The 49,182-nt window shown below is 73.6% G+C and carries 48 protein-coding genes and 3 pseudogenes; 32 read left to right on the top strand and 19 right to left on the bottom strand.

Features of this window, described 5'->3' with window-relative positions:
• Positions 1-99: 99 nt before the first annotated feature.
• Entirely contained in the window at positions 100-825 is a 726-nt protein-coding gene (locus tag GV126_RS03065; protein ID WP_159662455.1) for a DUF305 domain-containing protein, read from the top strand.
• Between the two features lie 141 nt (positions 826-966).
• Positions 967-1,518 carry a DUF4396 domain-containing protein gene (locus tag GV126_RS03060; protein ID WP_185946839.1) on the top strand — a complete coding sequence of 184 codons (552 nt, stop codon included), beginning with the start codon at positions 967-969 and terminating at the stop codon, positions 1,516-1,518.
• A 39-nt stretch (positions 1,519-1,557) separates the two neighbouring features.
• Here GV126_RS03060 and GV126_RS03055 read toward each other — a convergent pair whose 3' ends face one another.
• Complete coding sequence (locus GV126_RS03055) at positions 1,558-1,863, bottom strand: hypothetical protein (protein WP_159662454.1); 306 nt, start codon at positions 1,861-1,863, stop codon at positions 1,558-1,560.
• Between the two features lie 171 nt (positions 1,864-2,034).
• Between GV126_RS03055 and GV126_RS03050 the strand changes: the two genes are divergently transcribed.
• Positions 2,035-2,454 carry a CBS domain-containing protein gene (locus GV126_RS03050; RefSeq protein WP_028423242.1) on the top strand — a complete coding sequence of 140 codons (420 nt, stop codon included), beginning with the start codon at positions 2,035-2,037 and terminating at the stop codon, positions 2,452-2,454.
• 99 nt (positions 2,455-2,553) lie between these two features.
• Here the strand turns inward: GV126_RS03050 and rocD are convergent, their stop codons facing one another.
• The 3 genes from rocD to GV126_RS03035 all read right to left on the bottom strand — a co-directional run bounded on the left by rocD (position 2,554) and on the right by GV126_RS03035 (position 5,224).
• Positions 2,554-3,774, bottom strand: a complete 1,221-nt coding sequence (rocD, locus tag GV126_RS03045; protein ID WP_159662453.1) for an ornithine--oxo-acid transaminase — start codon at positions 3,772-3,774, stop codon at positions 2,554-2,556.
• Positions 3,771-4,595 (bottom strand): dimethylargininase, encoded by an 825-nt coding sequence (gene ddaH, locus GV126_RS03040; RefSeq protein ID WP_159662451.1) that lies wholly within the window; start codon positions 4,593-4,595, stop codon positions 3,771-3,773. The genes rocD and ddaH overlap by 4 nt, the downstream gene beginning before the upstream one ends.
• 122 nt (positions 4,596-4,717) lie before the next feature.
• A complete protein-coding gene (locus tag GV126_RS03035) occupies positions 4,718-5,224 on the bottom strand; it encodes an Lrp/AsnC family transcriptional regulator (RefSeq protein ID WP_028423245.1) in 507 nt (168 codons plus the stop codon).
• 89 nt (positions 5,225-5,313) lie between these two features.
• Between GV126_RS03035 and GV126_RS03030 the strand changes: the two genes are divergently transcribed.
• The 3 genes and pseudogenes from GV126_RS03030 to GV126_RS03020 form a co-directional block, all read left to right on the top strand.
• Positions 5,314-6,069 (top strand): LytR/AlgR family response regulator transcription factor, encoded by a 756-nt coding sequence (locus GV126_RS03030; protein ID WP_159662449.1) that lies wholly within the window; start codon positions 5,314-5,316, stop codon positions 6,067-6,069.
• A gap of 14 nt (positions 6,070-6,083) precedes the next feature.
• The gene (locus GV126_RS03025; RefSeq protein WP_159662447.1) at positions 6,084-6,443 is read left to right on the top strand and encodes a hypothetical protein; all 360 of its coding nucleotides are present in this window, start codon (positions 6,084-6,086) and stop codon (positions 6,441-6,443) included.
• A gap of 60 nt (positions 6,444-6,503) precedes the next feature.
• Positions 6,504-7,118: pseudogene (locus GV126_RS03020) on the top strand (sodium:solute symporter family transporter); the annotation flags it as partial.
• Here GV126_RS03020 and GV126_RS03015 read toward each other — a convergent pair.
• Positions 7,104-7,235, bottom strand: a pseudogene (locus tag GV126_RS03015) (sensor histidine kinase); the annotation flags it as partial. The pseudogenes GV126_RS03020 and GV126_RS03015 sit on opposite strands and share 15 nt — an antisense overlap.
• On the opposite strand from GV126_RS03015, the pseudogene GV126_RS03010 reads away from it, so the two are divergent.
• From GV126_RS03010 to GV126_RS02995, 4 genes and pseudogenes are all read left to right on the top strand, one after another.
• Positions 7,233-7,577 (top strand): annotated as a pseudogene (locus GV126_RS03010) (alpha-glucosidase C-terminal domain-containing protein); the annotation flags it as partial. The pseudogenes GV126_RS03015 and GV126_RS03010 overlap by 3 nt on opposite strands.
• Positions 7,578-7,609: 32 nt before the next feature.
• Positions 7,610-8,998 (top strand): maltokinase N-terminal cap-like domain-containing protein, encoded by a 1,389-nt coding sequence (locus GV126_RS03005; protein ID WP_159662445.1) that lies wholly within the window; start codon positions 7,610-7,612, stop codon positions 8,996-8,998.
• Positions 8,999-9,002: 4 nt separating this feature from the next.
• Positions 9,003-11,240 (top strand): 1,4-alpha-glucan branching enzyme, encoded by a 2,238-nt coding sequence (gene glgB / locus GV126_RS03000; RefSeq protein WP_159662442.1) that lies wholly within the window; start codon positions 9,003-9,005, stop codon positions 11,238-11,240.
• Between the two features lie 134 nt (positions 11,241-11,374).
• Positions 11,375-12,463, top strand: a complete 1,089-nt coding sequence (locus GV126_RS02995; protein WP_159662440.1) for a glutamate--cysteine ligase 2 — start codon at positions 11,375-11,377, stop codon at positions 12,461-12,463.
• Between the two features lie 14 nt (positions 12,464-12,477).
• On the opposite strand, the gene GV126_RS02990 is transcribed toward GV126_RS02995, so the two are convergent.
• Complete coding sequence (locus tag GV126_RS02990; RefSeq protein ID WP_159662438.1) at positions 12,478-12,711, bottom strand: DUF6480 family protein; 234 nt, start codon at positions 12,709-12,711, stop codon at positions 12,478-12,480.
• A gap of 150 nt (positions 12,712-12,861) precedes the next feature.
• Here GV126_RS02990 and GV126_RS02985 point away from each other — a divergent pair, with 150 nt between their 5' ends.
• From GV126_RS02985 to GV126_RS02940, 10 genes are all read left to right on the top strand, one after another.
• Complete coding sequence (locus GV126_RS02985; protein ID WP_159662436.1) at positions 12,862-14,769, top strand: AMP-dependent synthetase/ligase; 1,908 nt, start codon at positions 12,862-12,864, stop codon at positions 14,767-14,769.
• 171 nt (positions 14,770-14,940) lie between these two features.
• Positions 14,941-15,375 carry an ATP-binding protein gene (locus tag GV126_RS02980; RefSeq protein ID WP_159662434.1) on the top strand — a complete coding sequence of 145 codons (435 nt, stop codon included), beginning with the start codon at positions 14,941-14,943 and terminating at the stop codon, positions 15,373-15,375.
• Positions 15,376-15,522: 147 nt separating this feature from the next.
• Entirely contained in the window at positions 15,523-15,984 is a 462-nt protein-coding gene (locus GV126_RS02975) for an STAS domain-containing protein (RefSeq protein WP_159662432.1), read from the top strand.
• A gap of 202 nt (positions 15,985-16,186) precedes the next feature.
• Positions 16,187-17,086: an STAS domain-containing protein gene (locus GV126_RS02970; protein WP_159662430.1), complete on the top strand. Its 900-nt coding sequence runs from the start codon at positions 16,187-16,189 to the stop codon at positions 17,084-17,086.
• Positions 17,083-17,502, top strand: coding sequence for an STAS domain-containing protein (locus GV126_RS02965; protein ID WP_159662428.1), 420 nt, complete (start codon positions 17,083-17,085; stop codon positions 17,500-17,502). The genes GV126_RS02970 and GV126_RS02965 overlap by 4 nt, the downstream gene beginning before the upstream one ends.
• Positions 17,502-17,942: an anti-sigma regulatory factor gene (locus GV126_RS02960; RefSeq protein ID WP_159662426.1), complete on the top strand. Its 441-nt coding sequence runs from the start codon at positions 17,502-17,504 to the stop codon at positions 17,940-17,942. Before GV126_RS02965 ends, GV126_RS02960 begins: the two co-directional genes overlap by 1 nt.
• Positions 17,942-19,012 carry an ATP-binding SpoIIE family protein phosphatase gene (locus GV126_RS02955; RefSeq protein ID WP_159662424.1) on the top strand — a complete coding sequence of 357 codons (1,071 nt, stop codon included), beginning with the start codon at positions 17,942-17,944 and terminating at the stop codon, positions 19,010-19,012. The genes GV126_RS02960 and GV126_RS02955 overlap by 1 nt, the downstream gene beginning before the upstream one ends.
• Positions 19,009-20,745, top strand: a complete 1,737-nt coding sequence (locus tag GV126_RS02950) for a PP2C family protein-serine/threonine phosphatase (protein ID WP_159662422.1) — start codon at positions 19,009-19,011, stop codon at positions 20,743-20,745. The genes GV126_RS02955 and GV126_RS02950 overlap by 4 nt, the downstream gene beginning before the upstream one ends.
• Positions 20,746-20,956: 211 nt before the next feature.
• Entirely contained in the window at positions 20,957-22,405 is a 1,449-nt protein-coding gene (locus GV126_RS02945) for an NAD(P)/FAD-dependent oxidoreductase (RefSeq protein WP_159662420.1), read from the top strand.
• 136 nt (positions 22,406-22,541) lie between these two features.
• Positions 22,542-24,797: an FUSC family protein gene (locus GV126_RS02940; protein WP_438947825.1), complete on the top strand. Its 2,256-nt coding sequence runs from the start codon at positions 22,542-22,544 to the stop codon at positions 24,795-24,797.
• A gap of 356 nt (positions 24,798-25,153) precedes the next feature.
• Here the strand turns inward: GV126_RS02940 and GV126_RS02935 are convergent, their stop codons facing one another.
• The 3 genes from GV126_RS02935 to GV126_RS02925 all read right to left on the bottom strand — a co-directional run bounded on the left by GV126_RS02935 (position 25,154) and on the right by GV126_RS02925 (position 27,427).
• Positions 25,154-25,594: a hypothetical protein gene (locus tag GV126_RS02935; RefSeq protein ID WP_159662418.1), complete on the bottom strand. Its 441-nt coding sequence runs from the start codon at positions 25,592-25,594 to the stop codon at positions 25,154-25,156.
• Positions 25,595-25,753: 159 nt separating this feature from the next.
• Positions 25,754-26,665 (bottom strand): SigB/SigF/SigG family RNA polymerase sigma factor, encoded by a 912-nt coding sequence (locus GV126_RS02930; RefSeq protein ID WP_159662416.1) that lies wholly within the window; start codon positions 26,663-26,665, stop codon positions 25,754-25,756.
• Between the two features lie 315 nt (positions 26,666-26,980).
• Entirely contained in the window at positions 26,981-27,427 is a 447-nt protein-coding gene (locus tag GV126_RS02925; protein ID WP_159662414.1) for an ATP-binding protein, read from the bottom strand.
• A 227-nt stretch (positions 27,428-27,654) separates the two neighbouring features.
• On the opposite strand from GV126_RS02925, the gene GV126_RS02920 reads away from it, so the two are divergent.
• Both GV126_RS02920 and GV126_RS02915 read left to right on the top strand, forming a co-directional pair.
• A complete protein-coding gene (locus GV126_RS02920; protein WP_159662412.1) occupies positions 27,655-27,912 on the top strand; it encodes a 3-deoxy-D-manno-octulosonic acid transferase in 258 nt (85 codons plus the stop codon).
• Between the two features lie 308 nt (positions 27,913-28,220).
• Complete coding sequence (locus tag GV126_RS02915) at positions 28,221-28,673, top strand: cyclic nucleotide-binding domain-containing protein (RefSeq protein WP_159662410.1); 453 nt, start codon at positions 28,221-28,223, stop codon at positions 28,671-28,673.
• A gap of 87 nt (positions 28,674-28,760) precedes the next feature.
• Here GV126_RS02915 and GV126_RS02910 read toward each other — a convergent pair whose 3' ends face one another.
• Positions 28,761-30,071, bottom strand: coding sequence for an MFS transporter (locus GV126_RS02910; RefSeq protein WP_159662408.1), 1,311 nt, complete (start codon positions 30,069-30,071; stop codon positions 28,761-28,763).
• 251 nt (positions 30,072-30,322) lie between these two features.
• Here GV126_RS02910 and GV126_RS02905 point away from each other — a divergent pair, with 251 nt between their 5' ends.
• Positions 30,323-30,577: a WhiB family transcriptional regulator gene (locus tag GV126_RS02905; RefSeq protein ID WP_159662406.1), complete on the top strand. Its 255-nt coding sequence runs from the start codon at positions 30,323-30,325 to the stop codon at positions 30,575-30,577.
• 177 nt (positions 30,578-30,754) lie between these two features.
• Here the strand turns inward: GV126_RS02905 and GV126_RS02900 are convergent, their stop codons facing one another.
• From GV126_RS02900 to GV126_RS02890, 3 genes are all read right to left on the bottom strand, one after another.
• Positions 30,755-31,204, bottom strand: a complete 450-nt coding sequence (locus GV126_RS02900) for a DUF6098 family protein (RefSeq protein ID WP_159662404.1) — start codon at positions 31,202-31,204, stop codon at positions 30,755-30,757.
• A gap of 61 nt (positions 31,205-31,265) precedes the next feature.
• Entirely contained in the window at positions 31,266-32,939 is a 1,674-nt protein-coding gene (locus GV126_RS02895; protein ID WP_159662402.1) for an FAD-binding dehydrogenase, read from the bottom strand.
• A 139-nt stretch (positions 32,940-33,078) separates the two neighbouring features.
• Entirely contained in the window at positions 33,079-33,789 is a 711-nt protein-coding gene (locus GV126_RS02890) for a TetR/AcrR family transcriptional regulator (RefSeq protein WP_159662400.1), read from the bottom strand.
• A 162-nt stretch (positions 33,790-33,951) separates the two neighbouring features.
• Here GV126_RS02890 and GV126_RS02885 point away from each other — a divergent pair, with 162 nt between their 5' ends.
• Positions 33,952-34,584: an alpha-ketoglutarate-dependent dioxygenase AlkB gene (locus GV126_RS02885; RefSeq protein ID WP_159662398.1), complete on the top strand. Its 633-nt coding sequence runs from the start codon at positions 33,952-33,954 to the stop codon at positions 34,582-34,584.
• 60 nt (positions 34,585-34,644) lie between these two features.
• Here the strand turns inward: GV126_RS02885 and GV126_RS02880 are convergent, their stop codons facing one another.
• Positions 34,645-34,998 (bottom strand): J domain-containing protein, encoded by a 354-nt coding sequence (locus GV126_RS02880; RefSeq protein WP_159662396.1) that lies wholly within the window; start codon positions 34,996-34,998, stop codon positions 34,645-34,647.
• Positions 34,999-35,213: 215 nt separating this feature from the next.
• Between GV126_RS02880 and GV126_RS02875 the strand changes: the two genes are divergently transcribed.
• The 4 genes from GV126_RS02875 (at position 35,214) to GV126_RS02860 (ending at position 39,333) form a co-directional block, all read left to right on the top strand.
• Positions 35,214-35,600 carry a hypothetical protein gene (locus GV126_RS02875; RefSeq protein ID WP_159662394.1) on the top strand — a complete coding sequence of 129 codons (387 nt, stop codon included), beginning with the start codon at positions 35,214-35,216 and terminating at the stop codon, positions 35,598-35,600.
• Positions 35,601-35,936: 336 nt separating this feature from the next.
• Positions 35,937-36,959 (top strand): AI-2E family transporter, encoded by a 1,023-nt coding sequence (locus tag GV126_RS02870; protein WP_236569851.1) that lies wholly within the window; start codon positions 35,937-35,939, stop codon positions 36,957-36,959.
• Positions 36,960-37,161: 202 nt separating this feature from the next.
• Entirely contained in the window at positions 37,162-37,917 is a 756-nt protein-coding gene (locus GV126_RS02865; protein ID WP_159662390.1) for an MBL fold metallo-hydrolase, read from the top strand.
• 183 nt (positions 37,918-38,100) lie between these two features.
• On the top strand, positions 38,101-39,333 hold the full coding sequence (locus GV126_RS02860; RefSeq protein ID WP_159662388.1) for a DUF4032 domain-containing protein: 1,233 nt from the start codon (positions 38,101-38,103) through the stop codon (positions 39,331-39,333).
• A gap of 5 nt (positions 39,334-39,338) precedes the next feature.
• Here the strand turns inward: GV126_RS02860 and GV126_RS02855 are convergent, their stop codons facing one another.
• Complete coding sequence (locus GV126_RS02855; RefSeq protein WP_159662386.1) at positions 39,339-40,211, bottom strand: universal stress protein; 873 nt, start codon at positions 40,209-40,211, stop codon at positions 39,339-39,341.
• 164 nt (positions 40,212-40,375) lie between these two features.
• Positions 40,376-42,175: a M4 family metallopeptidase gene (locus tag GV126_RS02850; RefSeq protein ID WP_185946961.1), complete on the bottom strand. Its 1,800-nt coding sequence runs from the start codon at positions 42,173-42,175 to the stop codon at positions 40,376-40,378.
• 310 nt (positions 42,176-42,485) lie between these two features.
• Between GV126_RS02850 and GV126_RS02845 the strand changes: the two genes are divergently transcribed.
• The 4 genes from GV126_RS02845 (at position 42,486) to GV126_RS02830 (ending at position 46,695) form a co-directional block, all read left to right on the top strand.
• Entirely contained in the window at positions 42,486-43,718 is a 1,233-nt protein-coding gene (locus tag GV126_RS02845; protein ID WP_185946960.1) for a serine hydrolase domain-containing protein, read from the top strand.
• Positions 43,719-43,780: 62 nt separating this feature from the next.
• Complete coding sequence (locus GV126_RS02840) at positions 43,781-44,458, top strand: AIM24 family protein (RefSeq protein ID WP_159662384.1); 678 nt, start codon at positions 43,781-43,783, stop codon at positions 44,456-44,458.
• 114 nt (positions 44,459-44,572) lie between these two features.
• The gene (locus GV126_RS02835; protein WP_159662382.1) at positions 44,573-45,532 is read left to right on the top strand and encodes a threonine/serine dehydratase family protein; all 960 of its coding nucleotides are present in this window, start codon (positions 44,573-44,575) and stop codon (positions 45,530-45,532) included.
• 191 nt (positions 45,533-45,723) lie between these two features.
• Entirely contained in the window at positions 45,724-46,695 is a 972-nt protein-coding gene (locus tag GV126_RS02830; protein ID WP_159662380.1) for an LLM class F420-dependent oxidoreductase, read from the top strand.
• Between the two features lie 33 nt (positions 46,696-46,728).
• Here GV126_RS02830 and GV126_RS02825 read toward each other — a convergent pair whose 3' ends face one another.
• The 3 genes from GV126_RS02825 to GV126_RS02815 form a co-directional block, all read right to left on the bottom strand.
• Positions 46,729-47,220 (bottom strand): DUF6328 family protein, encoded by a 492-nt coding sequence (locus GV126_RS02825; protein WP_159662378.1) that lies wholly within the window; start codon positions 47,218-47,220, stop codon positions 46,729-46,731.
• A gap of 110 nt (positions 47,221-47,330) precedes the next feature.
• Positions 47,331-48,314: an aldo/keto reductase gene (locus tag GV126_RS02820; protein WP_159662377.1), complete on the bottom strand. Its 984-nt coding sequence runs from the start codon at positions 48,312-48,314 to the stop codon at positions 47,331-47,333.
• Positions 48,315-48,404: 90 nt separating this feature from the next.
• Complete coding sequence (locus GV126_RS02815; RefSeq protein ID WP_159662375.1) at positions 48,405-49,109, bottom strand: ribonuclease H family protein; 705 nt, start codon at positions 49,107-49,109, stop codon at positions 48,405-48,407.
• Between the last annotated feature and the right edge of the window lie 73 nt (positions 49,110-49,182).

Below are 49,182 nucleotides of genomic sequence, written 5' to 3'. Positions count from 1 at the left end.
GAGCACGCCACCCCGCCCCGGGGTGGCGTGCTCCGGTCCGTCTCTCGATCCGTCCTTCCCGCGTGCCCGCACGCGGGCCTTTCAAGGAGCTGCACACCCATGGCAACCCGTCCCTCCCACACTCGTCCCTTCCCGCTCCGCCGTACCCTGCTCGGCCGGGCCACCGCCACGGCCGCGGCCGTGACCGCCGCCGTGGTGCTCACCGCCTGCGGCGGCGGGAGCGGGTCCTCCCCGGCCGGCCACTCCGGTCACGGCACCAGCGCCTCCGCGCAGCCGTCCGACTCCGGTCCGGCCACGCCCACCGGGCACAGCGGCCACAACGCCCAGGACGTCTCGTTCGCGCAGCAGATGATCCCGCACCACCGGCAGGCCGTCGCCATGGCGGACCTGGCCCCGACGCGGGCGAAGTCCCAGCAGGTCAAGGACCTCGCCGCGCGGATCAGGAAGGCCCAGGACCCGGAGATCACCACCATGACCGGCTGGCTGAGGGCCTGGGGCGCACCGGTCCCGGACGCCGACGCCACCGGCATGGCGGACATGCCCGGGATGCCCGGCATGGACCACTCGGGCGCGGGCCACTCCGCCTCGCCGATGCCCGGCATGATGTCCGACTCGGAGATGAGCGGGCTGGAGAAGCTGTCCGGTGACGCCTTCGACCGGGCGTTCCTGCGGATGATGGTCGGCCACCACGAGGGCGCGCTCACGATGGCGCGCACCGAGCAGGCCGACGGCGCCTACGGCCCGGCCCGGGCGATGGCGAAGTCGATCGTCGCCTCGCAGTCGGCGGAGATCACCGAGATGAAGAAGATGCTGGGCGACCAGTAGGTCACCGGTCCTCCGGGGCGGCCGCTCGCTCGGCCGCCCCGGAGGACGGCCGCATCCGGACCGCATGGGAATACCCCCAGGGGGTATATGGTTCTGGTCGGTGACGATCCGGTCATCGTCCTCAGGGACAGGGGGAGAGCCATGACGACCCACTCGGCACACCAGCACGACGAGCACCGGCACCACGAACACCAACACCAGGGCCACCAGCACGAGGGCCACGCTCACGAGGGTCACCATCGGGCGGGCCACGGCGCCGGCACCTCCTGGCGCATGGCCGCGCTGGCCACGCTGCACTGCCTCACCGGCTGCGCGATCGGCGAGGTGCTCGGCATGGTCGTCGGCACCGCGGCCGGTCTGCACAACGCGGCCACCGTCGTCGTCTCGGTCGCGCTCGCCTTCGTCTTCGGCTACGCGCTGACCATGCGCGGCGTGATCCGCGCCGGACTTCCGCTGCGGCAGGCGCTCAAGGTCGCCCTGGCCGCCGACACAGTGTCCATCGCGGTGATGGAACTGATCGACAACACGGTGATGGTGGGCGTGCCCGGCGCCATGGACGCCGGCCTCGCCGACGCCCTGTTCTGGGTCTCGCTCGTGGTGTCCCTCGCCCTTGCGTTCGTGGTGACCACGCCGGTCAACCGGTGGATGATCGGCCGGGGCAAGGGACACGCGGTGGTGCACGCCTACCACTGACGGCTGCGGCCCCGGGCGCTTTGGGCCGGGCGGCGCCGGTCAGCGGCGGCCGCGGCCGTCCCGGCCCGTCGTCTCGTCCATCGGCCCACCGCCCGTGCGGCCGTAGCGCCCGGCGACCCGGTGGTGCCGGCGGTGTGTCGCGGAGGCGGCCATCAGGGACAGGCCCAGGCAGAAGATGAGGGCGAGCGCGAGCCCGGACGCGAAGATGGCGAGGACGTTCAGCGTGACGATGTGATTGCCGAGTATCGACACCGTGTACTGGGGTCCGCCCGTCAGATTGCCGGCGATGGCCAGACCGGTGAACGCACCCGCGGCCGCGAGGAGGAGCAGGCCAAGAAGCAACATCGGAAGTCATCTCCTCAGGAAGTGCCGTCAGCGGGCCGGGTACCCCCATCACGCGCCGCCAACGAGTGGGCGTACCGGCCCGGCTCGGCAGGTGCGGCGGTGTCCCGGCCGGGTACCCGGCGAGGGCACGTGCGGTGGACCGCACCGCAGGACCGGACGAAGGGAGGCGTCATGGCTCAGCACGTCCGCGACATCATGACCAGCCAGTTGGTGACGGTGGAGCCGCAGACCTCGGTGACGGCGGTGGCCCAGAAGATGCGCGACGAGGACATCGGGGTCGTCCTGGTGACCGAGGGAGACGAGCTGCGCGGCCTGGTCAGCGACCGTGACCTGGTGGTGCGGGCGCTGGCGGAGGGCGGTGACCCCGACGAGCGCACCGTCGCCTCGGCGTGCAGCGGCGACCTGTTCACCGTGACCCCCGACGAGGAGGTCGACCAGGCGGTGCGGCTGATGCGGGAGCACGCCGTGCGCCGTGTGCCGGTCATCGACCACGGCCACCCCGTGGGGATCGTGTCCATCGGCGACATCGCCATCGAACGCGACCCCGAGTCGGCGCTCGGCGACATCAGCGCCGCGAAGCCCAACGAGTAACCCTGCTCGAACGGCCGGACGGCCGGGGAGCCGGTCCACGGCACCCCGGCCGTCCTCGTGCTGTCCGCCGGACCGCCCGGCAGGGCCCGGCGGCCGCCCTCAGGCGGCCAGCACCTTCGCCAACGACGCGAGCGCCGCGCGCAGTTCGGCCTCCGTCACGGTCAGCGGCGGAGCCAGCCGGATCGTGGACCCGTGGGTGTCCTTGACGAGGATGCCCTCCCGCATCAGCCGCTCGCTGATCTCCCGGCCGGTGCCGATGGCCGGATCCACGTCCACCCCCGCCCACAGCCCGCGCGCGCGGAAGGCGACCACGCCCCGGCCGAGCAGCGCGTCCAGCTCCTCGCGCAGCACCGCGCCCAGCTCGGCGGCCCGGAGCTGGAACTCACCGGTCTCCAGCAGCTCCACCACCGCCGTGCCGACCGCCGCGGCCAGCGGGTTGCCGCCGAACGTCGACCCGTGCTCGCCCGGCCGCAGCACCCCGAGCACCTCCCGGCGGCCCACCACCGCCGACACCGGCACGATGCCGCCGCCCAGCGCCTTGCCGAGCAGCACCACGTCCGGCACCACGTTCTCGTGCTCGACGGCGAGGGTGCGCCCGGTGCGGCCCAGGCCCGACTGGATCTCGTCGGCGACGAACAGGCACCCGGCCCGGCGGGTCAGCTCCCGGACCCCGGCGAGATAGCCGTCGTCGGGGACGATCACGCCCGCCTCGCCCTGGATCGGCTCGATCAGCACGGCCGCCGTCGTCTCGTCGATCGCGGCCTCGAGTGCGGCCAGGTCGTTGTAGGGGACGATCCGGAAGCCCGGTGTGAACGGCCCGAAGCCCGACCGTGCCGTCTCGTCCGTGGAGAAGCTGACGACGGTCGTGGTGCGGCCGTGGAAGTTGCCGTCGGCGACCACGATCGTCGCCCGGTCGGCGGGGACGCCCTTGACCTCGTACGCCCACTTGCGGGCGACCTTGATGCCGCTCTCCACCGCCTCGGCACCCGTGTTCATCGGGAGCACCATGTCCTGCCCCGTCAGCCGCGCCAGCCGCTCGGCGAACTCCGCGAGCCGGTCGTTGTGGAAGGCCCGGGAGGTCAGGGTGAGCCGGTCGAGCTGGGCGTGGGCGGCGTCGATCAGCGCCGGGTGGCGGTGCCCGAAGTTCAGCGCCGAGTAGCCGGCCAGCATGTCGAGGTAGCGGCGGCCCTCGACGTCCTCCACCCAGGCGCCCTCCGCGCGGGCGACGACGACGGGCAGCGGGTGGTAGTTGTGCGCGAGGACCGGCTCCTCGGCCCGGATCAGTTCCTCGGAGGTACGGGTGCGGACGGGTGCGGTCATGAGCGGATCTCCTGGGTGCAGCACTTGATGCCGCCGCCGGCCTTGTGGAACTCGGACAGGTCGACGGGGACGGGGACGTAACCGCGGTCGGCGAGCTGGTCGATCAGGGCGGTCGCGCCGGGCGAGACGAAGACGTGCCGTCCGTCGCTGACGGAGTTGAGCCCGAAGGCCATCGCGTCCTCGCGGGTGGCGATCACCGCGTCCGGGTAGAGCCGGGCCAGCACCTCGCGGCTGCCGGGCGAGAACGCCTCCGGGTAGTAGGCGATGTTCTGCGCACCGTCCTCGTCACCCAGGACGAACAGGGCCGTGTCCAGGTGATAGAAGTACGGGTCGACCAGGGTCAGGCCGATCACGGCCACGCCCAGGTACTCCTGCGCCTCCTGGTGGGCCGCACGGGTGGTGCGGAAGCCGGTGCCGGCCAGGATCCAGCGGCCGGCCGGCACGAAGTCGCCCTCGCCCTCGCACAGCGACTCCGGACGGTAGACGTCGAAGCCGGCCGACTTGAACCACGTGTCGTAGGGAAGGGACTCCCGGCGCCGCTCGGGCGCCTTGAACAGGGAGCCGAACACACGGCCGCCCACGCTCACCGCCGCGTTGGCGGCGAAGACCATGTCCGGCAGGCCGGGCACCGGCTCCACCGTCTCCACGGTGTGCCCGTGCGCACGGTAGGCGTCGACCAGCGCCTTCCACTGGGCCTGGGCGCGGCCGACGTCGACGGGACGGTCGGGATGCATCCACGGGTTGATCGCGTACTGCACGGCGAAGTGTCTGGGTTCGCAGACGAGAAAGCGCCGCCGGCGCGGCACACGGGACTCGGGCACGAAGGGGTTCCTCCGCTTCCTGGTGTCGTCTGAGGGTTGACACCACGGTAGGAAGCGACGGATACGCGCGACAAGGAACGAAAGCTGCGTGTCCGAGCAGCATTGCTGCGTCTTCGGACCGCTCAGCGCAGCTCTGCTGCGTCCTCCTCGGGGGCGGCGTGGCTGGCGCCCGCCTCCGGGCTCTCGGGCAGCAGATGGGACAGCACCATCACGCTGATCGTCTTGCGGATGAACGGCTCGGTGCGGATCCGCTCCAGCACCTCCTCGAAGTGCGCCACGTCCCGCGCCCGCACGTGCAGCAGCGCGTCCGCGCCGCCGGTCACGGTCATCGCCGCCGTGATCTCCGGATGGTTGCGCACCACCTCCGCCAGTCGCCGGGGCGGCGCCGCGCCCTCGCAGTACACCTCCACGTACGCCTCCGTGCGCCAGCCCAGCGCCGACGGCTTCACCGTGGCCGTGAACCCGGTGATCACCCCCGCCTCCCGCAGCCGGTCCACGCGGCGCTTGACCGCCGTCGCGGACAGGCCGATCTCCGCGCCGATCTCGGCGAAACTCCTGCGGGCGTTCGCCATCAGCGCGGTGAGGATCTTCCGGTCGAGGTCGTCGAACGGGGCCGGCCTGCTGTTCATGTGGGCACTGTATCCAGCGCCGTCGCGCGCGCGACCGTCCTCGCCCGGCCCGTGTGCACGCTCGCCGTTCACCCCTACACTCCACGTTCATGCTGCGCGCCCTCGCCGTCGACGACGAACGCCCCTCGCTGGAGGAACTGCTCTACCTGCTCGGCGCCGACCCACGGATCGCCTCGGTGGAGGGCGCCGGCGACGCCACCGAGGCGCTGCGCCGCATCAACCGGGCCCTGCAATCGGGGCCGGGCGGGCCCGACGCCCTCGACGTCGTCTTCCTCGACATCCAGATGCCCGGCCTGGACGGCCTGGACCTGGCCCGGCTGCTCACCGGGTTCGCCGCGCCGCCGCTGATCGTCTTCGTCACCGCACACGAGGACTTCGCCGTGCAGGCCTTCGACCTCAAGGCAGTCGACTACGTCCTCAAACCCGTGCGCACCGAACGGCTCGCGGAAGCCGTCCGCCGCGCCGACCGGCTGCGCGAGACGGCCCCGCGGATCCCCGTCAGCGAACCCGACCCCGACCAGCTGCCCGTCGAACTCGGCGGCGTCACCCGCTTCGTCGCCGTGGACGACATCACCCACGTCGAGGCGCAGGGCGACTACGCCCGCCTGCACACCGCCCACGGCTCCCACCTCGTGCGCATCCCGCTGTCCACGCTGGAGGAACGCTGGCGCGCCCGCGGCTTCGTCCGCATCCACCGCCGCCACCTCGTCGCCCTGCGCCACATCGCCGAACTCCGCCTCGACGCCGGCTCGGTCAGCGTGCTGGTCGGCAGCGAGGAACTGCAGGTCAGCCGCCGCCACGCGCGCGAGCTGAGGGAGCTGCTGATGCGCCGGCCCGCCCGCTGAAGGGACGTCACCCGATGCCGCAGGATCCCACCGAACGCCGGGTCGTCGTCACCGGCCCGCCGCGCCGCGCCCGCCGGGTCCCGGGCCAGGCCCGGCCGCGCACCGAGATAGCCGAGCAGACCACCCTCGGCCACACCTACGTCCGCTCCCTGATCCGCAGTCAGCTGCGCGCCGCCCTCACCGTGTTCGCGGTGCTGGTGCTGCTGGTCGGACCGTTGCCGCTGGTGTTCGCCGCCGCCCCTCAGGCCCGCCGCCTGACCTGGGTGGTCCTCGGCTTCTGCCTGTACGGTCCGCTGGTGCTGCTCGCCCGCTGGTACGTGCGCCGCGCCGAACGCAACGAACGCGACTTCGTCCGCCTCGTCGAGGACCGCTGAGACCCGCCGAGGACAGCCGGGGACCGCCCGAGAACAGCCGACCCGCCGAGGACCGCCGCCGTGAATTCCGCCTACACCGTCCCCGCCGTCGCCCTGGTCGCCGTGGCCACCGCCTTCGTCGGCGCCTTCGGCCTGCGCATCTCCCGCACCACCTCCGACTTCTACGTCGCCTCCCGCACCGTCGGCCCCCGCCTGAACGCCGCCGCCATCAGCGGCGAGTACCTCTCCGCCGCCTCCTTCCTCGGCATCGCCGGCCTGGTGCTGCTGCAAGGCCCCGACATGCTGTGGTACCCGGTCGGCTACACCGCCGGCTACCTGGTGCTGCTGCTGTTCGTCGCCGCCCCGCTGCGTCGCTCCGGCGCCTACACCCTGCCCGACTTCGCCGAGGCCCGGCTCGCCTCCCAGGGCGTCCGGCGGCTCGCCGGCGCCTTCGTCGTCGGCGTCGGCTGGCTGTACCTGCTGCCCCAGCTGCAGGGCGCCGGGCTGACCCTGGCGGTGCTCACCGGGGCACCCGACGCGCTCGGCGCGCTGATCGTCGCCGTCGTCGTGGTGGCCACCGTCGCCGCGGGCGGCATGCGCAGCATCACCTTCGTCCAGGCGTTCCAGTACTGGCTGAAACTGACCGCGCTGCTCGTGCCCGCCCTGTTCCTGGTCCTCGCCTGGCAGGGCGACGGGCAGCACCTCGGGAGCGATCTGCAGGGTGACGGCGAGACGGTCGCCGAAGCGGGCCCGGGCCAGGGAGAGGTACTGCTCGATGGCGTGCAGTTCGTCGGCCAGCGTGGTGAAGGCTCCTCGCTGCTGCACTGGACCCGCCGCATGATCGAGATCCGCAAGCAGAACCCCGCCTTCGGACTCGGCTCCTACACCGAACTGCAGTCCTCCAACCCGGCGGTGATCGCCTTCCTGCGCGAGTACAAGGACGACCTGGTGCTGTGCGTGAACAACTTCTCCCGGTTCGCCCAGCCCACCGAACTCGACCTGAGCGCCTTCGACGGACGGCACCCGGTCGAGCTGATCGGCGGGGTCCGCTTCCCCGCCATCGGTGAACTCCCCTATCTGCTGACCCTCGCGGGACACGGCTTCTACTGGTTCCGGCTCACCAAAGTCGCATCCCGGATCGGCCGACGAGTCTGACCACCCTGCGGCCGACGAAAGGAGGCGTGACCATGCCGAAGACCGCATCCCTCCAGCCGGGCACCACGCACCTGGCCGGGCCGATGGCCTCGCTCGGGTCGCTGTTGCGCGACTGGCTGCCGCGCCAACGGTGGTTCGCCGGCAAGGACCGGCCCGTCACCGATCTGCGGCTGCTGTCGATGACGGAGCTGTTCCCCGGCTGCCTGCATCTGCTGGTCCACGCCGAGCACGCGGGCGTCACCGGCGGCCACGGCGGCGTCCCCGCGCCGGCCGGCACCTCCGCGCCTCCGACCGCGGACTGCTACCAGCTGCTGCTGGGCGTGCGGCAGGAGCTGGCGCCGCGCCTGCACCGGGCGTTCATCGGCCGACCGGTGCAGGGGCCGCTGGCGGGCCTGGCGGTCTACGACGCGCTGTGCGACCCGCGGTCGGCGCAGTTGCTGCTGGAGCGGCTGCGCCACCCCGGGGTGGCCGGGCCGCTGCGCTTCGAGGCCGACCCGTCCGTGCTGATCCCGGGCGGTCTGGTGCCGCGGCTGCTGGACGCCGAGCAGTCCAACTCCTCGATCGTGTACGGCGACGAGTTCATCCTGAAGGTGTTCCGCCGGATCCAGCCGGGTGTCAACCCGGACCTGGAGGTGCCCTGGGCGCTGGCCCGGCAGGGCTGCAGCCGCGTGCCCGCCCCGGTGGCCTGGCTGCGCACCGCGCAGCCGGAGGCGGCCACGCTCGGGGTGCTGCAGCCGTTCCTGCCGGACGCGGCCGACGGCTGGACGCTGGCCCTGCGCGCGCTGGCCACCGGTGACGACTTCACCGCCCAGGCGCACCAGCTCGGGCAGGCCACCGCCGAGGTGCACCTGGCGCTGGCCGACGCCTTCCCGACCGGCGGGCACCGGCAGACCGCACGGACGGCGGCGGCGATGACCGAGCGGCTGGAGGCGGCCACCCAGAGCGTGGCCGCGCTGCGCCCGTACGCGGCCCGGCTGCGCACCGCGTTCGCCGCGCTCGTCAGCTGCGACGCCGGGCCGCCCGCCCAGCGCATCCACGGCGACCTGCACCTGGGCCAGGTGCTGCGGGCCGGACGCGAGTGGTTCGTGATCGACTTCGAGGGCGAGCCGTCCCGTCCGCTCGCCGAGCGGCGCCTGCCCGAGTCCCCGGTGCGGGACGTGGCGGGCATGCTGCGCTCCTTCGACTACGCCGCCCGGCAGCGCCGTCCCTGGCGCCCGGAGTGGGCGCGCCGCTGCCGGGAGGCGTACTGCGCCGGGTACGCCTCCCTGGCCGGCTGGGACCCCCGTAAGAAACACGCCCTGCTGCGGGCCTACGAGACGGACCGTGCCGTGTACGAAGTGCTGTACGAGGCCCGGCACCGCCCCGACTGGCTCGCGGTACCGATGGCGGCGATCGAACGTCTCGCCGTGAGAGGAGGCTGAACCGGTGGCACTGCGCGACACGTCACTTCCCGAGCCGTCCGGCCCCGTCCCGCCCGCAGCGGCAGGAACGCGGACGGCGCCGCCGAAGGCGGCCCCGCCCCTGGCCGACACCGACCGTGAGCGCCTGCTCGGCGGCGCCCACCACGACCCGCACGCGTTCCTCGGCGCCCATCCGGTGCCGGGCGGGATCGCGGTGCGGGCGCTGCGCCCGTTCGCCGACGCGGTGAGCGTGGTGGTCGGCGGCAAGCGGATCCCGCTCGTCTCCGAGGGCCAGGGCCTGTTCTCGGTCCTGCTGCCGCTGCCGGAGATCCCCCCGTACACGCTGGTCGTGGCGTACGGGCCGGACGAGTACGAGGTCCACGACCCCTACCGGTTCCTGCCGGCGCTCGGCGAGTTCGACCTGCACCTGATCCGGGAGGGCCGGCACGAGCAGCTGTGGAAGGCGCTGGGCGCGCACCCGATGACGCACCAGGGGGTGGAGGGCACCCGGTTCACGGTGTGGGCGCCCAACGCCCGCGGGGTGCGGGTGGCCGGGGACTTCTGCCACTGGGACGGCACCGCGTACCCGATGCGCTCGCTGGGCGCGGCGGGCGTGTGGGAGCTGTTCCTGCCGGGCATCGGCGAGGGCGCCCGGTACAAGTTCGAGATCACCTCGCAGTACGGCCACCGCTTCCTGAAGGCCGACCCGATGGCGCGGCGCACCGAGGTGCCGCCGGACACGGCGTCGATCGTGACGGCGTCGCACCACGAGTGGGGCGACGCCGAGTGGATGGCGCACCGCGGGGACACCCCGGTGCACGAGGCGCCGTTCTCGGTGTACGAGGTGCACCTGCCGTCCTGGCGGAAGGGGCTGACGTACCGGGAGCTGGCCGAGGAGCTGCCGGCGTACGTGAAGGACCTCGGCTTCACGCACGTGGAGCTGATGCCGGTCGCCGAGCATCCCTTCGGCGGCTCCTGGGGCTACCAGGTGACCTCCTACTACGCGCCGACGGCCCGGCTGGGCACCCCGGACGACTTCCGGTACTTCGTGGACGCCTGCCACCGTGCGGGCATCGGCGTGATCATGGACTGGGTGCCGGCGCACTTCCCGAAGGACGACTGGGCGCTGGCCCGCTTCGACGGCGACCCGCTGTACGAGCCCGGCAACGCCCAGCGGGCCGAGCATCCGGACTGGGGCACGTACGAGTTCGACTACGCCCGCACCGAGGTGCGCAACTTCCTGGTCGCCAACGCGGTGTACTGGTGCGAGGAGTTCCACATCGACGGGCTGCGCGTGGACGCGGTGGCCTCGATGCTCTACCTGGACTACTCGCGCGACTCCGGCCAGTGGACGCCGAACGCGTTCGGCGGCCGGGAGGACCTGGCCGCGATGGCGTTCCTGCAGGAGATGAACGCCACCGTCTACCGGCGGGCGCCGGGGGTGGTGACGATCGCCGAGGAGTCCACCGCCTGGGGCGGGGTGACCGCGCCGACCGACTGCGGCGGGCCCGGCTTCGGGCTGAAGTGGAACATGGGCTGGATGCACGACTCGCTGCAGTACATGAGCAAGGAGCCGGTGCACCGCAAGTACCACCACCACGAGATGACCTTCGCGATGGTGTACGCCTACAGCGAGAACTACGTGCTGCCGATCTCCCACGACGAGGTGGTGCACGGCAAGCAGGCGCTGGTGTCGAAGATGCCGGGCGACTGGTGGCAGCGGCGGGCCAACCACCGCGCCTACCTGGGGTTCATGTGGGCCCACCCCGGCAAGCAGCTGCTGTTCATGGGGCAGGAGTTCGCGCAGGGCGGGGAGTTCTCCGAGGAGCACGGGCCGGAGTGGTGGCTGCTGGACGAGGGCTGGTGCGCGGCCGGTGACCACCGGGGCGTGCAGAACCTGGTGCGCGACCTGAACCGGGTCTACCGGGCCACCCCGGCCCTGTGGCAGCGCGACACCCGGCCGGAGGGGTTCCGGTGGGTGGCCGTGGACGCCGCCGACGACAACGTCTTCGCGTTCCTGCGGCACGACGCCCAGGGCGGCCCGCTGCTGGCGGTGTCCAACTTCTCCCCCGTGGTGCGCCACGACTACCGGCTGCACGTGCCCGTCGACATCACCGCCTGGTACGAGGCCCTCAACACCGACGCCGCGGCGTACGGCGGCAGCGGCGTCACCCAGCCCGATCCGGTCAAGCCGGAGGACGGGCAGGTCCGCCTCACGCTGCCGCCGCTGGCCACCGTCTGGCTGACCCCGTACCCCGTCTGAGCACGCCGCCGCCCCGGGCCGGGCGGGAGACGAGCACCACGTCCAGGTGTCCGTCGGCCGTCCCGGGGCAGCCGGGTGCTACGACCCCGGCACACGGCCGGAGTCGCGGCTGAGAACCGGAAGGGCGGCGAAAGGTGCGGACCGTCGGAGTGGAGGAGGAACTCCTCCTGGTCGACCCGGACAGCGGTGAACCGAAGGCGATGTCGGCGGCGGTGCTGGCGCACGCCGAGGCGGACGCGGCGGACCAGGGCGTGTTCGAGAAAGAGCTCTACGGGCAGATGCTGGAGTTCGCCACGCATCCCCAGACGGACATGACCGAGCTGGGCGCGGAGATCGTCCGCTGCCGCAAGGAGGCGGCCCGGCTGGCCGGGGAGATCGGCTGCGCGGTGGCGGCGCTGGCCACCTCGCCGCCGCCGGTCAGTCCCACCATCAGCGTCAACCGCCGCTACCAGTGGCTGGCCGAGCAGTACGGCATCGCCACCCGGGAGCAGCTCGTGTGCGGCTGCCACGTCCACGTGTCCGTGGAGTCGGACGAGGAGGGCACCGCGGTCGTGGACCGCATCCGGCCCTGGCTGCCCGTACTGCTGGCGATCAGCGCCAACTCGCCGTTCTGGCAGGGCAAGGACACCGGTTACCACAGCTACCGCAGCCGGGTGTGGGACCGCTGGCCGTCGGCCGGGCCGACCGAGCTGTTCGGGTCGGCGGAGCGCTACCACCGGCGGGTGGCGGGCATGGTGGCCACCGGGGGGATCCTCGACGAGAAGATGGCGTACTTCGACGCGCGGCTGTCCGAGCGGTACCCGACCGTGGAGATCCGGGTCGCCGACGTGTGTCTGCACGCGGAGACCGCCCAGTTGCTGGCGACCCTCGTCCGGGGCCTGGTGGAGACCGCGGCGCGCGAGTGGCGGGCGGGCATAGAGCCCGCGGACCACAGCGTGAGCCTGCTGCGCCTGGCCGCGTGGCAGGCGGCGCGGACGGGGCCGGCCGCGAGGCTGCTCGACCCGTTGACCATGCGGCCCGAGCCCGCCGACGTCGTGGTGCGGGCGCTGCTCGACCACATCGCCGACGCGCTGGAGGACACCGGCGACCTGGAACGGACCCGGGAGGCCCTCGCGGACCTGCGGCGGCGCGGCGACGGCGCCCGGGTACAGCGCGAACTGCTGGAGCGGACCGGCAGCCTGCGGGACGTCGTCACCGCCTGTGTGCGGCACACGCAGGGGTGAGCCGGCACACCGGGTCAGAGGATCAGCGCCAGGGCATAGGTGAGGAAGCCGACGGCGACCACCAGGACCAGGACGAGGATGATGGTGAGGGGGGCCTTCGCCCAGCCCCTTGTCGTGGCCTCGGGCTCGCGGGGCCCGGCCTCGGGCATGCTGCTCTCCGCCGGCGGGGTCTCGCCGGGCGGTACACCGCCGCCGGGCTCCAGGCCGGGGGTCCGATCGGGTTCGGGGTCCGGATTGACGTAACTCATGGTTGCCGGGTTCCCCGAACGGCCCGGATCACAGAACAGGCACGTCCCCGTATCCCGCTGTCCGACCGGTCCCGCCTGGGCTAGATTCGACCCGCCGACTCCGGCACACATCGGCGGAGTCACTCTCGGTAGCACCGGCAGGAGCAGCGCATGACCGACGTCGCTCTCGCTCTCCCCACCGCGCCCCCGCTGACCGGGGGCCTGGCCGACAGCGTCTTCGCGACCGCCGAGGCCCGTCCGGACCTGCCGGTGCTGGCGCGCCGGACCGGGCCGGACGGCGGGTGGCAGCGGGTGAGCGCCGCAGCGCTGCGGGAGGAGGTCTCCGCCCTGGCGCGGGGACTGGTCGCCGCCGGGATCGCCCCCGGCCACCGGGTGGCGGTCATGGCCCGCACCCGGTACGAGTGGACGGTCCTGTCCTACGCGCTGTGGGCGGTCGGCGCCCAGGTCGTGCCGGTCTATCCGTCCTCCTCGCGCGGCCAGGTCGAGTGGATCCTGCGGGACGCCGGGTGTGTCGCCGTGGTCGTGGAGGACGAGCAGGGCGCGATGACGGTGGGCTCCGTGTGCGCGGCGCTGCCCCGGCTGCGGCACGTGTGGCAGCTGGACGCCGGAGCGCTGGAGCAGCTGGTGGCGGACGGCGCGGCGGTGCCGCCGACCACGGTGGAGTCGCTGCGCCGGATCGTCGCGCCGGAGGCGACCGCCGTGATCGCCTACACCTCCGGCACCGGCGGCCGCGCCCTGGGGTGCGCGCTGAGCCACCGGGCGCTGGCGAGCCCGTGCGACACGCTGCTGGCGGGCTGGGGGCACACGGCGGCGCCGCCCGGCGAACAGGCCTCGGTGCTCGCCTTCCTGCCGTTCTCCCACGTGTACGGGCTGATGATCCAGGGCATCTGCGTGCGCGGCGGCATCCTGATGGGGCACGAGCCGGACCTCGACGAGCGGGCGCTCGTCCCGGCACTGCGCTCCTTTCGTCCGACGTACCTGTACGCGGTGCCGTCCGTGTTCGAGAAGCTGTACAAGAATTTCCTGCGCACGGCCCAGCAGGCGGGCCGCGGCGCCCTGTTCGAGCGGGCGGCCGCCACCGCGCGGGCCTTCGCGGCGGCACGGGAGCGGCAGCGCACGGGCGGCGGCCGCGGACCGGGTCCGCGGCTGCGCCTGCGGCACGCCGTGTACGAGCGGACGGTCTACCGCGGGCTGCGGGCGGCGCTGGGCGGCCGGGTGGTACGGGCCACCTCCGGCGGCTCCACGCTCAGCCGCGAGCTGTCCCTGTTCTACGAGGGCATCGGCATCTACGTGCACGACGGATACGGGCTGACCGAGACCGCAGGCGGGATCACCATGCAGCCGCTGGGCCGGGAGAAGTCCGGCACCGTCGGCAAGGCCCTGCCCGGCACCGAGATCACGGTGGCCGACGACGGGGAGATCCTGGTGCGCGGGCCGTCGCTGTTCCAGGGGTACGTGGGCGACCCCGCGGCCACCCGGGCCGTGCTGCGCGACGGCCGGCTGGCCACCGGCGACCTCGGGCACCTGGACGCGCAGGGCTATCTGACGATCACGGGACGCAAGAAGGACGTCATCGTCACCAGCGGCGGCAAGAGCGGGGCCCCGGCGCTGCTGGAACAGCGCCTGCGGATGCACCCGCTGATCCACCAGGCGGTGGTCGTGGGCGACGACCGCCCGTGCGTGGGCGCGCTGATCACGCTGGACCCGGACTTCCTGGCGCACTGGCGGGCGCTGCTCGCGCTGCCCGGGGACGCGGCGAGCCGCGAGGGGCGGGAGGAGAACGCCCTGCGCGAGGAGATCGGCCGGGCGGTGGCGGCGGCCAACAGCGCCGTGTCCCGCTCGGAGTCCATCCGTGTCTTCCGGCTGCTGCCGGAACCCTTCGACGTGGCCGGCGGGCTGCTGACCCCGTCGATGAAGCTGCGCAGGGCCGCCATCGTGGAGCGCTACGCCGCCGAGATCGACGCCATGTACGACGCGCGCCGCGGCCGCGTCGCCCGCCGGCCGGCCGGAGAGGACCCGGCGGCGAGCCGGGAGGACTCCGACGACGTCTTCCGCTGACCCGGCGGTCCGCGCACCCCCGCGCGGCCCGCTCCCCGGGCCGGCCGACGGCCGGCTCCCGCGGCGCGGACACCGAAGCGTAGGCTGCCTGCCCACGGGAACTAGTCAGGGGTACGGAGGGGCGGACGAAAGGACGAGGACGCCCTGCTCACGCCGGGCCGGGAAGGCGAGATGGCAAGCGAGCCGCATAGGGACGACACACTGGCTACCGAGGGGATCCCCAGTCGCACCGAGCACTTCGCGGGCGAGTTGCATCATGTGACGGGTGCGCGTCTGGCCGCGGAGGAGTTCCTGGACGACCTCGCGCGGCACTGCCTGCCCGCGGCCCCCGAGCACTGGGACGACATCCTGCTCGTGGTCACCGAACTGGCCGCGAACGCCGTGCAGTACGCGCCGGGGCCGTTCGTGCTGCGGATGCGCCGCACGTTCGACGGGGTGCACGTGACCCTCAGCGACACCAGCAGGACGCCGCCGGAGCCGCGCCCGTTCCGTCCCAGCAGCGGTGGCGGCGGCATCGGCTGGCACCTGATCCACACCCTGTCCGACCAGGTCAGCGTCGTGGTCAACGAGCACGGCAAGGACGTCCACGTCTTCCTGCCCTGGTGAGGCGGCGCGGGTCCGGCGGGACCGTCCGGACCGGAGCCGGCGGGACCGTGCGCGCGGGGCCTGCGGAACCGGCCGAACCAGGCCCGCATGACGGCGCGGTCCACGGGGAGACGCGGGAACGCAGGGCAGCACTCGGTGGAGGGACCTGTGCCCCTTGCCCCAAATCCGCTGTCCGTCGAGGTGACCGTGCCGAGGGACGATGTCGCTCTGCTCACGGTGGAGGGCTATCTGGACGCCGACACCGCGACGGAGTTGCAGGCCCACCTGGCCAATCAGCTCCACCACGGCCGACGCCACTTCCTGCGCGACCTCACCGGCGTGCCCTTCATGGACTCCTCGGGCATGAACATCATCCTGCGGGTCTACCAGGAGGTCCGCGAGCGGCCCGGCAGCGTCCACATCATCGCGCCCACCCCACCCGTACGACGGATCCTCGACCTGACCGGCGTCAGCATCGCGGTGCCCGTCTCCGAGACCGCCGAAGAGGCCCTGGCCCTGGTCGACCGGCAGCCCGAGCAGGCCGCGGAGCCGGCCGCGCGGGACGGGGAGCGCTCCGCTGCGCCCGAGGGCTCCGCCGCGCCGCCGGCGCCCGCCGAAGGGCAGCTCTGACCCCGGTCGGCGGACGCCGGCGCCTGTCGTACGGTGTCGTTCGCGGGCGCGGCCCCGCGACCCGTGGGCGCCCGACGGGGGGTACGGGGACCTGGTCTTCACCGCGTGCGGGCGCGGCTAGAGTTGGGGCCCGGCAGGAGTGACATCGCCCGCTCGCCTGCACAGGCCGAAGCGGCGCGACGCGAACGAGGAGTGGAACAGCGTGCCGGAGCAGGAAGCGGCGGAACAGCACGGGGTGCCGGAGCGGGAGATCGGGGACTTCCTGCACCGCCGCCGGGAGCAGATCGCCCAGCGGTGGGCCGACGAGACCTTCTTCCGGAGCGTGTTCACCGTCTCCCGTGAGGAGGCCGTGGACGCCGGCCGTACCCTGGTGGACGCCCTGGCGCAGGTGGCCGCCTCGGGCCGGGTCACGGACCCGGAGGCGGCGGGGTTCTCGCAGGTGCGCGAACAGCTGGTCCGGATGTGCGCCGCGCGCAGCCGCGCCGGGCTGACGCCCTCGGAGGTGTCGCGGGACGTGGCGGCGCTGCGACCGCCCGTGGTGGACCTGCTGGTCGCCGAGTTGCGGGACGCCCCGGAGCAGAGGCTGCGGGAGCGCTCGAACCTCCTGACCGTCCTGATGGGCACCCTGCGGGTGGTCGTGATGGAGGCGGCGCTCAGCGAGAACCAGGCCCTCATAGACCGCCAGCGGATGCAGCTGATGGAGATGGCCACGCCGGTCATCAAGCTGTGGGACGGCATCGTGGCCGTGCCGCTGATCGGGACGCTGGACAGCGCCCGCAGCCAGGTCGTGATGGAGACCCTGCTGGAGTCGGTCGTCGAGCAGCAGGCGCACTTCGCGATCCTCGACATCACCGGTGTGCCCACGGTCGACTCGCTGGTGGCCCAGCACCTGATGAAGACGGTCGCCGCGGCCCGGCTGATGGGCGCGGAGTGCGTGGTCTCCGGCATCCGCCCCGCCATCGCGCAGACCATCGTCCACCTCGGTCTGGACCTGGGCTCGGTGGTCACCCGTGCGTCCCTGGCGGACGCGCTCGCGTACGCCCTGCGCAAGCTGGGCGCCGACATCGTCCCCCCGTCGTCCCACGGTGCGGGTGAGCGGTGACCGGCGGCTTCCCCCAGCACGCCGCGGGTCATGTACCGGTGCTCCGGCTCGGCGACGTCCTCCTGGTCACTCTTCAGGGAGATCTGCACGACAGCGCGGCGGAACAGCTCCAGCAGGACATCGGCGAGGCCATCGCGGCCCACCGGTCCCGCGGCGTGGTCATCGACGTCTCCGGGGTGGAGATCGTCGACTCCTTCCTCGGCCGTGTCCTCGCCGAGATCGCGGCGAAGGCGGAGCTGCTGGCCGCGCAGACCGTGGTCGCCGGGATGCGGCCCGCGGTCGCGATCACCATGGTGGAGCTGGGCCTGACCCTGCCGGGGCTGCGCACCGCGCTCACCGCGGAGGAGGCCGTACGCGGGTTCGGCGGTACGGACCCGGTGCTGCGCACCGCTCGCACGCGTCTGGGGAGTCCGTGATGGACACGGCGGCAGGCGTCGAGGCCTGCTTGCCGATCACCTCCGACATGGATCTCGTGTGGGTGCGCCAGCACGTGCGGCAGGCGGCCGCCCAGCTCGGTTTCGGCCTGGTGGACCAGACGAAGCTGGTCACCGCGGCCAGCGAGCTGGCCCGCAACACCCTGGTGCACGGCGGCGGCGGACGCATCGAGGTGACCGCGCTGACCGACGGGCCCGTCCCCGGGCTCCGGCTGACCTTCCGGGACGAGGGTCCGGGCATCGCGGACCTGGACCGTGCCCTGACCGACGGGTACACCTCCGGAGACGGCCTCGGCATGGGGCTGGGCGGCGCCCGGCGGCTGGTGCACGAGTTCGCCATCGACAGCGCTCCCGGAGCGGGCACGACGGTCACGGTGACGTCGTGGGTCGCCAGGCCGCCGCGACCGCGAGGGGAGGCCTGATGCCGCGGGTGTGGGACGTCGCGGTGAACGACTCCACGCAGGTGCACGACGCGCGGGTGGCGGCGCAGGCCGCCGCCTCGGCGGTCGGCCTCACCTCGTCGCGGACCGCCTCGGTCGCCCTGGTGGCGACCGAGCTGGCCACCAATCTGCTCAAGCACGGCCACGGCGGCCGGGTCCTCATCGACATGGTGCCCCCGCCCGTGCCGCGGCGGGACGGCCCGCAGCCGTCCGCGGTGCAGATCGCGGCCGTCGACCACGGCCCGGGCCTCGCCGATGTGACCGCCGCCCCGCGGGACGGCTTCTCCACCGCCGGTTCGCTCGGCGCCGGCCTGGGCACCTGCCGGCGGGGCGCCGGCGACTTCGAGCTGTACAGCGTGCCCGGCCGGGGCGCGGTGGCACTGGCCCGGATCGGCCCCGCCGCCGACCGCCGCAGACCGGTGGGGGGGGCCGCGGCCGCGCCCGCCGGGCGGGCCGGCGGGGTGGACGTCCCCCTGGCGAGGGCGGATCATTCCGGCGATGCCTGGGCCTGGGTGCGCTGCGGGGACCTGGTGACCCTGATGCTGGCGGACGGACTGGGCCACGGCCGGCCCGCCGCCGAGGCGTCGTCTGCGGCGGTGCGGGCCGTGTACGACAGCCCGCACCTCTCCCCCGCCGAACTGCTCGGCCGCCTCGACACGGTGCTGCGCGGCACCCGCGGCGCGGCCGTCGCCGTGGCCCAGTTGAAGCTGAGTGCCGGGCGGCTGCGGTTCTGCGGGATCGGCAACATCGGGGCGCGGCTGCGCGAGGGCGACACCTGGCGGCCGCTGCTGTCCCGTCCCGGGATCGTCGGGGCGCACCGGCCGGCGACGCTGCCCGCGGCCGAGTTCGCCTGGTCGGCCGACCGGCTGCTCGTGCTGCACTCCGACGGCCTGCCCAGCCGCTGGACGCCGCCCGCCGACCCGGCCGTGCTGTCGGCGGACCCGGCGGTGACGGCCGCGGTGATCGTCCGGGACGCCGGCAGCCCGCTGCGTCCGGAGCGGGACGACCCCGCCGTGGCCGTGCTCGCTCCGGTACGACCGGAGGAGAGATGACGCACAGCCTGCGGATCGGCACCGTCACCGACGCGGCGCGGGCCCGTATCGCCGCGGCGCGGCTGGCCGCCGCGTGCGGGGTGGCGACCCTGGAGCGCACCCGGCTGGTCACCGCGCTCAGTGCGCGGCTGCGGCAGTGCCTGACCAAGGGCGGCACCTGGCACCTGGGCCTGCGGGTCGTCCCCGGCGACGGTGCGCGGCTGCTGCGGGTCACGGTGGTCCCGGATCCGGAGACGAGCGCCGCCGGGGAGCCGCCCTGGCAGATCGAGGTGGCCTGCCCCGAGCCCGAGGGGGCCGCGGGTGGCGAGGTGCCGGCGGATCCGGCGGCCCTGGCGGAGGCGCTGCTGGGCGCCGACGAGGACACCGCCGTGGTGCTGCGCGAGCTGGCCGAGCAGGAGGAACTGGTCGCCTTCCACCGGGAGGAGCTGCACCAGACCAACCAGGGCGTGCTGGCGCTGCACGCCGAGCTGGACGCCGCCGGGCGGGCCCAGCGCGAGGCGTTCGCCGCCGAGCGCAAGGCGCGCACGGAAGCGGAGAACGCCCGGCGCCGGCTGACGTTCCTGGCCGACGCCAGCGCCGTGCTGACCGCCTCGCTCAACCACGAGGAGATCGTGCGGCGGCTGCCGGACCTGCTGGTGCCGCGCTACGCCGACAGCGTCGACGTCTGGCTGTTCGACCAGGAGGGCGGCCCGAGCGGGACGGCTCCGCATCCGGCGGCCGCCGTGCTCGCCGCGCGCACCGGGCGCCCGCAGTACGCCGCCGACCACCCCGGCCACCTGCCGGGAGTGGACGACCGGCCGCCGTCGGCGCTGATGCCGACGCGTCCGCTGCTGTGCATCCCGCTGCCCACCCGGCGGGCGCCGCTGGGCGTGCTGACGCTGTCGCCGCCCGGTGAGCGCTGGGACCCGGACGACGCCGTGATGCTGATCGAACTGGCCCGGCGGGCCAGCACCGCGATCGACAACGCGCGGCGTTTCGAGCACAACCGGGACATCGCCGAGACGCTGCAGCGCGCGCTGCTGGCCGACCTGCCCACCACCCCGGGGCTGGCGCTGGCCGCGCGCTATCTGCCGGCCACGCACGGGCTGAACATCGGCGGTGACTGGTACGACGCGTTCCGCCAGCCCGACGGCAGCCTGATCGCCGTCGTCGGCGACGTCACCGGCCACGGGCTGCACGCGGCGGTGATGATGAGCCAGCTGCGCACCGCGCTGCGGGCGTACGCCGTCGACGGCGGCAGCCCCGGACAGCTGCTGACCCGGCTGCACACGTTTCTGCACCATCTGCAGCCCGATCTGTACGCCACCGCGGTCATCGCCCGCTTCCGGCCCGACGACCCCACCGTCACCTGGGCCGCCGCGGGCCATCCGCCGCCCGTGCTGCGCCGGGCGGACGGAACGGTGGAGGTGCTCGACGCCAAGCCGGGCGCGATGCTCGGCATCCCGCTGCGGCAGGAGATCGGCGACCACACCGTGCGCCTGTCCGGCGGCTCCACGCTGGCGCTGTACACCGACGGCCTGGTGGAGCGGCGCGCGCTGGGCATAGACCCGGGCATCGAGCGTCTGGCGGCGGCGCTGGGCGCGTTCCGTCCGGAGGAGCTGGACGCCGACCTGGACGGCTCGGCGGACCGCATCCTGGAGCCGCTGCTCAGCGACTCCGCACGCGACGACGACGTGTGCCTGCTGCTGTGCCACCTCCGCGACGCAGGGCAGGCGGGCCTGCGCCGCGGCTGACCGGCGGCACCGGCCGCGCCCCGGGTGGGCCGCGCGGTGCCGCGGCCGGGTCCTTCGCCCGTGCAAGGGTGGCGCGAGAGGGGGAACCCACGTGTGCGCGGACCGTGGCGTCGGGTGACCCCCGCTGCCCCCTGCTCGGCCGTATGCGGTGCGCACCCGGCCGGACCCGGGCATGGTGGTCTTCGACGCGTGTGTGTCCGCGGCGGGATGGATGAGGTGCCAACGCGGCGATCCAGGGCAGGCGCATGACGTCGAGGCAGACCGCCGTCAGCCGCAGAAGGGAAGAAACACCGTGACACGACCCAGGATCCTGGTGGTGGGCGCAGGCTTCGCCGGCGTGGCGTGCGTGCGCCGCCTGGAACGCAGGCTCGCCCCCCACGAGGCCGACATCACCCTGGTGACGCCGTTCGCCTACCAGCTCTATCTGCCGCTGCTGCCCCAGGTCGCCTCCGGGGTGCTCACCCCGCAGTCGATCGCCGTCTCCCTGCGCCGCAGCAAGAAGTACCGCACCCGGATCATCCCCGGCGGCGCCGTCGGAGTGGACCTGAAGGCGAAGGTCTGCGTCATCCGCACGATCACCGACCGCATCGTCGACGAGCCGTACGACTACATCGTGCTGGCCCCCGGCAGCGTCACCCGCACGTTCGACATCCCCGGCCTGACGGACCACGCCTTCGGGATGAAGACGCTCGCGGAGGCCGCCTACATCCGCGACCACGTCATCACCCAACTGGACCTGGCCGACGCCAGCGAGGATCCGGCCGAGCGCGCCGCACGACTGCAGTTCGTGGTCGTCGGCGGCGGCTACGCCGGCACCGAGACGGCCGCCTGCCTGCAGCGTCTGACGCACGCCGCGGTCAAGCGCTACCCGCGGCTCGACCCGTCGCTGATCAAGTGGCACCTGATCGACATCGCGCCCCGGCTGATGCCGGAGCTGGGCGAGAAGCTCGGCCGCGCCGCCCAGGAGGACCTGCGCCGCCGCGGCATCGAGATCTCGCTGGGGGTGTCCATCGCCAAGGCCGGCCCGGAGGAGGTCACCTTCACCAACGGCCGGGTGGTGCCCACCCACACCCTGATCTGGACGGCGGGCGTGGTGGCGAGCCCGCTGATGCAGACCCTCGGCGCGGAGACCGTCAAGGGACGGCTCGCGGTGACCGCGGAGATGTGCCTGCCCGGTTACGACGGGGTGTTCGCCCTCGGCGACAGCGCGGCCGTGCCGGACCTGGCCAAGGGCGACGGCGCGGTGTGCCCGCCGACCGCGCAGCACGCCCACCGGCAGGGCAAGCGGGTCGCGGAGAACCTCATCGCCACCTTGCGCAACCAGCCGATGCGGCCCTATGAGCACAAGGACCTCGGCCTGGTCGTCGACCTGGGCGGCGCGGACGCCGTGGCCAAGCCGCTGGGGGTGGAGCTGCACGGGGTGCCCGCGCAGGCGGTGGCCCGGGGCTATCACCTGGCCGCGCTGCGCACCAACGTGGCCAAGACCCGGGTGGCGACGAACTGGATGCTCAACGCGATCGCCGGTGACGATTTCGTGCGCACCGGTTTCCAGGCCCGCAGGCCCGCCAAGCTGAAGGACTTCGAGTACACGGACGCGTACATGACGCAGGAGCAGGTGCGGCAGCGCGTCGAAGGGGCGGCCGCGGGCCCCGCGACGTGAGACGGGGCGGCGCGGGACGCCCGCCCGCGGCGAGCACGGCCGGGCCGCGGCGCGCGGTCCGGCCGTGACGTGCGATGCTGGACGAACGGATCATCACGGGGAACACCTCACGGGGAACAGGAGAGAGTGCGGCGGCGTGAGTGCGGCGGAGGGGTCGGTATGGGCACGGCTGCGGGATCGCGTCACGGCATCCGATCCCGGGCTGCTGCGGCTGGCGGCGGGCTCCCGGACGGCCGGTTCGATCGCGCTGACCCTGGTCGTCCTCACGGCGCTGCGCGCGCCCGTGGCGCATCTGGTGGCCGGGGCGATCGCGTCGATGGCCGCCACCTTCGCCATCCGGGAGAAGCTGCGTGCCCAGCAGGCCGTGACGCTGGCGCTGGGCCTGCCCGTGGCGCTTGCGTCGGTGTCGCTGGCCGCGCTGCTCAACACGCACGTGGTGGGCGGGGACCTCTTCTTCGTCGTCCTGATGTTCTGCGCCGTCTACAGCCGGCGGTTCGGTGACCGGGGCAACGCGCTGGGGCTGATCGGCTTCCAGATCTACTTCATGTCCCTGTTCGTCGGCGCGACGCTGTCGGTGCTGCCGCGGCTGTACCTGGTCATCGCGGTGGCGTTCGGCTGCAGCGCGCGCATGCGCTTCGTCATCGTCCACGAGACCCCGGCCGGCATCCTGGACCGGCTGCGCGAGGCGTTCCGGGTGCGGCTGGCCCAGCTGGTGTCCGCCCAGCTGGAGTTGCTGGACGCCGGGCCCGCCGACGTCGACAAGGCCCTGGAGGCGGTACGGGAGCGCACCGCCCGGCTGCACGAGACGGCGCTGATGATCCAGGGCCGGCTGGAGGAAGGCACCACGGACGCCTCCGTGGCCCGGCTGGTCCAGCGGCGCATCGCGGGCGCCGAGATCGCCGCCGAGCGGCTGGGGCTGCTGATCCTCGGTGCCCGCAGCAGCGAACGGGCCGACACGCTCACGCTGCACCTGCCCGGCGCGCCCGCTCCCGCGGGCGTGCAGCTGCCGGTGCGCGAGCAGAGCACCGACACGCTGCGCCGCGACCTTCAGGCGCTGCGGCTGCTGGTGCTGCGGCCCGTGGGGCTGCACACCGGGACCGCGATGGCGCACGTGCGCAACCGGCTCCTCGGCTATCGCGAGGAGGAGAACCTGCCGCCGGCCCCGGTCGCCGTGCAGGACGTCTTCCGCGGCCTCGGCGAGGCCGCGCGGGCGGTGCTCGGGCTCAGGGTCGCGCTGGGCGGCCCGCAGGACGAGTCCGACGACACCCCCGCCACCACCCGCTCGCGTGAGGAACTGGACGCCGAGGACGCCTCGATCGAGGGCTCGGAGGAGAGCGAGCGGGAGAAGGAGCAGCCGCCCACCGGGCTGCGCCGGCCCACCACGCGCGCCGCGGTGCAGGTGGCGCTCGGCTCGTCGCTGGCCATCGTCGGCGGCGAGTTCCTGTCCGCGCAGCGCTGGTACTGGGCGGTGCTGACCTGCTGGATCGTCTTCATCAACACCTCCTCCACGGGCGAGATCCTGGTCAAGGGCTATCGGCGGCTGCTGGGCACGGTGCTCGGGGTGGTGGCCGGTATCGTGCTGGCCGGGCTGGTCGGTCCGCACACCTGGCCGGCGCTGGCACTGGTACTGGTGTTCGTGTTCCTGATGTTCTACACGGCCCCGCTGTCGTACACCCTGATGTCGTTCTTCGTCACGGCGGCGCTCGGCCTGCTGTACACGCTGCTGCACACCTACAGCCTGTCGGTGCTGGTGCTGCGGATCGAGGAGACGGCGCTGGGTGCGGCCTGCGGGATCATCGCGGCGGCGGTGGTGCTGCCGGTGCACACCGACCGCCGTACGAACGAACTGCTCGGCACCGTGCTGCACCGTCTCTCCGACGTCACCGGCCGGGCGATCGAACAGCTCAGCGGCGGATCGCAGACGGACCTGCTCGACCTGGCGCGCGACCTGGACCAGGCGCTGGCCGACCTGCGCTCGGCCGTGCAGCCGCTGACCCACCCCATCACGCCGCTGCGCTCCCGGCGGAACACGGCCCAGTACCTGCTGGCGCTGCTGGAGACCTGCGCCTACCACGCCCGGTCGCTGGCCGCGACCGCCGAACTGCTGCCCACCCACCCCTCCATCGCCGCCGATCCGCGGCTGCGGCAGGCGTGCCGCCGCATCACGCACAACATCGCGGTGCTCGCCGCGCACATCGCGGACCGCGGCTCCACGGAGGAGATCGAGACCGGCCCGAGCATCGCCTCGCTGCTGGACTCCGGCAAAGTCCCGGGCGTCCCCCGCTACGGCCGGATCACCGACCGCGTGCTGCGCCACCTGCAGCGCCTGGACGAGGCCGTGGTCGGACTCGCCCGCCCGCTGCGGGTGCCGCGGGCGACCCCGAAACGGTGAGGGCGGGGCGCAGACGAGCCGGAGAGCGGGGCGCGGACACGGGTCGGTGGGTGCGGGCGGAGACGAGCCGGTGAGTGCGGGGAACGACGAGCGGGTGAGCGCGGTGCCGACGAGCCGGTGAGTGCGGTGGCGACGAGACGGTGAGCGCGGGCGGCGGGCGGTGAGAGGGTCCGCATCGCACCGGTGGTAGGCCGGGGCGGTGCGGTGCGCCCTGTGCCGACGGCCGAGGGTGCGCGGGCCTCAAGTACGACGTCAGAGGTCCGCGCGGAGCGTCAGGACTCCGCGCGGACCGTCCCTGTCGTGTCACCGCGCCGCCCGCCGCCCTGCCCTTCCCTCACCGCGGGCCGTGCCGGCCGTCAGAAGTCCGTGGGCAGGCCACTGGCCTCGGCGATGCCGCGCAGTTCCTCGGTCTCGCGGTGGCGCGCGCGGATGTAGTCGGCGATCTCGGTCAGCCGCGCCGGGTCGGAGGCGGTGGTGGCGTCGGTGACCACCCGGACCGGGCCGGTCTCCTCGATGTCGAGAACGACCACCTCGTTGTCCAGTCTGCCGGTGACCGCGGTGGCGATCACCAGGGCCGCTTCGTCGCGTATCTCCTGGGGCAGGCCCTGGGTCACGGGTCCGTCCAGGGGGAAGTCGGCCGTGGGCACTCCCTGCTCGCTCTGTTCGTGGATGGACCGCAGGACGGGGTCGACGACGGTGAGGAGGCGTTCGTAGTCCTCCTCCGGCATCCGGACCCGCAGGAGGTCGAGGTACATCTCCACGGCCCGGTCGCCTGGCGTACGCTCGTGTTCGTTCATCTGCTCCGTGTTCCCCGCCCGGCGCCGGTCAGACGCCCCGGGGGCGGGTTGCGGACCGGCGGGCGCGGACGGGTTCCGGACCGCGGCGGGCGCCGACGGGTTCCGGAGCGGCGGGCACGAGGGCGCGGGCCGGCTGCCCGCCGGGGCGCGGGAGCGTGCTCACGCGGCCGGAGGACGCGGCCCGCCGCCGGTGCCACCGGTGCCGCGCCGGGCGGCGCGCTCCGCCAGCACCTCGTCGCGCACCTTGGCGCAGCTGCGGCTGATCAGCCGGGAGACGTGCATCTGCGAGATGCCCAGCCGGTCCGCGATGCGGCTCTGTGTCATGTCCTCGAAGAAGCGCATGTAGAGGATGGCGCGTTCGCGTTCGGGAAGCCTGCGCAGCCCTTCCTTCGCGGACTCCCGGTCCACGACGACGTCGTAGGAGGAGTCCGCCGCGCCGAGGGTGTCGGCGAGGCTGTACCCGTCGGCGCCGGCCGACAGCTCGGCGTCCAAGGACAGGGTGCTGAAGCTGTCGAGCGCCTCCAGGCCCGTGGTGACCTCCTCCTCCGTCAGCCCGCAGTGGGCGGCGATGGCGGCGACCGACGGCTCGGGGCTGCCGGGGTTCTGGGTGAGTTCGCGGCGCGCCACGCGCACCTTGTTGCGCAGCTCCTGGACACGGCGGGGCACCCGCAGGGCCCACATGCGGTCGCGGAAGTGCCGCTTGACCTCGCCGGTGATGGTCGGCACCGCGTAGCTCTCGAAGGCTCCGCGGTCGGGGTCGAACCGGTCGATCGCCTTGACCAGCCCCAGCGCCGCGACCTGCCGCAGGTCCTCGATCGACTCGCCGCGGTCGCGGAAGCGGCCGGCGATACGGTGGGCCATGGGCAGCCAGGCGGTGACGAGTTCGTCGCGGACCGCGTCCCGCTCCGGGCCGTCCTCCAGGGCCGCCAGGCGCCGGAAGAGCGCCGCGGTGTCGGGTGCGTCGTCGTGCGACCGCCGGGCGGGAGCCTGGTCCACGGGGGCGGTCCGGTCGTCGGGGGCGGCCTGGTCGTCGGGGGCGCCGGAACGGCTTGTCGACATATCGATGAGCATGCGGAATCGCTCCTGAACGGTGGTCTCAGGGATGTACCGCGGGAGGGGCGGGGCGAGCGCCCGGGCGACCTGGAGGGCCTCCGAGCGGCCGTACCGCTCCCGCTGGCGCGCCTCCGGTCCGAAGCACGAAATTCCGTCTGCCCTGGTCCAAGAACGACAAACTCCGCTTCCTGGATTTCTTTGCAGCAGGCAATACTTTGCTGGTCGGAGGGCGTACTCCCGTCGGGAACCCGCACTCGTCGGTGGCCTGCGCTCGTCGGGGGCGGTCCAGGGCGCCGACTCGCACGCCGGGCTCACGCCGCCGGCCGGTACCGGTCAGGTCAGCGGCACCACGGCGCTGATGCACTTGCCTCCCGAGGGCAGGTCGGACACCTTCACGTCGCGCGCCAGCCGGCACACGATGGGCCAGCCGCGGCCGCCGACCCGGCGCCGGCCCTGCCGGTCAACGGGTGGCCGGGCCACCGGCAACCGGTCGCTGCGGTCGCTCACGCACACCCGCACGTCCTGCCCGACGACGTCGACGTGGAAATCGGTCACACCGCCGCCGTGCAGGATGGCATTGGTGGTCAGCTCCGAGGCGACCAGCTGGGCGTCCGAGACGGCGTGCTCGTCGCACGGACGATCCGGTCGGCAGCATGCGGCGATCGCGCGTTCCACGGCCCGGCGGGCATCGGCGGGCCTACAGGCGCCCGCGTGCCCCACCGGTCCGTCCGCGCAGGACGGCGGTTCGGCGGATGAGGTGCTCCTGTGCTGCTCGGTCATCTCCTCGCTCCCTGGACGACGAAGTAGGGAAGCCGGACCGGCCCGGGTCCCGCGCTGGTGGAAGCCGCCGAAAAGGCCCACCGCGCCGCGGGCTCCCCCACCGGCTAGCCTGTCCGCGCCCGGCCAAACATCCGGTACGCCCGGCGACGCGGCCGGAGTGCGGGGCCGGGCGGCGTCACGCTGGGCTCGACAGCCATCACAGGGCGCCGAGCGGGTATACGGGCCGTATGACCGATGTCGTGGACTCGGACGAACTGCTGCGGCGCATTCAGCGCGCCAGGGCGTGCGCGCAGGAGGAGGAACGCCGGTGGCGGGACCGCCGCGAGCGTCTCGGCCCGGCCGAGCCGGAGGCGGCCCGCGAGGCGGCCGGGCGGGTGCTGGCCTACGAGGTGGTGGGAAGGGTGCTGGACGAGATCCTCACCCCCGGCAGACACCCCCGGCCGAGCACCACCGCCACGGCCTCCGAGGCGGGTCACCGGGAGTGAAACCGATCACGTGAGCGGCCCCCGGCTGCGTGAAACGACGAGAGATGGTTTACGGTTCATCCATACGCGGCGACGGGGTCGACCACGGACGTCCCCCGTACGCCGCCGCATACGGCCCTGGCTGGCTTCCCCCGTCCAGCCAGGGCTCTTTCATGCCCGCACGCTCCCGCAGGCCACCGCCCCGCGCTCCGGTGCTGCGCTCCCCTGGACGGGCGTCGGGTCCGCCGAGGTGCCCGCCCGGCCCGCAGCCGCTGAAATGGGCGTAGGCACATGCGCGGAACCCATCGCCGGCGAGGAGCCCCAGGGTCATGACCAAAGCCATCAAACTGCTCACCGCCCTCCCCCACAAGCAACGCGAACGCCTGATGGAGCTGGCCAAGGAGGTGTCGTTCCCGGAGGACACGCGGATCTTCGAGGCGGGCGGCCCCGCCGCCCGCTTCTGGGTGATCCGCCCCGGCGCCGTGCACCTCGACCAGCAGGTCACGCCGCAGCGCCGGGTCACCGTGGCCAGCCTCGGAGCGGGCGACCTGCTCGGCTGGTCCTGGCTGTTCCCGCCGTACGAGTGGGGCTTCGGGGCCGAGGCGTTCAGTCCGGTGCGCGCCTACGAGTTCGACGGGGCGGCGGTGCTGGCGCTCAGCGTGGAGGATCCGCTGCTCGGACTGTCGCTGGTGCGGACGGTCGCCGAGATCCTCGCCCACCGGCTGGAGACCACCCGGGGCAGGCTGCTGGAGCAGTACACGATCCCCCGGCGCGGGATATAGCGACGCGGACCGGCCCAGGAAGTCCGTGCCCCGAACACGCGGCCCGGGACACGGACGCGGTCCGCTCGGCGCCCCGCCGACGCCGGGTCAGATGCGGTAGCGGCGCAGGGCCGGCACCGCCGCGGCCAGGCCGAGCATCAGGGCCATCACCAGCAGCCCGCCGCCGGCCACGGCGGCGCGGGGCCCGAAGGCCGAGCCGGCCGTGCCGTGCAGGACGTCGGCCAGGCGCGGACCACCCGCGACGACGACCGTGAAGACGCCCTGCATCCGGCCGCGCATCTCGTCGGTGGCGGCGGACAGCAGGATCGCGCCGCGGAAGACCATGGAGACCATGTCGGCGACGCCGGCGACGGCGAGGAACGCCGCGGCGATCCACAGGTTCCGGCTGGCGCCGAACCCGGCGACGGCCGCGCCCCACGCCGTCACGGCACCGATCACCATCCACCCGTGCCGGCGTGCCCGGGAGAAAGTGCCGGAGAACAGGCCGCCGAGCACCGCGCCGATGGGGATGGCCGCGAACAGCAGGCCGAGGGCGAGCCCCTCGCCGTAGGGGGCGTACGTCTGGGCCGCGAGCTGCGGGAACAGCGCCCGGGGCATGCCGAACACCATGGCGATGATGTCGGCGAGGAAGGACAGCAGCAGCACCTTGTGGCCGGAGATGTAGCGGAACCCGGCGACGATCTCGCGCACGCCCGCACGGCGGGTGACCGCCTCCGTCAGGGGCGGCAGCGGCGGCAGGCGCAGCACCGCCCAGAGCGTGACGCACAGCGCCACGGCGTCGATGAGGTACAGCTCGGGCAGCCCGATGACGGGGATGAGCGCGCCGGCCAGCAGCGGCCCGGCCACCAGGCCGGTCTGCATCACGGTGGAGCTGAGGGCGTTGGCCGCGGGCAGTTCCTCCTCGGGGACCAGTCGCGCGATGGAGGCGTTGCGGGCCGGTGAGTTCAGCCCGAAGAACGCCTGCTGCAGGGCGAGCAGCACCATCAGCACCGCGACCGACTCCAGCCGGGTCACCGCCTGCACCCAGAACAGCAGCGAGGTCACGGCGATGCCGCTGTTGGTGATCAGCAGCAGCTTGCGGCGGTCCACGGTGTCGGCGACCGCACCGCCCCACAACGCGAACACCACCATCGGCACCAGGCCGGCCAGGCTCGCGTAGCCGACCCACGCCGAGGAGCCGGTGATGTCGTAGATCTGCTTGGGCACGGCCACGGCGGTGAGCTGGCTGCCGACGGCGGTGACCACGGTGGAGGACCACAGCCGTCGGTAGGCGGGGATGCGCAGCGGGCGGGTGTCCATGGCCCAGCGGCGCCAGCCGCGCCGGGCGGCCGGCGCCGGGTCCGGGCCGCCCTCGCTGCGCGGAGGGATGCTGCTGTCGGTGGTCTCGCTGGTGTCCACGGGCTTCCTGTTGCTCGGTACATCTTTCTTTTCCGGTCAACTATCGCAGCAGCGACCGGGGTCACCGAACCGGTGTGCGGGTCCCGGTGCGGGGCTCTGGGGGTCGCCCCGGCTTGTGCCGGCCCCGTTGTGCGGATTCCGCGAAGATGCGGCGGGCGGGGAGCCGGGCTGTTTCACCGCTCCGGGGGCGGTGACCCGACGTCGAGCAGCAGTCACACAAAGACGACGATCGATGCAGCAGGTGACATTCCATGGAGAACTGGCGATACCGCGCCGCATGCCGCGAGGAGGACCCCGACCTCTTCTTCCCGATCGGCAGCACGGGTCCGGCCCTGCACCAGACCGAGCGGGCGAAGGCGGTGTGCCGGCGCTGCCCCGTGCAGGAGGAGTGCCTGCAGTGGGCGCTGGAGACGGACCAGACGAGCGGCGTGTGGGGCGGCACGAGCGAGACCGAACGGCGTGGGCTCAGGCGCCGCGCGCTGGCGGCCCGCCGCCGCTACGGCTGACCGCCGACGGGCCGCCGGGTCCCCCGGCCTGCCGCCGGAACCCGAGCGGCCGGCGCGGCGCGGGACCGTCGGCGGCCGACTGAAGCAGCGCCGGGGTCCTCAGCGCCGGGGACCCATGCGGGCGACGCGGTGCGAGGGCCTGAACGGCGGGCGGCCGACGCGGCGGGGCGCGGGGGGTCAGCCGCCGGAGCGGCGCAGCGTCCCCCACTGCGCTTCCTGCCGCATGACCGCGGCCCGCGCCTCCTCGATGACGCCGGCGTCGATCCAGCACATGGGCTCGACGTCGACCACCAGCGGCTCGTTGTCGGGCCCGCGGCCCCGCTCCCGGCCCCTGAGCACCCAGGGGCGCACGCCGGGGCCCTTGTCGTGCGGCAGGGGCGCGTAGTCGTACAGGCGGCGCGCCACCCCCAGCTCGACGGACCGGTCCTGCCACCACTCCTCCACGTCGAGCGGGTTGGCGGACAGGCCCGGCATGCGGACGCCGGTGAGTTCATCGGTGCTGGAAGTGGCGCCCAGATCGGTCTCCGGGCCGCGCGACCAGCGGACGTACAGCCCTTGGTGCCGCTCCACGAGTGCGGCGAGGTCGGCCAGCGAGTGCAGGACCCGCAGGTCGTCCGATGCGCTCATGTCATGATCTCCCTCTTGCCTCAGGCGCTCGGGGTACCCGCACGCAGCCGGTCGGAACCCGTCAGGCCGTCTGGCGTGCCGCCGCCCGGCCGGCCGCGCGGCCCGAGAAGAGGCAGCCGCCGAGGAAGGTGCCCTCCAGGGCGTTGTAGCCGTGGACGCCGCCGCCGCCGAACCCGGCGACCTCACCGGCCGCGTACAGGCCGTCGATGGGCTGCCCGTCGGTGCCCAGGGCGCGGGAGTCCAGGTCGGTCTGGATGCCGCCGAGGGTCTTGCGGGTCAGGATGTGCAGCTTGACGCCGATGAGGGGCCCGGCCGCGGGGTCGAGGAGGCGGTGCGGGGAGGCCACCCGGCCCAGGCGGTCGCCCAGGTAGCGGCGGGCGTTGTGGATGCCCTGGACCTGGGTGTCCTTGCTGTAGGGGTTGGCCATCTGCAGGTCGCGGGCCTCGATCTGGCGGCGCACCTCGGCGGCGTCCAGCAGGGGCTGCTCGGTCAGCTTGTTCATCTTCCCGACCAGCTGCTCCAGGGTGTCGGCGACCACGAAGTCCGCGCCGTGCCGCAGGAAGTCCCGTACCGGTCCGGGCGCGCCCTTGCCGAGCAGCCGGTCGCGCAGCACGGCCCGGCGGTCCCTGGCGGTGATGTCGGGGTTCTGCTCGGAGCCCGACAGGGCGAACTCCTTCTCCACGATCTTCCGGGTCAGCACGAACCAGGAGTGGTCGTGTCCGGCGATGTCCTCGGTGGTGCGCAGGTGCCTGAGGGTGCTCAGCGTGTCGTAGCCGGGCAGGCAGGGGTCGGGCAGCCGGCGGCCGAGGGCGTCGAGCCAGAGGGAGGACGGGCCGGGCAGGATGCGGATGCCGTGGCCGGGCCATATCGGGTTCCAGTTCCGCACGCCCTCGGTGTAGTGCCACATGCGGTCGCGGTTGACCAGGCGGACACCGGCGGACGCGCCGATGTCCAGCATCCGGCCGTCGACGTACGCCGGGACGCCGGTGACCATCCGGGCGGGCGGGGTGCCCAGGCGCTCGGGCCAGTAGCGGCGCACGATGTCGTGGTTGGCGCCGATGCCGCCGCTGGTGACGATCACGGCCTGCGCGGTCAGCTCGAAGGCGCCGGTCTCCTCCCGGTTGGAGGCGACGCCGCGGGGCGCGTCGTCCGGGGCGAGGACCGTGCCGCGCACGCCGCGTACCGCGCCGCCCTCGACGACGAGTTCGTCCACCCGGTGGCGGTGGTGGAAGGTGAGCAGCCCGTCGCGGGCGGCCTGCCGGGCGCGGTCGGCGAACGGCTCGACGACGCCCGTGCCGGTGCCCCAGGCGATGTGGAAGCGGGGCACGGAGTTGCCGTGGCCGTCCGCCCTGAGGTCGCCGCGCTCGGCCCAGCCGACCGTGGGCAGCAGGGTGATGCCGGGCCGGTGCAGCCAGGACCGCTTCTCCCCCGCCGCGAACTCGACGTAGGCGCGGGCCCAGCGCACCGCCCAGGAGTCCTCGTCCTCCAGCCGGTCGAACTGCGCGCTGCCCTGCCAGTCGCGCCACGCCAGCTCGAAGGAGTCCTTGACGCCCAGGCGCCGCTGCTCCGGGGAGTCGACGAGGAACAGGCCGCCGAACGACCAGTAGGCCTGGCCGCCGAGGTTGGCGGCGTTCTCCTGGTCGACGAGGGCGACCCTGCGGCCCCGGCTGGTCAGTTCGTGCGCCGCGACCAGGCCCGCGAGGCCGGCTCCGACGACGATGACGTCCGCGTCCATGGCGACCGTTCCCTTTCCTCAGTCCTCAGTGCGTGTCAGCTGTTCCGTGCGGGTCCGCGGTCCTGAGTGCGTGTCTGCGGTTCCCCGTGCGGGTGCGCATGCTCAGTGCGGGTCGGCGGTTCTCCCTGCGGGTGACTCCTCAGTGCGGGTGGGCACGGCGGGTGCCGCCGTCCGTGAGCAGCGCGGTGAGCAACTGGCCGAGCCAGGTGCGGGCGCCGTCGACGTCCTTGTCCAGCAGCAGCCGGGTGGTGACGCCGTCGTAGGCGGCGACGACCGCGTGGGCGGCGGCGTCGGCGTCGCCGAGGACGGCGGGCAGGGGGGTGTGCGCGTGGGCGCGGGCGAGCCGGTCCGCGATCGCCCGGCGCAGCCGCGCCCGGTGCTCCAGCAGGGTGCGGGCCACGTCGGGGCGGCGGGCCGCGTGCACGAGGAAGTCGGTCTTGACCAGGAGCCAGTCCACATCGAGCAGCAGCACCTCGGTGACCCGGTCGACGGCGGCCCGCACCTCGAGATCCGTGCCGTCGCCGTCCGGACCGCCGGCCGCGCGACCACTGTCCACGGCGTCCCCGTCGTCGGCGGCGTCCGCGGCGAGCGCTCCCGCCACCTGGTCCGCGATCAGTTCGGCGCGTTCCCGGTACAGGGCGAAGAAGAGCTCGTCCAGCGTGGCGAAGTTGGAGTAGAAGGCGCCCCTGCTGTATCCGGCGGCCTCGCAGACCTCCTCGATCGACACCCGGCCGAAGCCCTTGGCGGCGCACACCCGAAAGGCGGCCTCCAGCAGCCTGGCCCGCGTCCGCTCCCGCCGCCGGGTCGGGCGCTGCCCCGCGCCGGGCCCGTTCGCCCCCTCGACCGTCATCCGCGCCCTCCGATCGATACGGGAACGTATCCGATACAGCGATGTATCGGAAGAGGCCGGAGCCCCAGAGCCTCCGGAACCCTCACCGCCCCGACAGGCCCCGCCTCTGGCCGCCACCACCCAAGGGGAACGTATTTTCGATTACAGAGGTACGCTGGCCGTATGACCGCGCACCACCTGCAGGGCTCCCTGTTCGACCAGGCCGACGAGCTGCGGCTCGGCCCGCTGGACGGCCTGCACCGCACGGACCTCGGCCGGGGCGCCTGGATCGATCTGCTGCCGGGGTGGCTCACCGGCGCCGACGACCTGTTCGAGCAGCTGGCCGCGGAGGTGCCCTGGCACGCGGAGCGCCGGAAGATGTACGACAACGTCGTGACCGTCCCCCGGCTGCTCGCCTTCTACGGCGCGGGAGATCCGCTGCCGCACCCGGTGCTCACCGAGGCCCGCGACGCGCTGTCCGCGCACTACGCCGCCGAGCTGGGCGAGCCGTTCACGACGGCCGGGCTGTGCTACTACCGCGACGGCCGGGACAGCGTCGCCTGGCACGGCGACCGCATCGGCCGGGGCAGGCGCGAGGACACGATGGTCGCCATCCTCTCCGTGGGCGCGCCCCGCGACCTGCTGCTGCGTCCGGCGGGCGGGGGCGGCCCGACGCTGCGGCGCCCGCTGGGCCACGGCGACCTGATCGTCATGGGCGGCTCCTGCCAGCGCACCTGGGAGCACTGCGTGCCCAAGAGCACGCGGGCCACCGAACCGCGGATCAGCATCCAGTTCCGCCCGGCCGGCGTGCGCTGAACCGCGAGGGCGCTCGCGCGCCGCTTCGCCCCGCCCCGTGTCCCCCTGTCGACGCGCGGATCAGGAGCGCCGCGGCCGCTCCCAGCGCACCGGGCCGGCGCGCAGGGGCGGTTCGGCGGGCGGGTCCCCCAGGACCACGCCCCGCCGCCCGGGTGCCGGTCGCGGCGGGAGCCGGTCAGCTCCGGCGGTCCCGCCGGGGGCCGGGGCGCGGGTCCGGTCGTAGGCCGAGCGCCGTACGGGGTCGCGCAGGGTCTCGTACGCCGCGCGCACCTGCCCGAACCGCCGCGCCGTGTCGGCGTCCACGCGGGTGTCCGGGCGCAGCTCCCGCACCCGGCGGCGGAAGGCGGAGGTGATCGCCTGCGCCGTGGCCGAGGGCTCCACCCCGAGCACCGCGTACAGGTCCGGCACCTCCATGCGAGCCACCTCCCCGACCGCCGCCCCCGCGACGCACGGCACCGTGCGAGGCACGGCGGCAGCCGTCGCCACCTGCGGCGTTCGACGACATTGCGCACATGCCCGGGATAAAACCTGAGCCCTCGCTTGTCAACAGTCGCGCTTGCGAGGTATACGAAAGACAGGAAAGAGGGACAGGCGCTCCGTGCCCGTGGCAGGACAGGAGGTGCTGGACAGTGATCACCGAACTGGCCGTCGAGCGTGTCGAATTCACCTGCGGCTCGTGCTGGCACCGCTGGAGCGTCGACTACGACGTCCAGCGCCGCGTGGACGACCACGGCGACGAGTGGGAGCACTTCTCCTACGACAACGAGCCGGTTCCCTCCCCCTACACCCCGCAAGGCGCGCCCGCCTGCGCGTACTGCGGCCGGCGCTGGGTCGGCCACCTCGTCGCCCGACGGCCCGTCCCGCTGCCCGACGAGGCCGACACCTACCGCAGCGCGGTCCCGTCCGAGGGAACCCACCGCCCCGAACGGCACACCGCGCCGATGCTGCACGCGGCCGACCACCCGCAGCCGCGAGCGGGCACACCGGCCGCCCCGTCGTCGGCGAACCACGGCTGACACGCCGTCGGGCACGCCGCCGGCGCCGCCGGCCGCCTGCGGAGAACGGGTGGCGCCGCGCGAGGCCCGGAAGTAGCGGGTGGGCCCCGGGGGCGGCAGGATCAGGGACGGAGGGCGTTCCTCCACGGACGGTGGCCGCGCGCACCGCCGGCCGCTCACGCCTTCGTCGCCCGATGAGGAGGGCAGCCCATGGCACGGGGCCACGCCACCCCCGCCCGACGACTCGGGCGCGTACACCGCGCCACCGGGCGCGGGGCGGGAGCCGGCCCCCGGGACGCTCAGCGACGTGCGGGGCGGCGGGAGAGCGGGAACGAGGCCGTCCGGCTGGGGGCCGGGGTGCGCACCGGCGGATGGCTGCGCGCGGGGTTCGGACTCGGTCTCGGGGCCACCCTGGCCTGGCTGCTGGTGCACACGGTCTGGCAGATCGGGGAGCTGCTGTCGCTCTTCCTGGCGTCCGTCTTCGTCGCCGTCGGCCTCGAACCGCTCGTCGGCCTGCTGACCCGGCACCGGGTACGGCGCGGCTGGGCGGTCGTCGTGGTGCTCCTGCTGTTCACCGCCTGCCTGGCGGGCTTCGCCGCGCTGGTCGCCCAGCCCGTCAGCGACGAGGTGAACGCGCTGGTCAAGGCCGTACCTCGCTGGCTGACCGAACTCCACAACCGCCATTCGTTCCTCGGTCACCTGGAGGACCGGTACCAGGTGATCTCCAAGCTCCGGCAGGCCCTGACCTCCGGCGGGGCCGGCGTCGTGGGCGGTGTGCTCGGCGCGGGGAAGATCGTGCTCAGCCTGGTGACGTCGGTGGTCATCGTCGTCGTCGTGACCATCTACATCATGGCCGGGCTGCCCGTGATCAAGGGGTTCTGCTTCCGCTTCGTCGCCGCCAGCCGGCGCCCGCGGGCCGAGGCCGTCACCGACGAGATCCTGGCCCGCACCGGTCGTTTCATGCTGGCCAACATCGCCACGTCCGGCATCGCCGGCCTCGCCACCTTCGCCTGGTGCGCGGCGGTCGGCGTGCCCTACCCCGCCGCCCTGGGCTTCTTCGTGGCCCTGATGGACCTCATCCCGGTGCTCGGCTCGACGATCGCCGGGGTGGCCGTCAGCCTGGTCGCCCTGTCGGTCTCCCTGCCGATCGCCGGCGCCACCGCCGGCTTCTACATCGCCTTCCGGCTCGCCGAGGACTACCTGATCACTCCCCGTGCCATGAAGTACGCCGTCGACGTGCACCCGGTGGTCACCGTCGTGGGCGTCCTCGTCGGCGGCGCCCTGCTCGGCATCATCGGCGCGCTCGTCGCGGTGCCGGCGGCCGTCGCCATCGGCATCCTGCTGGACGAGTACCTCTTCCCCCGCGTGGACGCCTCGTGACGTCGCGGCGCGGCGCACGGCGGCCGGCGCCACCCGCGCCCCGCAGCGGCGGGCGCCTTCCCGGGCCGGGACCTCGTCACCGTCCCGACCGCGCCCCCTCGCGGCCGGGACGAACGTATCGGCCCTCCCGGCGGACGTGGTTTGCTGTCGTGGTCGGGTTCGCTGTCCTGGTCGGGCAGTCGCGCGGGATGCGGGGAGATCGATGAAGGCGGGCGTGCAGCAGGTCGCCGACGGCACCTTGCTGGTGCACGGCAGTCACACCAACTGGGTGATCCTCACGGACGGGGAGGCGGCCACGCTGATCGACACCGGGTATCCGGCCGACCGGGAGCAGCTGCTGGCGTCGCTGGCCGCGGTGGGTGTCCCGCCGGGCGCGCTGGCGGCGGTGCTGATCACCCACGCGCACAACGACCATCTGGGCTCCGCCGAGTACCTGCGCGCCGCCCACGGCACCCCGGTGTACCTGCACGAGGCCGAGGTGCCGCACGCCCGGCGGGAGTTCCTGCACCAGGTGAGCGTGGGTCAGGTGCTGCGAAACGGCTGGCGGCCGGGGGTGCTGCCGTGGGCCGTGCACGCGCTGCGGGTCGGCGGCACCGCGCACATCCCGGTCGCCGAGCCCCGGCCGTTCCCGGTGCCGGGCCCGCTGGACGTGCCCGGGCGGCCGGTGCCGGTGCACACACCCGGGCACACCCGGGGCCATGTGGTCTTCCATCTGCCCGACAGGGGCGTGCTGGTCTCCGGTGACGCGCTGGTCAGCGGGCACGCCACCTCGCGGCTGCGCGGGCCGCAACTGCTGCCGGACATGTTCCACCACGAACGCGCCCGCGCCGTGGCCTCGTTGGACGTCCTCGAAGCCCTGGACGCGGAGGTGCTGCTGCCCGGCCACGGCCCCGTGCTCCACGGCCCGGTCGGGCAGGCCGCACGGCAGGCACGGGACCAGGCGCTGCAGGCGTACTGACCGGCGGCGCGCACACTCAGGGCCTGTCGTCCGGATCACGCCGGGCTCACGGGCCCTGGCCCCGTGCCTCGCCGCGTCGTCGTCGGTTGCCATGGCGCGCCCTCCTCCGCCTTGTGATGCACGGCACCCGGCCCCGCTCACCGATCCGGCCTGATCCGAACGGAAGGCCCTAGGCTTGCCGCCATGGCCTTGCAGATCAGCGCCACCAATCCGGAGCATCCCGCGCTCCTGCTCGAACTGCCCTGGGACACCCCGCTCGAGGAATGGCCCGAGGACCGTCTCGTACCGCTGCCGCGCGGCATCTCCCGGCACGTCGTGCGCTACGCCCGCGCGGGCGAGGAGGTGATCGCGGTCAAGGAGCTGGCCGAGCGGCCGGCGCTGCGCGAGTACGAGCTGCTGCGCGACCTGGACCGGCTGTCCATCCCCGCGGTGGACGCGCTGGCCGTGGTCACCGGCCGCACCGACCGGGCGGGCGCCCCGCTGGAGCCGGTGCTGGTCACCCGGCACCTGGGCGGTTCGATGCCGTACCGGTCGATGTTCGAGACGACGCTGCGTCCGGCCACCATGCACCGCCTGATGGACGCCCTCGCCGTGCTGCTGGTGCGGCTGCACCTGGCCGGGTTCGCCTGGGGCGACTGCTCGCTGTCCAACACGCTGTTCCGGCGGGACGCGGGCGCCTACGCCGCCTATCTGGTGGACGCCGAGACCGGCGAGCTGCACCCGCGGCTGAGTCCCGGGCAGCGGGAGTACGACCTGGACCTGGCCCGGGTGAACATCAGTGGCGAGCTGCTGGACCTGGAGGCGTCCGGGGCGCTGCACCCGTCGGTGGACCCGGTGGAGTTCGGCACGGAGATCTGCGCCCGCTACCGGAGCCTGTGGCAGGAGCTGACCCGCACCTCGGTCTACCCGGCGGGCAAGTACCACTACATCGAGCGCCGGATACGGCGGCTGAACGACCTGGGTTTCGACGTGGCGGAGATGCAGATAGAGCACTCGTCCAACGGCGACACCGTCACCTTCGTGCCCAAGGTCGTCGACGCCGGCCACCATCAGCGGCAGCTGTTGCGCCTGACGGGGCTGGACACCGAGGAGAACCAGGCCCGGCGGCTGCTGAACGACCTGGAGAGCTGGATGGCCACCCAGGAGGACTACACCCCGGGCGACCCCCTGTCGGCCCGCCCGGAGGTGCTGGCGCACCGCTGGGTGCGGGAGGTGTTCCGGCCCACCGTGCGGGCGGTGCCGGCCGAGCTGCGCGGCGGGATGGACCCGGCCGAGCTGTACCACCAGTTGCTGGAGCACCGCTGGTACCTGTCCGAGCGGGCGCAGCACGACATAGGCCTGGACACCGCCGTCGCGGACTACATCAAGAACGTCCTGCCCAAGGCGCGTACCGCCCTGGACGCGACGACGCCCTGAGCGGTTCAGGCGGGCGGGACCACGGCCACCGGGCAGCCGGCGTGGTGCAGCACACCGTGCGCCACGGAGCCGATGCGCGCGCCCACCGCGGTGCGGCGGGCCCGGCGTCCCACGACCACCAGTTGGGCGTGTTCCGCCGCCGCCAGCAGCACCTGGCCGGCGCTGCCCATCTCCACGTGCTCCACGACGGGCACGTCCGGGAAGCGCTCGCGCCACGGCCGCAGGGCCTCGGCGAGCGCCTTCGTCTCGTAGGGTTCCAGTCCCCCGGCGTCGTCGAGCAGTTGCATCGAGCCGGGGCTGTAGGCGAAGACCGGCGGCAGGGTCCAGGCGCGTACGGCGCGGACCTGGGCGCCGCGGGCGGCGGCGGTCTCGAAGGCGAACCGCAGGGCCTCGGCGCTGTCCTCGGCGCTGCCGTGCTGGCCGACGACGATCTCCCGCCCGGCCGCCTCGGCGGCGGGGTCGTCACCGGCGCGCACCAGGACGACGGGCCGGGCGGCCCGGGCGATCACCTGCTGCCCGACGGAGCCGACGAGGAAGCGGACGAGCGCGCCCTGTCCGCGCGAGCCGAGTGCCAGCAGGTGCGCGTCCGCCGCGGCGGCGGTCAGGGCGTCCGCGGCGTCGTCCTCCACGACGTCGGTGGTCACGGTCAGGTCCGGGTGGCGGTCGGTGACCTCGCGGAGGGCGCCGGTGATCATGTCCTGGAAGCTCTGCCGCTGGGCGTCGCGGTCGCCGAGGTCGACGGCGTCGTGGACCTCGAAGCGCCAGGCGTGCACCACGCGCAGCGGCAGACCGCGGCGTTCGGCCTCCCGGGCGGCCCAGGCCAGCGCTGCGCGGCTCTCCTCGGATCCGTCGACTCCTGCCGTGACCGGTCGTGCCATGCCGTCCGCCTCTTTCGTATCGGGCCGGTTGTCCGTCCGTGGCCCAGTGTTCCCCACCGGGCGCGCTCTACCGCAGCACCTCGCGGTGCCGTCCCGGCCGACGCGTATGAGGATGCCCCGCCGCTGGGGCGGGGCATCCGGGTATCACCGCGGGTGGCGACGCGTCAGGGGCGGGCCGCCGGGGTGTTGGCGGCGGTGACGTTGACCGCGGCCCAGGCCTGGTCCACCGTCCGGTACTCGGTGCTGTCCTGACCGTACAGGTCCCTGGCCGCCGCCAGCGTCGCGAGGCGCGCGTCGTGGAAGTCGGTGGTGGAGACCATGTAGCGGGTCAGCGCCCGGTAGAAGACGGCCGTGGCCTTGGTGCGGCCGATGCCCCGCACCGTCAGGTTCTGGTACGTCGGCGAGTCGTAGGTGACGCCGCCGATCGTCTTGCGGCCGCTGCCCTCGGCGAGCAGGTAGAACGCGTGCGAGGAGACCCCGGAGCCCGCGTGGACCTCGGTGTCGTACACCGCCGGCGACCAGTAGTCGATCGTGCCCTCCAGCTTGTCGAGGGAGGGGTGGTCCAGGCGGCGCAGGAACTTCTGGGACAGGCCCAGCTTCTCGCCGATGAGGTAGTTCGGCGGGTTCTTGGCGTTGTTGGCGAAGAACTCCACGTCGGAGCCGAAGATGTCGGCCAGCGACTCGTTGAGCGCCCCGGGCTCGCCGTACTGGTTGCCGCGGGCGTCCACGCGGGTGGGTTCCAGCTGCGCGGTGGCGTCCACGACGCCGTGGGTCAGCTCGTGGCCGGTGACGTCGAGCGCGACGAGCGGCTTGGGGAACATGCCGCCGTCGCCGTCACCGTAGAGCATGCAGCCGCAGGCCGGGTCCCAGAAGGCGTTCGCGATCCGGTTGCCGAAGTGGACCATGCCCTTGGCACCGCGGGAGTTGTTCTCGATGCCCTTGCGCCCGAAGGTCTTCTGATAGAAGTCCAGCGTCTTGGTGATGCCGTACTGGGCGTCCACGGCGGCGCTGACGCGGCTGGAGACGGCGCCGTTGCCCCACGTGTCGGTGGTGCTGGTGATCGGAGTGCCGCTGGAGAAGCTCTCCGTCAGCTGGTTCTTCGCGTCCCGCGTCTCGGTGCCGTAGCGGGTGGGGTCCTTCAGCAGGTAGCCGGTGCGGCCCGTCTGGGTGGTGATCAGCGGGACCGTGCCCACGAACAGGGACGAGCCGGTGCCCGTCGCGGTGCGCGGGTACTTCGCCACGGAGGACGAGTACGGGATCGCGCGGCGGGCGGTGCGCGGGGCGGTGGCGGTGACCGGGCGCAGCGTCTGTCCGCGCTCGCGCAGGGCGGCGAGCAGCTTCGGCGACAGGAACTCGTCGCTGTCGGGGGTGTTGCTGCGCACCTTTCCGGTCAGGGCGTCGACGACGACCGTGCGGGAGCCGGTGTCCTCGTCGGTGGCGCTGCCGGTGACGTGCACCTGGTAGGCGAGGGCCGAGGCGCCGCCGCGGGCGTCCACGACCAGCTGGGCGGTGCCCGCGCGGCCGCCGGCCGCCGAGGCCGCGGTGGCGGCCGCCTGAGCGGGCGTCAGCCGGGCGGTGGTGGTGGCGGGGACGACCTTGTGGTCGGCGGCCCGGGTGACACCGGTGTAGGCGAGCGTGCGGTCCAGGTGGACGACGAGGTCGCCGCCGAGGACGGGCATGCCCTGGTGGGTGCGTATGAACCGGACGTGCCGGGCCCCCTCGGGGTCCAGCATCACGTCCTCGGCCCGCAGCGCGTCGCCCTGTGTGACACCGGTCGCCGAGGGGTGCGCGAAGGCGGCGGCGCGGGCGGCGTTCACCACCGCGGCGGTGGAGGACACCGCGGACGACACGGTGCGGTGGCCCGCCCCCGTGGCGGGGGCGGCCAGGGCCGTGCCGGCCAGGCCCGTGGCGGCCGTCGTCACGACGACGGCGACCGCCACGTTGCGTATGTGGGGTCTGTGCACTCTTGAGGGTCCTTCTTTCCGTGCGGGCGCTCGGCACCGGCCGACCGCCCGGAGCGCATGGCGTCGTTGCGCCATGGGGGCTGATGCGGCCCCGAAGGAACCTACAGGGGCGAGTCATGCCCATGTAAAGCACGAAGGACCAATTCCGTGCAGCCCATGACAATCTTTTGCCGATCCACCCCACTCGGTGATCGGCGGGCGACCAACTGTGTGTCGTACCAGGAGATGTGACGCGGTGCGAGAAGGTTGCATGATCCGCATGTGACCGATCTCGCACGGATCCGGGCCACCGGATCCGGGAGGGAACCGTATGGCCTCACGAACCCTGCGCGGCAGCGCGCTCGCCGGATCGCTGGTGCTGGCCCTGCTGGCCGGACCGGCACACGCCGCGGGGCAGCGGCCGCACGCGACGGCACCCGATGCCCTGCCGGCCCCCGACACGGCGGCTCTGAGCCGCCTGCTGCGCACCGCGCTCACCCAGGGCGCGCCCGGTGCGATGGCGCGGATCGACGACCACCGCACGTCCTACGACGACCACGCCACCGTGCACCGGGCCACCGAGGGCGTCGCCGACCGCGGCACCGGCGAGCCGATGGACACCGCCGACCGGTTCCGCATCGGCAGCGTCACCAAGGTCTTCTCCGCGGTCGTCCTGCTGCAACTGGCCGCAGAGGGACGGCTGGACCTCGACGCGTCCGTCGACCACTACCTGCCGGGCCTGCTGCCCGACCGCCGGATCACGGTGCGCCACGTGCTCAGCCACCGCAGCGGTCTGTACGACTACACCTACGACATGTTCGCCCATACCGTGCCCGGCTTCGAGGCGGTGCGCACCAAGGTCTTCAGCTACCGCGACCTTCTCGCCCGGTCGCTGAAGCACCCGCTCACCCACACACCCGGCACCGTCTACTCCTACTCCAACACCAACTTCGTGGTCGCCGGGCTGCTCATCGAGAAGCTCACCGGACACCCGGTGCGCACCGCGTACGAGCGGCGCATCATCGAGCCGCTGAAGCTCACCGACACCTTCTACGTCCACCCGGACACGAAGATCCCCGGCCGCCACGCACACGGCTATCTCACCCCCGACGAGCCGAAGTCCGCCCTCGTGGACGCCACCGACCAGACCGCGTCCTGGGCGCAGAGCGCGGGCGCGCTCATCTCCTCCACCCGCGACCTGAACACCTTCCTCTCCGCCCTGCTCGGCGGACGACTGCTGCCCGCCGCCCAACTGGCCGAGATGCAGAGATGGTTGCCCGCTGGAACCGGCCAGGCCTACGGGCTCGGGCTGCGCCGCCGCGACCTGTCGTGCGGGGTGTCGGTGTACGGGCACACCGGTGTCGTGCAGGGCTACTACACCTACGCGTTCACCAGCAAGGACGGGCTGCGCAGCCTGACGGCACTGGCCACCACCTCCAACAACGACGCGGTGAACACCACGATGCTGGGCACGCTGGAGTCGGCGTTCTGCGGCAAGAAGGCCAAGGCGCGCGGCACGGCCCCGCCGCGTCGCGCCGCCGCGGGCGGCGACCTCGCCCGCTGACCCGGGTCACGCGTCCGCGGGCGATCTTGGCGGAACGAGTGGTTCCGGGCCAGGATGCCCACATGAAGGGTGATCTCTTTTCCAGTGAGCACGTGGTGCGGCCCGCGTCCGCGCCCGGCATGTCCGTCGAGAACGCCAAGTGCCTCCGGTACGTGGTGGACGGCGAGATGGTCGCCCGCCAGGGCTCGATGGTGGCCTTCCGCGGTGATCTGCGCTTCGAGCGCAAGGGCCAGGGCGTGGGCGGCATGCTCAAACGTGCGGTCACCGGGGAAGGGCTGCCGCTCATGGCGGTGCGCGGGCGGGGCGAGGCGTGGTTCGCGCACGAGGCGCAGAACTGCTTCGTCGTCGAGGTGGAGCCGGGCGAGGAGTTCACCGTCAACGGCCGCAACGTCCTGTGCTTCGACGCGTCGCTGACCTACCGGATCACCACGGTGAAGGGCTCCGGCATCGCGGGCGGCGGACTGTTCAACAGCGTGTTCACCGGGCAGGGGCGCCTCGGCCTGGTGTGCGACGGCACGCCCCTCGTCCTGCCGGTCACACCGGAGCAGCCGGTGTACGTCGACACCGACGCCGTCGTCGGCTGGACGGCCCGTCTGGAGACCTCGCTGCACCGCTCGCAGTCGCTCGGCTCGATGCTGCGCGGCGGCTCCGGCGAGGCCGTCCAGCTGATGCTGCGCGGCGAGGGCCACGTCGTGGTCCGGCCCAGCGAGGCCACGCCGGCGAAGCCGCAGCAGCACTGAGCACCCGGCCCGCCCGGCGCCCGATGCCGAAACGTGTTGACCCGCGGTGCCCGGCCGGGCGAGGGTCGAGGGTGGCGCGGACCGTCAGCCCCCGCGCCGGAAGGGTGAACAGCCTTGATCGGCATCTCGGAGATCGAAGCCGCCGCCGAGCGGATCACCGGCCACGTCGTACGGACCCCGACCGTGCCCAGCCCGGGTCTGTCCGCGCTGCTCGGCGTCCCCGTGACCGCGAAGCTGGAGCTGCTGCAGCGCACCGGCTCCTTCAAGGCGCGCGGCGCGACGGCGAAGCTGCTGTCGCTGGGCGAGGCGGAGCGGGCCGCGGGCGTGGTGGCGGTCAGCGGCGGCAACCACGGGATCGCGCTGGCGGTGATGGCGGCGGCCCTGGACGTGAAGGCGACCGTGGTCATGCCCCGCTCGGCGCCGGCCCGGTCCATCGAGCTGGCGGAGGCGACCGGGGCGACGGTGCGGCTGACGGACGGCATGGACGAGGCGTTCGCGACGGCGACCCGACTGCGGGACGAAGGCCTCACCCTGGTCCACCCCTTCGACGACCCGGTGGTGATCGCCGGGCAGGGCACCGTCGGCCTGGAACTGGCGCAGGACGCCGGTGACCTCACCGACGTGCTCGTCAGCATCGGCGGCGGCGGCCTGATCGCGGGCGTCGCCGCGGCGCTGCGCGCGCTGCGGCCCGGGGTGCGGGTCTGGGGCGTGGAGACGGAGGGCGCCCAGGCGATGTCCGAGGCGCTGGCCGCGGGCGGCCCGGTGCCGGTGGCCGTCTCCTCGATCATCACGACGCTGAGCGCCCCGACGGTCTCGCAGCTGACCTACGACCACGTCGCCGCGCTGGTCGAGGAGGTGCTGGTCGTGTCGGACCGGGACGCCGTGCAGGGGTGCCTGGACCTCGCCGAGCACGCCAAGCTGTGGGCCGAGCCCGCCGCGGGCTGCCTGCTGCCGGCGGCCCGGCTGGTGCGCGAACGGGTCGGGGACCGGGCCCGGCTGGGCCTCGTGGTGTGCGGGGGCAACGCCACGACCGCCGACGTCATGTCCTGGGCGGAGGGTTTCGGGCTGCGCTGAGAGCCGGGTCCGGACCGGGTACGGGCCTGGTCCGGGGCGCCGCCGCTTCGGGCCCGTCCCGGTCCGGATCCGTCCCGGTCCGTAGCCGTGCACGTGCGCCGTGCGCCGTGCGCCGTGCGCCGTGCGCCGTGCGCCGTGCGCCGGGAACGGTCTCCCGTTTTCGGTGCACCGGGTCCGGGGACTCGGCGGGCATGGTGCAAATCGGATACACGATGATGACCGAGCAGGCCGGTCCGCGCGAGCTGGTCCAGCACGTGGTGCGCGCCGAGGAGGTCGGCTTCGACTTCTCGGTGACCTCGGACCACTACTTCCCGTGGCTGCGTTCACAGGGTCACTCACCGTACGCCTGGAGCGTCCTCGGGGCGGCCGCGCAGGCGACCTCGCGCATCCCGCTGATGACGTACGTGACCTGCCCGACGTTCCGCTATCATCCGGCGGTCGTGGCGCAGAAGGCGGCGACGGTGCAGTTGCTGTCCGAGGGCCGGTTCCGGCTGGGCCTCGGCGCGGGCGAGAACCTCAACGAGCACGTCGTCGGCGAGGGCTGGCCCGCCGTCGACGTACGCCACGAGCGGCTCCAGGAGGCCGTGGAGATCATCCGCGCCCTGTTCCAGGGCGGCCACGTCACCCGGCACGGCGTGCACTTCGACGTGGAGTCGGCCAAGCTGTGGGACCTGCCCGACCAGCCGCCGCCCATCGGGATCGCGGTCTCCGGCGAGCAGTCCTGCACACTCGCCGGGCACCTGGCCGACCTGGTGATCGCCACCGAGCCCAAGGCCGACCTGCTGGAGGCCTTCGACCGGCACGGCGGTCAGGGCAAGCCGCGGGTGGGCCAGCTGCCGGTGTGCTACGACACCGACCGCGACGCGGCGATCGCCCGGGCGCACGAGCAGTTCCGCTGGTTCGGCTCCGGCTGGAAGGTGAACGCCGAGCTGCCGCACCCGGACTCGTTCGAGGCGGCCACGCAGTTCGTCACGCCCGAGGACGTGGCCGAGTCCATTCCCTGCGGCGACGATCCGGAGGCGTTCGTGGAGGCGGTGCGGCCGTACGCGGAGGCCGGGTTCACGGAGATCGCGCTGGTGCAGATCGGCGGCGAGACGCAGGAGGCGTTCCTGGACTGGTCGGCGAAGACGCTGCTGCCCGCACTGCACGACGCCCTCGGCTGACCGGGGGGCGGCCCCTGGGGCCCGCGGGCCGTCTCACCGGGCGGTGTAGCGGCGCCGGGTCCACAGGGGCAGCACGAACCAGCACAGCAGGTACCAGGCGACCACGAGGGCGACCAGCCACGGCACGAACCCGCCGTGCGTGGCCACCCTGAGGATCAGCAGCAGGGCACAGGTCGTGGTGGCGACCAGCAGGACCAGGCCGACGAAGGTCAGCCGGGACGCCAGGCGCACCGCCTGGGGTTTGACCCGGCGCCCGGAGACCAGGCGGTGCAGCGAGACCGGCCCGATGAGCGCGCCGGTCGTGGCCGCCCCGAGGAACACCGTGACGATGTAGAGGACCTGGTCGGCGTGGGCCAGGCTGTCGTACTTGGGCTGGAAGACGACGGTGAGCAGGAACCCGAAGAGGATCTGCACTCCGGTCTGCGCGACGCGGACCTCCTGGATCAACTCCCCCCACATGCGGTCGGCGCGTTCCTCCTCGGTCTCGTCACGCCCCCGGCGCCGGGGTGCCTGATCGCCGGTCATCGCCGTCACCTCGCCTCCTCAGCGGTGCCCGCGGGCCGTGGCCCCGTGCCGTTGCGGATGCCCCGGCTCGCGGATTTCGCTCACGCGGTGACGGCGAAGTGACCGACGTCCTACCAGCGGCTCTCGACCTGGTCCTTGATCCGGCGGTCGTACAGGTCGCGGATCGCGGCCAGGGTCTCCTCGGACAGCGGGGGCATCTTGCCGGCCTCCGCGTTGGCGCGGGCCTGCTCGGGCGAGCGGGCGCCGGGGATGACGGTGGTGACGCCGGGCTGCTGGATGATCCAGCGCAGGGCGAGCTGGGCCGGCGTGCAGCCCTCGGGGGCGAGCGCGGCGAACTCGGCCGCAGCCTCCACGCCGGTGGCGAAGTCCACGCCGGCGAAGGTCTCGCCCTGGTCGAAGGCCTCGCCGTGGCGGTTGAAGGTGCGGTGGTCGTTGGCGGGGAAGACCGTGTCCTTGGTGTACCTGCCCGACAGCAGGCCGGAGGCGAGGGGGACCCGGGCGATGATGCCGACGCCGGCCTCGCGGGCGGCGGGCAGCACCTCGCGCAGCGGCTTCATGCGGAACGGGTTGAGGATGATCTGCACGCTGGCCACGTTCGGGCGGGCGATCGCGGTGAGCGCCTCGGCGCAGGTCTCCACGCTGACGCCGTAGGCGGCGATGCGCTCCTCCTCGACGAGCGTGTCGAGGGCGTCGAACACCTCGTCGCGGGAGTACACGGGGGTCGGCGGGCAGTGCAGCTGCACCAGGTCGATCCGGTCGACGCCGAGGTTGCGCCGGGAGCGGTCGTTCCAGGCGCGGAAGTTGTCCAGGACGTAGTTCTCCGGGATCTGCTCGACGCGCCGGCCCATCTTGGTGGCGACCAGCACGTGCAGGTCCGGGCGGGAGCCGAGGAACGTGGCGATGGTCTGCTCGCTGCGCCCGTCGCCGTAGACGTCGGCGGTGTCGAAGAAGGTCACCCCCGACTCGGCGGCCGCCTCCAGCACGGCGAGGGCTTGCTTGTCTTCCACGTCGCCCCAGTCCGCGCCCAGTTGCCAGGTGCCGAGCCCGACGACCGACGCGTGCTGGTGTGACCTGCCGAATTCACGTTCGTCCATGGGGGCCAGTGTGTCATCCGCCACCGCCCGGCACGGAATCGGCGGCCCGGCCGGGGGCGGCGGACGAGGGCCGCGGAGGGTGCCGCCTGCTCAGCCGGCGACGGCCGTGCGGCATTCGGGGTGGCCCCACCCCTGGTCGTTCTTGGCGATGGGCTCGCCGGCCGCGTAGGAGCGGCCGCACACGCAGCGGCCGGGGAACTTGGCCTTGATCGTGCGCGCGGAGCCGCCGGAGCCGCGGCGTGCGGTCTTGGCGCCGTTCGCGCGGCGGCGCGGTGCGGCGGCCGCCGCCGCGGGGGCGGGCGGCGGCTCCGGGGAGCCCAGGGCGCTGCCCGCGGCCTGCTGGGCGCTCGCCGCCTGGCTGGCGGCGCGGTCGGCGAAGTCGTTGAGCTTGTCGCCGTCGACCTGGTGGGCGGGCACGTAGCGCAGGTCGACCGCGCGGCCCTCCAGCAGCGCGTCGATGCGGACGACCAGCTCCTGGTTGGCGACGGGCTTGCCGGCGGACGTCTTCCACCCGTTGCGCTTCCACCCGGGCAGCCAGGTGGTGACCGCCTTCATCGCGTACTGGGAGTCCATGCGGATCTCCAGCGGCACGTCCGGGTCTGTGGCCGCCAGCAGCCTTTCCAGGGCGGTGAGTTCGGCGACGTTGTTGGTGGCCGTGCCGAGCGGGCCCGCCTCCCAGCGGGACGGAATCCCGCTCTCGTCGGAGATCACCCACGCCCAGCCGGCCGGACCGGGATTTCCCTTCGACGCCCCGTCGCAGGCGGCCACCACTCGTTCACGCATGGCCCCGATCATCCCACGACCGGCCGGTCCCGCGGGACACGGCCCGAGGCGCCCCGGGAGGCGCCCCGCGCCCCCTCCTCCGGAG

The sequence above is a fragment of the Streptomyces mexicanus genome, from assembly GCF_902506575.1.
Taxonomy (GTDB): Bacteria; Actinomycetota; Actinomycetes; order Streptomycetales; family Streptomycetaceae; genus Streptomyces; species Streptomyces mexicanus.
Note: the sequence above shows the minus strand (reverse complement) of the source record. Positions and strands in the feature narration are given on the sequence as shown.

What these genes read in the sequence shown, in the direction of transcription:
- GV126_RS03065 (WP_159662455.1), top strand. Translation starts at nt 100, where the DNA reads ATGGCAACCCGTCCCTCCCACACTCGTCCCTTCCCGCTCCGCCGTACC.
- GV126_RS03060 (WP_185946839.1), top strand. Translation starts at nt 967, where the DNA reads ATGACGACCCACTCGGCACACCAGCACGACGAGCACCGGCACCACGAA.
- GV126_RS03055 (WP_159662454.1), bottom strand. Translation starts at nt 1,863, where the DNA reads ATGTTGCTTCTTGGCCTGCTCCTCCTCGCGGCCGCGGGTGCGTTCACC.
- GV126_RS03050 (WP_028423242.1), top strand. Translation starts at nt 2,035, where the DNA reads ATGGCTCAGCACGTCCGCGACATCATGACCAGCCAGTTGGTGACGGTG.
- rocD (WP_159662453.1), bottom strand. Translation starts at nt 3,774, where the DNA reads ATGACCGCACCCGTCCGCACCCGTACCTCCGAGGAACTGATCCGGGCC.
- GV126_RS03035 (WP_028423245.1), bottom strand. Translation starts at nt 5,224, where the DNA reads ATGAACAGCAGGCCGGCCCCGTTCGACGACCTCGACCGGAAGATCCTC.
- GV126_RS03030 (WP_159662449.1), top strand. Translation starts at nt 5,314, where the DNA reads ATGCTGCGCGCCCTCGCCGTCGACGACGAACGCCCCTCGCTGGAGGAA.
- GV126_RS03025 (WP_159662447.1), top strand. Translation starts at nt 6,084, where the DNA reads ATGCCGCAGGATCCCACCGAACGCCGGGTCGTCGTCACCGGCCCGCCG.
- GV126_RS03005 (WP_159662445.1), top strand. Translation starts at nt 7,610, where the DNA reads ATGCCGAAGACCGCATCCCTCCAGCCGGGCACCACGCACCTGGCCGGG.
- GV126_RS02990 (WP_159662438.1), bottom strand. Translation starts at nt 12,711, where the DNA reads ATGAGTTACGTCAATCCGGACCCCGAACCCGATCGGACCCCCGGCCTG.
- GV126_RS02985 (WP_159662436.1), top strand. Translation starts at nt 12,862, where the DNA reads ATGACCGACGTCGCTCTCGCTCTCCCCACCGCGCCCCCGCTGACCGGG.
- GV126_RS02980 (WP_159662434.1), top strand. Translation starts at nt 14,941, where the DNA reads ATGGCAAGCGAGCCGCATAGGGACGACACACTGGCTACCGAGGGGATC.
- GV126_RS02960 (WP_159662426.1), top strand. Translation starts at nt 17,502, where the DNA reads ATGGACACGGCGGCAGGCGTCGAGGCCTGCTTGCCGATCACCTCCGAC.
- GV126_RS02955 (WP_159662424.1), top strand. Translation starts at nt 17,942, where the DNA reads ATGCCGCGGGTGTGGGACGTCGCGGTGAACGACTCCACGCAGGTGCAC.
- GV126_RS02950 (WP_159662422.1), top strand. Translation starts at nt 19,009, where the DNA reads ATGACGCACAGCCTGCGGATCGGCACCGTCACCGACGCGGCGCGGGCC.
- GV126_RS02945 (WP_159662420.1), top strand. Translation starts at nt 20,957, where the DNA reads ATGAGGTGCCAACGCGGCGATCCAGGGCAGGCGCATGACGTCGAGGCA.
- GV126_RS02935 (WP_159662418.1), bottom strand. Translation starts at nt 25,594, where the DNA reads ATGAACGAACACGAGCGTACGCCAGGCGACCGGGCCGTGGAGATGTAC.
- GV126_RS02930 (WP_159662416.1), bottom strand. Translation starts at nt 26,665, where the DNA reads ATGCTCATCGATATGTCGACAAGCCGTTCCGGCGCCCCCGACGACCAG.
- GV126_RS02925 (WP_159662414.1), bottom strand. Translation starts at nt 27,427, where the DNA reads ATGACCGAGCAGCACAGGAGCACCTCATCCGCCGAACCGCCGTCCTGC.
- GV126_RS02920 (WP_159662412.1), top strand. Translation starts at nt 27,655, where the DNA reads ATGACCGATGTCGTGGACTCGGACGAACTGCTGCGGCGCATTCAGCGC.
- GV126_RS02915 (WP_159662410.1), top strand. Translation starts at nt 28,221, where the DNA reads ATGACCAAAGCCATCAAACTGCTCACCGCCCTCCCCCACAAGCAACGC.
- GV126_RS02905 (WP_159662406.1), top strand. Translation starts at nt 30,323, where the DNA reads ATGGAGAACTGGCGATACCGCGCCGCATGCCGCGAGGAGGACCCCGAC.
- GV126_RS02900 (WP_159662404.1), bottom strand. Translation starts at nt 31,204, where the DNA reads ATGAGCGCATCGGACGACCTGCGGGTCCTGCACTCGCTGGCCGACCTC.
- GV126_RS02895 (WP_159662402.1), bottom strand. Translation starts at nt 32,939, where the DNA reads ATGGACGCGGACGTCATCGTCGTCGGAGCCGGCCTCGCGGGCCTGGTC.
- GV126_RS02890 (WP_159662400.1), bottom strand. Translation starts at nt 33,789, where the DNA reads ATGACGGTCGAGGGGGCGAACGGGCCCGGCGCGGGGCAGCGCCCGACC.
- GV126_RS02885 (WP_159662398.1), top strand. Translation starts at nt 33,952, where the DNA reads ATGACCGCGCACCACCTGCAGGGCTCCCTGTTCGACCAGGCCGACGAG.
- GV126_RS02880 (WP_159662396.1), bottom strand. Translation starts at nt 34,998, where the DNA reads ATGGAGGTGCCGGACCTGTACGCGGTGCTCGGGGTGGAGCCCTCGGCC.
- GV126_RS02865 (WP_159662390.1), top strand. Translation starts at nt 37,162, where the DNA reads ATGAAGGCGGGCGTGCAGCAGGTCGCCGACGGCACCTTGCTGGTGCAC.
- GV126_RS02860 (WP_159662388.1), top strand. Translation starts at nt 38,101, where the DNA reads ATGGCCTTGCAGATCAGCGCCACCAATCCGGAGCATCCCGCGCTCCTG.
- GV126_RS02855 (WP_159662386.1), bottom strand. Translation starts at nt 40,211, where the DNA reads ATGGCACGACCGGTCACGGCAGGAGTCGACGGATCCGAGGAGAGCCGC.
- GV126_RS02845 (WP_185946960.1), top strand. Translation starts at nt 42,486, where the DNA reads ATGGCCTCACGAACCCTGCGCGGCAGCGCGCTCGCCGGATCGCTGGTG.
- GV126_RS02840 (WP_159662384.1), top strand. Translation starts at nt 43,781, where the DNA reads ATGAAGGGTGATCTCTTTTCCAGTGAGCACGTGGTGCGGCCCGCGTCC.
- GV126_RS02830 (WP_159662380.1), top strand. Translation starts at nt 45,724, where the DNA reads ATGGTGCAAATCGGATACACGATGATGACCGAGCAGGCCGGTCCGCGC.
- GV126_RS02825 (WP_159662378.1), bottom strand. Translation starts at nt 47,220, where the DNA reads ATGACCGGCGATCAGGCACCCCGGCGCCGGGGGCGTGACGAGACCGAG.
- GV126_RS02820 (WP_159662377.1), bottom strand. Translation starts at nt 48,314, where the DNA reads ATGGACGAACGTGAATTCGGCAGGTCACACCAGCACGCGTCGGTCGTC.
- GV126_RS02815 (WP_159662375.1), bottom strand. Translation starts at nt 49,109, where the DNA reads ATGATCGGGGCCATGCGTGAACGAGTGGTGGCCGCCTGCGACGGGGCG.